We start from the raw sequence: 55,563 nt of genomic DNA on the forward strand, positions 1-55,563 counted from the left end.
AATGGCGGAGAAGGAGGGATTCGAACCCTCGATGGGAGATAAAGCCCATACTCCCTTAGCAGGGGAGCGCCTTCGGCCACTCGGCCACCTCTCCGTTTTCTTGGCGCACATATTACTGTTTGAAGAAAATAAGTCAAACCCTTTTTCCTAAACCTTTTCCGTTTGTCCTGTTTTTAATCACCTGACCTAAATAACGCGCAAATCCTGTGCTATCAAGGGTTTTCCGGCGCCAGAAAATAAAAAAGCCAGTTTAAAAACTGACTCTTCTATTCCTGACGGAGGTTCACTTTGTGTTGTCTCAGAAGTTACCACCTTCAGAAGGGGTTCCGGTTTTCTCAGACTGAATACGCTGATAAATCTCCTCACGGTGCACAGAAACTTCTTTGGGTGCATTCACACCTATACGTACCTGATTCCCCTTCACACCCAGCACTGTCACTGTGACCTCGTCACCAATCATCAGAGTTTCGCCAACACGACGAGTCAAAATCAGCATTCGATTGCTCCTCTAGTTTCCATATTTTCTACACACGGCGCTCATCCGTCGTAACCATTATTATAAGGTGAGCTTAGTACAAATTAATAGTATTCAATACTAAATCCGTTGTTTAATTACACCTTATTTAGTTCAAAAGCGTGATGTAGAACTCGAACTGCCCTGTATAAATCCGCTTCATCAATAACCAAAGACAGCTTTATCTCTGATGTTGCCATCAACTTAACATGAATTCCTTCATTCCCCAAGATATCAAACACCTTGGCGGTTGCCTCGGCTCTGCGATGCACGCCGGCACCTATCACAGAGACCTTGGCCAGGGATTTTTCAAACATCAATGGCCCCAACGACAGGCCAAGAGCCGCCTCATCAAGGACCTTTAGCGCCCAAGAAAGCCTGTCGGCATCCATAGTAAAACTGACGCCGTCATCCATCCCCGCCTTGGTCACCAGATCCACTTCAACACCGTTTTCAGCCAGCAGTGAAAATACTGCCGCAAAAGGGTCTGGTGAATCGTCAGAGCGGCTCAGACTCAGCATCGCCTGCCCTTTACTGCAAGCGATACCGGCCACTTGATTACGCTTGTCTTCACAGGCATCGAAACGGATCAATGTGCCACTGCCGGGCTCAAAGCTGGAAAGCACCCGCAAGGGAACCCGAAAGCGCTCGGCATAAGAGACTGAATCCGGGTGCAGCACCTTGGCGCCCAAGCGAGCCATCTCCAGCATCTCTTCGAAGCTGATGGCATCGAGCTTCTGGGCGCTCGGCTCGATATTGGGATCTGTGGTATAAACACCGGCCACATCGGTAAAAATTTGACATTCCTGCGCCTTAAGCGCCGCAGCCAAAGCCACCGCCGTGGTATCCGAGCCACCACGGCCAAGAGTGGTCACCTCCCCGAATTGATCCCGCCCCTGGAAGCCAGCCACTATCGGGATAATTCCCTGGGCCAGCAACTCCTGCAGGTACTGAACATCCACTCGTTCGATACTGGCACGGCCAAACTGACTATTGGTATGGATTTGCACCTGAGCGGCGTTGAGCGACTTGGCTTTGACGCCACGTTTTGCCAGTGCCATCGCCATCAGGGCAATACTCACCTGCTCGCCGGTGGAGACCAGCATATCCATCTCCCGCGCCGAGGCTTCAGGGTCAATCTGCCCCGCCAGCGCAAACAGGCGGTTGGTTTCACCGGCCATGGCGGAGAGCACCAACACCTGATGCTCGCCGCTCAGTTGCGCCTTGGCAACCTGCTCGGCAATCACCTCGATGCGCTCAATCGAGCCCACCGAGGTGCCACCGAACTTTTTGACATACAGTCGCTCGTTACTGCCTGAACGTACTTCTTGTGTCACATAGACCTCGTTGGTGGCGAAATTATGCCAGACGTTCAGTCAGCCAGGGCGTTACCGATGCCAATGCCTGAGGCAAGTTGGCAACTTCACTACCACCGGCTTGGGCCATATCGGGACGGCCACCGCCCTTGCCACCAACCTGCGCGGCCACCATGGCCACCAATTCACCGGCCTTCACCTTGGCGGTCAAGTCCTTAGTCACCCCGGCGATAAGGTTTACTTTGTCGCAATGAGCCAGACCCAGCACCACTACGCCAGATTGTAGCTTCTGCTTGAGCTCATCTTGCAGACCACGCAGAGAACCAGGGTCAATACCTTCGACCTGTTTCACCAACACCTTGACTCCGGCGATTTCCTGAGCATCGGAAACCATATCGGCACTGGCAGCAGCGGCCAGTTTATCTTTGAGCTGAGCAATCTCTTTTTCCAATTGGCGGCTACGCTCCAACTGCGCCTTAAGTTTGGCGACCACTGAGTGACTGTCGGCCTTCAGTAAGTTAGCGGCATCACTCAACTCTTGCTGTTGCTCGGCCACAAAGGCCATGGCTGCAGCACCTGTGACCGCTTCAATACGGCGAATGCCGGCGGCAATACCGCCTTCTGATGTGATCTTGAACAGGCCTATGTCACCGGTGCGGCCCACATGGGTACCACCACAAAGCTCAATAGAAAAGTCTCCCATGGTCACAACCCGAACCTGGGCGTCGTATTTCTCACCGAACAGGGCCATGGCGCCCTTGGCTTTGGCCTGCTCTATGTCCATCTCGGCCGTTTTCAGTTCGTGGTTACGACGGATCTGGGTATTGACCATCTCCTCAACCGCCTTGAGCTCTTCAGGCTTAACCGCTTCAAAGTGAGAGAAGTCGAAACGCAAACGTTCAGGCTCCACCAAAGAACCTTTCTGGGTCACATGCTCACCCAATACTTGACGTAGTGCGGCATGCAGCAGGTGAGTCACTGAGTGGTTCAGTTGGGTGCGATGGCGTAGTTTCTTATCAACTTGCGCAAGCAACTCCTGACCCAGAGTCAGTTTGCCTTGGCTCAGTTGGCCGATATGACCTGTGGCCTGAGCATACTTTTGGGTGTCACTCACCTCAAACAGCAAACCTTCGGCTGTCAATTGGCCCTTATCGCCTACCTGGCCGCCTGACTCGCCATAAAATGGAGTCTTGTCCAGCACAATAACCGCTTGCTGACCGGCATCCAGCGTATCGACCGCCAGACCATCGACATAGATGCCAATAACCTTGCCCTTACCGCTGAGTTCACTGTAACCACAGAACTCACTGTCGGCATCAATTTTCAGCCCGGCGTTGTAATCGGCACCAAACTGACCGGCGGCCTGAGCCCGGCTACGCTGCTCGGCCATCGCCGCATCAAAACCATCTTCATCGACCTTGATATTACGTTCGCGGCAAACATCGGCGGTCAAATCCATAGGGAAACCATAGGTATCGTAGAGCTTAAATACGGTTTCACCATCCAGAGTGTCGCCCTTGAGCTCAGACAGAGCCGCATCCAAAATACCCAGACCACGCTCAAGTGTACGGGCAAACTGTTCTTCTTCGGCTTTCAGCGCCTTTTCCACTATGTTTTGGGTCGCCTTCAGGCCCTTGGCCGCATCACCCATCACATCAATTAAGGCGGGCACCAACTTGTAGAAAAAGGTATCTGTGGCGCCCAGCTTGTTACCATGACGCACGGCGCGGCGGATGATACGCCGCAGCACATAGCCCCGACCTTCATTGGATGGCATTACGCCATCAGCAATCAGGAAGGCGCAAGAGCGGATGTGATCGGCAATAACCCGAAGGGATTTATTTTCCAGATCTGTCACGCCGATGATCTCGGCCGTCTTGGCAATCAGAGTGCGGAACACGTCAATTTCATAGTTGGAATGCACGCCTTGCAGAATGGCGGCAATACGCTCTATCCCCATACCTGTATCAACAGATGGCTTAGGCAGAGGTTCCATCACGCCATCGGCCTGACGGTTGTACTGCATGAAGACTATGTTCCAGATCTCAATAAATCTGTCGCCATCCTCTTCCGGCGTACCTGGGCGACCGCCTGGGATATGATCACCATGGTCATAGAAAATTTCAGTACAAGGACCACAAGGGCCTGTATCCCCCATCTGCCAGAAGTTGTCTGAAGCATAAGGTGCACCTTTGTTGTCGCCGATACGGATAATGTCCTCGGCGGGAACACCTATCTGCTTGTTCCAGATATCAAAGGCTTCATCGTCGGATTGATAAACGGTAACGCACAGGCGCTCCTTGGGCAGCTTGAGCTCTTCAGTCAAGAAGGTCCACGCGAAGCGAATGGCATCTTCTTTGAAGTAATCACCAAAGCTGAAGTTACCCAGCATCTCAAAGAAGGTGTGGTGACGGGCCGTATAACCCACGTTATCCAGGTCGTTATGTTTACCACCGGCGCGAACACAACGCTGCGAAGTGGTAGCGCGACTGTAGCTACGCTTGTCCATACCGAGGAATACGTCTTTAAACTGGTTCATCCCGGCGTTGGTAAATAGCAAAGTGGGGTCATTGCCTGGCACCAGAGAACTGCTGTCGACTACCTGATGGCCATTCTTGCGGAAAAACTCCAGGAAAGCACTTCTAAGTGCTGCTGTGGTTTGGTACATAAATCGTCCTGAGTTACTTAAGCCTGAATAATGTATAAAAAGTGGTCTAAAGGCGTGCTTGGCCCGGCCACTCGAGCGCTCTTTTGCCAAGCATTATAAGCATGCAGCGCCAGAATACCAATTAGATTGCGCAGGGTATGATGCCTGATACAGCCGAGGTACAGAGAGCATTAGCGGCATAAGCCGAAACCGGATTACCTGGGCAGGCAAATGCTATTTGCCATAGATGTTGAATTACTCAGCGGATATAAAAACCTGCGCCGGTAAACCAAGATATAGCGGCTTTAGCGGGATATATAACCATAGGCGACAAGCACAAGAACTAACAACTTAATAAGAGTGAAGCTTGGGCTTGTAAAATGAAGTCAGTCACAAAGATTAGGCAGTATTAAACTTGGTTATGAAAGGAGCTTTAGTGATAGAGAAAAATCAGTCATAAGGGTCATATTCAAGGGCGTATGCCACTTGATCATAACTAAAGCCCTGCCCCATCAAGTGACGAATTCGGCGAGCTTTTTCTTTCATATCATCTGCGGGACTATCGCCGAATTTCTTCAGCGCGCGCGTGCGGGCCAAGGCAAACCAGTCACAATCACTGGCATCCAAGACTTGTTCGATACATTGTTTATTTAAGCCCTTTTGCATCAGTGCCTGACGTACTTTTCCCGGTCCGTGGGCCTTGGCAATATGGCTGCGCAGCAAGGCTGCAGCGAAACGCTGATCATCGATAAAACCTTTGGCTTCCAGACTATCCAAAGTCTGTTCAACTTCGCTCGACTCAAAGCCCTTGCCCAGTAAGCGGCTCTTGAGTTGCTCGCGGCCATAGTCGCGGCGCGCCAACAGCGCGACCGCAACATCCATTACCGACTGGCTCAGAAGACTTCTCCGGTTTCCAAGTCGATATTGCCTTCACCTGTCTCGGCGCTGGCAGGAGCCGCTTCTGCTTTACTGAGCAGTTTGGCACGCAGTGCCGCTTCGATTTCGGCTGCCACTTCAGGGTGTTCCTTGAGGTACTTACCTGCATTAGCGCGGCCTTGACCTATCTTGTCACCCTTGTAGCTGTACCAGGCACCGGATTTTTCCACCAGTTTGTGGGCTACGCCTAAATCAACCAGCTCACCGGTACGGTTGATACCCTGACCATAGAGAATTTGGAAATCGGCTTGTTTGAAGGGGGCGGCAATCTTATTCTTAACCACTTTAACCCGGGTTTCGTTACCAACAACCTCATCACCCTCTTTGATAGCGCCTGTACGGCGGATATCGAGACGAACTGAGGCGTAGAACTTAAGGGCGTTACCACCAGTGGTGGTTTCAGGGTTACCGAACATGACCCCAATCTTCATCCGGATCTGGTTGATGAAGATAAGCAAAGTGTTGGACTGCTTGAGGTTACCGGCAAGCTTACGCATTGCCTGGCTCATCATACGAGCCGCCAGACCCATGTGGGAATCACCGATTTCACCTTCGATTTCAGCCTTGGGCGTCAGCGCCGCCACTGAGTCAACAATGATGACATCGACGGCGCCACTGCGAGTCAGCGCATCACAGATCTCCAGCGCCTGTTCACCCGTATCTGGCTGAGAACACAGGAGATTATCGATATCCACACCCAGTTTCTTGGCATAGATAGGATCCAGCGCGTGTTCGGCATCGATAAAGGCACAGACTTTGCCTTCACGCTGCGCCGCGGCAATCACTTCCAGTGTCAGAGTTGTTTTACCAGAAGATTCAGGACCATAGATCTCAACGATACGACCCATTGGCAGACCACCGGCCCCCAAAGCCACATCCAGAGAAAGCGAACCGGTAGAGATGGTTTCGACATCCATGGTTCTGTCTTCACCCAGTTTCATGATAGAACCTTTACCGAACTGCTTCTCTATCTGTCCCAGAACTGCGTTCAACGCCTTCTCTTTGTTTGGATCTATTTTCATTCCTGTTCCCTCTTAATTGCGACGCAATGCTTCGCCTGAAATCTATGTTGCCGCCCCTTTATCCAGAGCTTTGGGCTAAATACCAATCTGCCACCTAGTATACTGTACAATCATACAGTATCAAGTGCTGGCGATAATTTATTTAAAGGCCGCTTGCTGATCAATCACTTGTAACCGAAGGCGTAAAATTTCCCCGCCCACGACTGGCTCAGTGATGAATAACTGATACTATTGGCGCCATTGAAAAAGGGCAACCGCTCTTGGAAACACAGTCAAGGAAATATCTGAAAGCTCCCATGAATGCAGTGATTACGCCTATGGATAACCCGGATTTGGAAAAACACACCCCTATGATGCGCCAGTATCTATCGATGAAGGCGCAGCATGCCGAAATGCTGCTGTTTTATCGCATGGGGGACTTTTACGAGCTGTTTTACGATGATGCCAAAAAGGCCTCCGAGCTCTTGGGTATTTCACTGACGGCCAGGGGCAAGAGTGGCGGCGATCCTATTCCTATGGCGGGTATTCCCTATCATGCGGTGGAAGGTTATCTCGCCAAGCTGGTGCAGCTCGGTGAGTCGGTTGCCATCTGTGAGCAGATTGGTGACCCGGCCACGTCCAAAGGGCCGGTCGAGCGCAAAGTGGTGCGCATAGTGACTCCCGGAACCCTCACCGATGAAGCGCTGCTGCAAGAACGTCAGGATAACTTGCTGGCCGCCGTCTACGAAGGCAAGAACGGTTTTGGCTACGCCACCTTGGATGTTGCCTCCGGCCGTTTTGTGATTGCCGAGCTGGCCACCCTTGAATCATTGGAGGCAGAGCTGCAACGCACCAAACCGGCCGAGCTGCTCTACAGCGAAGACTTTTCCCAACAAAGCCTGATTGCCGGCATCAAGGGCAAACGCCGTCGTCCCGAGTGGGAGTTTGACTTGGATACCAGCATGCGATTGTTGCTGGATCAATTCGGCACCAAAGATCTGCGTGGTTTTGGCATAACAGACGCCAGGCTGTCACTGCAGGCCGCCGGCTGCCTGATGCAGTATGTCAAAGATACCCAGCGCACCGCCCTGCCCCATATCAATGCCATTACCCGCTTTAATCAGAGCGACAGCATAGTGTTGGATGCCGCCACCCGGCGGAATCTGGAACTGACAGTGAATCTTGCCGGTGGCCGGGACAATACTCTGGCTTCTGTGCTGGACGCAACCGCTACCCCCATGGGCAGCAGGATGTTACAGCGCTGGATCCATCAGCCACTCAGGGATCATCAACAGATAGGCCTGCGGCAAACCGCGGTGGCAGAGTTGATTGCCAGCGGCCTGTTCGAACCGTTACATGACGACCTCAAGGCGCTTGGTGATGTGGAGCGGATCATGGCGCGCCTGGCCCTGAGAAGCGCCCGCCCTAGAGACTTTGCCCGTCTGCGACAAGCGCTGGCGCTGTTGCCGCAACTACAGCAACTATTGGCAAACACCCAAAGCCCCGAGCTTGGCCGTTTGAAACGCCAGCTCAGTGAATTCCCTGAAGAGCTCGCGCTGCTGGAGCGGGCGATTGTCGACAACCCGCCGGTACTCATTCGTGATGGCGGCGTGATCCGCGATGGTTATCATGCCGAACTGGATGAATGGCGCCGCCTCAGTGAAGGCGCCAGTGACTATCTGCAACAGTTGGAAGTCAGGGAAAAAGAACAAACGGGAATAGCCACCCTGAAAGTCGGTTTCAACCGGGTACACGGCTACTATATTGAAGTTTCCCGTGGACAATCGGCACTGGTGCCCCTGAGCTATCAAAGACGCCAGACATTGAAAAACACCGAGCGCTATATCATCCCCGAGCTGAAAGAGTATGAAGAGAAAGTGCTTTCCAGTCAGGGCAAGGCGCTGGCACTGGAAAAACAGCTTTGGGACGAACTGTTCGATCTCTTGCTACCCAAGCTCAGCGAACTGCAGGCCTTTGCCATGGCGGCGGCCGAGTTAGATGTACTGAGCAACTTTGCCGAGCGGGCCGACAGCCTCAACTACCACCAACCTGAGTTGAGCGATAAGCCGGGCATACATATTGAAGCCGGGCGTCACCCCGTGGTTGAGCGGGTCAGCCAGGCTCCCTTTATCGCCAACCCGGTAACCCTTAGCCCTGAGCGTAAAATGTTGGTGGTCACAGGCCCCAATATGGGCGGTAAGTCCACTTACATGCGTCAGGTGGCACTGATCACCCTGATGGCGCATATCGGCAGCTTTGTGCCGGCAGACAAGGCGATTCTGGGGCCTGTTGACAGGATCTTCACCCGTATCGGCGCCTCGGACGATCTGGCCTCGGGCCGCTCCACCTTTATGGTGGAAATGACAGAAACGGCCAATATTCTCCACAATGCGACCGCAGAGAGTCTGGTATTGATGGATGAGATTGGCCGTGGCACCTCCACCTATGACGGCTTGTCACTTGCCTGGTCGGCGGCAGAGTATTTGGCCCAGCGACTCGGCGCCATGACACTGTTTGCCACCCATTATTTCGAGCTGACTCAGTTGGCAGAATTGATGCCCCAGGTTGCCAATGTGCATCTAGATGCCATGGAGCATGGCGACAGCATAGTCTTTATGCACGCAGTGCAAGAAGGAGCCGCCAGCAAGAGCTATGGTTTGCAGGTTGCTTCACTGGCTGGTGTTCCGGCCTCGGTGATCAAGGCCGCCAAATTGAAACTGCAACAACTTGAAAGTCGCGATCACGGTCAGGCCCCCCATGTTCAGGCACAGGCCATACTGCAACTGGAAACACCGCCATCTGAGCTTGAACTTCTGCTTGGCAGACTGAATCCGGATGAACTCAGCCCAAGAGAGGCGCTGGACTTAATCTATAAACTCAAGGCGTTGGCAAACTAAACCTTTGAATTTCAGTTTTCAGCTCAACTTGAAACAACGATTTCACCGAGCAAATGTGCCTGTTGCGCGGTTGATATGAAGGCTGCTTCGTGAAATAGAAAATCCGATGACATTGGTCATCGGATTTTCAGCTTTTTCATAAGATCCTGGTTTAAATGCTCAGCACTTAGCCCAGGTTCTCCTTCAATGCATCAGGGCCTGACTTAGAACTTGTGCTCCAGACCAACACCTATGTACTTGTCATCATCATCCACATTTTCCATGGAGCGATTGGTGTAGAAGGCAAACAGCTTGGTCGGCTTACCCAGCTTGTAGTCAGCACCGATAGACCAGGAATCACCCTTATCTTCCATATCCTGCCACTGACCTTTCAGAGTCACCGCATCAATCTTGTACGCCGCGCTCAGCAGGTAACCGTTCTTGCTGTCACCATCGACGGACTTCTCTTCCTGCTGGAACATACCACCCAGAACGAAGTTGGCCAACTTGGCCTGCACTGTAGCACGCAGGACATCATAGCCTTTAACTTCTGAGTCATAGGCAACAGAGGCGAATACTGCGCTCTTTTTCAGATCCTTGTCACCGTACATGGCAGCAATAGAGAACCCATCTTCACCACCCTGTGACTTGGCAGCTTCCGCAGCATAAGTGGCACCAACTTTGAAACCACCAAATGAAGGTGACAGGTAAGTTACAGTTTGTTCAATACGGTTTTCCCCTTTGAACAGACTCTTGAGGTCACCAGACAGGTCGTTGAACTGGTCAACTTTACCTTGAGCGACTTTCAACATGGTGTCATTGCGACCCACAGAGACAGCACCGAAGTTACCCTTCAAACCAACAAACTGGTTACGAGCCAAAAAGTTATCTTTGGCATCATTACCTGTATCTACCTCATATTCCACTGTGTAGAATGCAGCCAGATCGTTACCCAGATCGAATTCGCCTTTCACGCCAAAACGAGAGGCATTGCTTTGAACCGCGGTTTCAGAATCGTCAGCAGCAGCTTCGTCATTTGACTGAACAGTAACATTCAACTTGCCGTAAACGGTCAGCGGCTCGGCAGCGTGGGCAGAGGCCAGAGAGACTGAAGCTATGGCTGAAGCGAGTAGTGTTTTGCAAAATGCATTCATCATTAATTCCTTTCGACGTTCTCTTCGTCTTGGTTATTGGTTTGGAACGAGCGAAAGTGTGCAACGAGTCTGTTGCAGTTTTATTTCATCTTTTAACCTGCCGGATTCATTATGCCTTTAGAGTCTCCTTAAAAAAGGCCAAAGCCCTTAACCACGGGGGCTAGCGACAAGCAATACGCCATATGACATTTTGGTTAAATCTTTCCCGGGTTGAAAAATCTGTGCTAACGGGGCGGGTTTACCTTGAGGATTTCATGCCTTACACTGCGGCTTTATTTTTCAAAGAGCGCCTGTCATGTGGTTTAAAAATCTCACCGTATATCGTTTCAACAAACCATTTTCTACCGATATAGAGGCACTGGAGACTGCCCTTGAGGGTTTCACCTTTTCTCCCTGCTCCAGTCAGGACATCAGCAAGTTCGGTTTTTCCAAGGCTTTGGGCAAACTGGGGCACACCCTGGTTCACAGCGCCAACAACCGTCACCTAATCTGTGCCACCAAAGAGGAGAAGCTGCTGCCTTCTCAGGTCATCAAGGAAGCGCTGGAAGAAAAGGTGTCGCTGCTGGAAGAGGAAGAAAACCGCAAGCTGACCAAGAAAGAGAAAGATGCGCTCAAGGATGAAATCACCACCACTCTGTTGCCAAGAGCCTTCTCCCGTCGCAGCCAAATCAAGGCTCTGTTGCTGCTGGATGAGCAACTGATCCTGGTAGACAGCTCCAGCGCCGCCAAGGCCGAAGAACTGCTGGCCTTGCTGCGTAAAGCGCTCGGCAGCCTGCCTGTGGTGCCAATGAGCACCAAGACACCGATTGAAGTGCAAATGACCGAATGGCTCAAGCAAGGTAACGCCCCAGCCCCCTTCACCATTCAGGATGAAGCCGAGCTCAAGTCTGCCGCCGATGATGGTGCAACCGTGCGCTTCAAGCAGCAGGATCTGAGCGAAGAAGAAGTACTGGCTCACCTGGAAACCGGCAAGCAGGTGCATAAACTGGCACTGCACTTCGGTCAGTCTATCGCCTTTGTGCTGCAATCCGATGCCGGACTGCGTCGCCTCAAGTTCTCGGAAGAGTTCCGCGCCGCCACCGATGATGTTGCCGGTGAGGATCCGCTGGCCAAACTGGACGCCGACTTTGAGCTGATGAGCAGCGAACTGGTCGCACTGATGCTGGCACTGGTCGACGCCCTGGGCGGCGTTGAAGACAGCCTGTAATCGCTATATCCAAGTAAAAAGGCGCCTGATGGCGTAATGCCGTTCACTTAGTGTGAACGGCATTAGAATCTGCCTCGGCTTCTGTCTGCAAGCTCCCGGGCAGAAGTCCCCTGTGCTGAGATAAAATAACCGCCATAAAAAACGCCGGCGCAAGTGAAGATGCGCCGGCGTTTTCTGGATAATCAGACTCAGGACTTATAGTTACCCTGAGCGTCAAACGGCCAGTCTATGCCAAGCCAGGCCTTGAAGAAGGCTTTCTGGGCGCGGCTGACACTTTCCTTAGGCTTAATTTGCAGCTTGCCGGATTGCTCTGAGGCCAGAGTCACGCGCCGCTCTATGAGCTTATCGTCGTGGAACAGGGTCACTCTCAACTCATCACCCGCCTTAAAGTCAGCCAAACGTTTGCCATAACCTTCGGCGCTGACTTTCAAACCATTGATAGCCAGCAACTGATCGCCGGCGACTATGCCCGCCTGCCAAGCCGGGCCACCACGCTCAACACTTTGCAACACCAAAGAGCCGGAAGTGAGCGTCATACCGGCAAAGGCTTGCTCCTTACTGTCTTTGCCGTAGGCGGTCTTAAGCCCTGCCTGGCTCAGCAGTTTGTCAAAGTCCAGCACCAAGGGGGCATTGACATGGCTTTGCCACCAAGACTCATAGTCCTTGCCGGATAAGTTTTTCAAAATACGTTTCACATCCGTGACATTGTATCCCTTGGGGACCTTGTGTTCACGATAAAGACTCCGGTGCACATCCCGGTAAGACACCTCTTGGGCTGTGTCCTGCAGCAGTGAAAAATCCAGCGCCAGCGAAGTCAGATAACCTTCAGAGTAGATATTCACACTGTGGTTAATGGCGTAATCACCGCCGGTACTGACCCATTGACCGGCGCTGGCTTCGGCCACCGACTGAATTTCCCGCCCCGGCTTATGCTGATTGGCATTGACCCGTTTGGCCAGGTCCTCCATAAACTCTTTCGGCGTCATGATCCCGGCACGCAGCAACAACTGGTTTTGAAAATAGCTGGTAGAGCCTTCCGCCATCCATAAAAGCTCAGTCATATTCTCCTGCTGATAGTCATAAGGCACCAGTCCCTCCGGGCGATAGGCCTTGACGTTCCAGGTATGAATAAACTCATGGGAAGCCGTGCTGATAAAACGCAGATAATCCTGACGCTCACGGAAGTTGAATCTGGGCAGTTGGATAATGGTTGAGTTCAAATGCTCGGTGGCGCCTCGGGCCCCCGAGGTGGCGTGCACCATATAAACATAACGCTCAAAGGGATAGTCATCCCAAATGGCCACCGCCGTAGCGGACAACTTACCGAGGTCTTCCTCTATCTGCTCCAGATCGTAGTTGCCCTCGCCCCAAACCACCAACTCATACTGCTTGCCGTCGGCCTTGAAGGCGCGATGCTGGCTGAGCCCGGTTTCAATCGGCGAGTCGACCAACACATCATAGTTGGCGGCCACAAACGAATGGGGCTTATCACCCGCGGCCATCCCCGAGTAACTGCGCCAATCACTCGGCACATCCAGTGTTACCTTGACTGGCTCCTGACGAAACTCAGGGCTGTACATGAAGACGCCGCTGGCATCCAGAAACGCATGACTGGCATCAATATGCCTGACCCTTTGCCCCAACTCGTTGGCGTAGAGCTGATAGCTGACGGTGACCGCTGTCGGCTTGGATAAAGCCACAGTCCATTCACCGCTGGCGCTGCGCTTCCAAGGCAGGCTATTGCCCTGCTCGTCCGTGGCATGAAAACGTCGAACCCCATCCGCCAGCGGTAATACCTGATACTTGCCGGTACGCCAAAGCGGCAGATTAACCTTGAGCTGTTGCCCGGAATGTTGCGGGAAAGTAACATTAACCTGAGCCAAATGATGTTCGGGACTTTTCAGATTTATCTGATAATCAATGTCAGCCAAAGCTGAAGATGTCCAGCCCAGTGTTGTCAGTAGGGAAGAGTAAGATATGATTGACAAAACAGCGGATTTCACTCGTAATTCCTTCTTATGTCATTGTTGTTATAAAATCGGCCGAGTATAACAATTCGGGGAGTTCACCTCACCCGCTGCTAATAAAAGCTAACAATTAAGTCCCCAAAGAAAGGGACAAAGGCAAATATATGTACTTTTTCAGGGTTATCTTCATCGCATCCATGCTGCTTATAGGCACGACGCAGGCCGATGAACTGGATGATATAGAGATAAATTTCAGAGAGCAGCCCAGGCAACTCCATAGCACTGTGGTCAGTTCAACGCCAAAATCACTGCGATATCTTTCTCTTAAAGAGTTTCAGGCCAGCGCATCTGAATTGGGCTACACATCGGGACAATTGATAAACCAGCTTATCCTGTTGGCACGGCTGGATCTGGATGCTCAAGTGCTGGTTCCCGGCCGGCTGGAACAGGCACTGGAAATCATTGAACTATTAAAGATAATTGCCCGCAGCGACTATGAAAAAGCTGCTCTCTATAACTTGGAAGGTCGTTATCTTGGTCGGGTTGATCAACAATATCAACAAACTGTTGCCCTCAACCAACAAGCACTCGAACAATTGGGCGAAGCAGAAGATAAACGCAGTCAACTGCTCAGGTATGTCATCTATGAAGATCTGGGTACAGTCAACCTGATAGCCAAACAACCTATTCCCTCTCTGAACGCCTACAACCTGCTCAGAGATACCGCCTACCAACTACGAAATGATTACCTGATAGCCAATGCCGAGGCGGCGTTGGGCAAATACTATAATGTGAACGATCAGCAGACCAAATCGCTGCAGCACTACACCGAGGCCTTCCGCTTGGCCAGCCGTTATAACCACCCCAATCAAAAGGCACTGCTGCAGTTGAATCTGGCCAAGCTCTATCGGGATATGGAGCAGTGGGACGAAGCGCTGGAGTTTGCCCACGGAGCAGCCGATGCTTACAAATCCATGGGTTCAGGCTCGTTTCTCTCCCATACCATGACAGTTATTGCCATGGTATATGCCAACACAGGCGAGTGGAATAAAGCAATAGACTACTACCTCAATGCCCAGCAGCTTGATGCCGAGCTGAAAAACTTTATCGCCCAAGGGTTAAACTTCCACAACCTTGGGGAAGCTTACTTCAATTTGAACGACCATCAGGTCGCCCTCGATTACCTGTTTCAGGCCAACGCAATATTCAAAGACAGGAAGAGCAATCATTACCTGGTTTATAATGAGATGTTGATAGCTGAGGTGAGCCAGGCCATGGAGGATTGGCCTTTAACCATGCAACACGCCACAGAAGCACTGCGACTGGCCAAGTTATTGGAATTGCCACAAGAGCAGATCGAAGCCCTTGGTTATCAAACTCATGCTTACAAGGCCCAGGGACAATATCAACAGGCGCTGCTCTCTCAGGAGCAGAGCACCCAACTACAACAAGAGCTGCTGGAACAAGAACGCAATACCAACTCGAATGTCAGCTCCTCTGCTGTCACAGAACAAAAGTTGAAGTTGGAAGTGAGTCAACTCAGGCAGGAAAAGCTGCAACAACAAGATTCACTGCATACCCGTAATATTTTACTGGCGATAACCCTGGGGCTCAGCTTGCTGTTACTGGCACTGGCGACGCAGCAATATAAATTGCGTAAACGTATGGCAAAAATCAATCTGGCCCAGAAAACGAAAATGCAGCAGGAACCCATAACTAGCCTGCCGGGCTATCGCGCCCTACTTGGCAGTGTTTCAAGCAAAACCAAGGGGCTGGCGCTACTGTCTTTGGAGGATGAGCTCAACAGCGACCTCACCTTGGGCAACAGCCTGGCGGCGCCAAGACTCGCGCAACTGGCTGAAGATATTGCCGCTATCACAGGTGCCAAGGTATTTCTGCTCAGACCCGGCCTATTTGCCCTGACTCTTACCGAAGAAACCAGACCGGCACAGCTTTACCGTCAACTTAGCGACTGGCAATTCCAGGGGCTGGCCCCCAAATTGGCCCTGGGGTATATTCCGCTGCCATTATTGGCTAACCCGGATGTTAAATTGTCACCTGAAACCCTGGTTGAAACTGCACAGCTAGCCCTTGCCGGTGCCATCAGTTTGCAGAATAACCAAGGTAGCTATGTCGGTTTCAGTACTCTGGACTTCACGCCAGCCGCCATCTTCTCAGCTCCGCTCTATCTGCAACTGCAAAAGAGCATTATCCGTGGCCTGATAAGAGTAGAAACCAATGGTGAGAAAGATAAGATCCACTGGCCGGAGGTACTCCAACCGTCCAGAAGCGAACATGTGTCAATAATTTGATCTAAACGACAAAACTTTGTCTCAACAACTAGATGGCAGATTTGCACTCCGGCCGGATTGCGATACCATTTAGAAGTGTCTGGAACCGGCGTCATAAGAAATCAAGCCTCTCATGACCCGACGATTGATTCGATCGCGCATCGAAGGAAAATAACAGGAATGAAGGACTCAAACGCAACGGTGTCGCAACTGGGTGTACTGAAACAGAAATTGCACTCTACCAAAGCCGCGTTGGATGAAATGAATGAAGACAGAAATGCCAAACTGCAGGCGTTACTGCAATTTATTGGTCATCTCAGTCTGGCCTGTAAGGGACAAAGTCTGGAGCTTGACAACAAACTGGCCAAGCTTAGGCATAACCTGGGAACCTATGAACGTATTGATGATGTCCTGCCGGATCTGGTCGATGTCGAACGTCTACTCAAGGGACAGTACCATCATGTGATGGGCCAACTCGAAGAGGGCCGCTCCAGCCTGAGCAAATTCAGCCGCCAATTGCAACGAGTCGACTCCATGCCCGAACGCCTCAAGAAAGAGGTCAGCTATTTCAAGCAGGAGCTGGGCAAACCTTTTCATACCGTCTGGGACTATATTCCCAAGGTCGAGCAACTGGTGGGCTTTTATGAACAGCTGCTCGAAAGCCAATTTAAATCTGAATCTCCCATTGCTATCTTGCCTAAACACAGGCAGCTTGGCCATGAACTGGCGCAGATGATATCCAATATAGAGTTTCGCAAAGATCAGCGTGATCAGGTATTGGTGATCAAAGAGCTGTTGGCCTCGACCGAGATAGATGTCGAGGCTCTGCTGGAAGCCTATCAAACCATACTCTCGCTGCTGCTGGACAACATTGCCCGCGAAAAAACCGCCTCGCAGGAGTTTCTGTTTGCCCTCAACGATGCCCTGAGTGCCGTACGGGAAGTGGTCAGCGATTCATACAATCAGTCCCAGCGCAGCCATCAGCTCAAGAGCCAATTGAATCGCGAGCTCAACGCCCAGGTAGACAATGTTGGTGCGTCACTGGTGGATATTGACGACATCACCGAACTAAAACAGCAGATCAGCGAACAACTGGCCACCATTCGTGCCAGCCTTGCCCGTAAAGAAGCGCTGGAGCAGAGAGAGCAAGCCTTGCTGCGTAAGTCGATAGAGACTATGCGCAAAGAACTGAATGATCTCTCAAGCGAAGCCACCACCTATAAAGAAAGGCTGTTTGAACAGCAAAAGCTCAATATGCTCGATACCCTCACCCAGCTGCCCAACCGCGCGGCCATGGAGGAGCGGATGGAGCAGGAATACCGCCACTTCCAGCGCAATAAACAACCCCTGTGGCTGGCGGTAGCCGACATAGATCACTTCAAATCCATCAACGACAGCTTTGGTCATACCACAGGTGACAAGACACTGCAGGTTATCGCCATGGCATTGAAGAACTCCCTGCGTGACACAGAATTTGTCGCCCGCTACGGCGGGGAAGAGTTTGTTCTCATCATTCCGGATGTTTCCCCCAAGGATATAGAACAACTATTGAACAGGGTGCGCGAAAAAATTAAAAATATTCCTTTTAAATTTAAAAATCAGCGTATTACAGTTACAGTATCCATAGGGGCCGCGCAGATATTGGATGGCGAACACATCCAGGAAACCTTCGAACGTGCCGATGCGGCCCTCTACAAAGCCAAACATGAAAGCCGTGACAGAGTCATTATAGATTGACAGCAATGACTCCGGTTTCAGCTCAAGGAGTCGTCATGATAGTCAGGATCAGTCCCCGCGGCAGTATGGACCAACTGTCGCAACTGGAGGCAGACCGCCTCAAACAAAGTGCCAAGAGTGACCTTTACCAACTCTACCGCAACTGCTCTTTAGCCGTTTTGGCCTCGGGGCAGCAGACTGATAATGCCAAAGAACTGTTTGAACAATTCCAGGACTTTGAAATCAATGTGCTGCGCCGGGAGCGTGGTATCAAATTGGAGCTGGTCAACCCGCCGGCCAGTGCCTTTGTCGATGAGCAGATCATAGTCGGCATTCAGGAGCACCTGTTTGCCGTGCTCAGGGACATCATCTATGTCAGCAACAAATACGATGGTCTAAAACACATCAACCTCACCAATGCCAGCCACATCACCAACGTGGTGTTCGACATTCTGAGAAACGCCAGAGCCATTACCCCGATGCAGGATCCCAATGTAGTGGTCTGCTGGGGCGGCCACTCGATAAACGATACCGAATACAAATACACCAAAGAGGTGGGCTACCAGTTGGGGCTGAGAATGCTGGATATCTGTACCGGCTGCGGCCCGGGTGCCATGAAGGGACCAATGAAGGGCGCCGCAATCGGCCACGCCAAGCAGCGTATTCATAACGCCCGTTACATAGGCCTGACCGAGCCGAGCATTATCGCCGCCGAGCCGCCCAACCAGATAGTCAATGAACTGGTGATTCTGCCGGATATTGAAAAACGCCTGGAGGCCTTTGTGCGCCTGGGGCACGGCATAGTTATCTTCCCAGGCGGCGCCGGCACCGCCGAAGAGCTGCTCTACCTACTTGGTATTTTGCTCAACCGCGAAAATGCCGATATTCCTTTCCCGCTGGTGCTATCCGGCCCCAGAGAAAGCGAAGCCTACTTCCGCGAAATCGATGCCTTTATCGGCGCGACGCTGGGCGAGCAGGCGCAGCAGAAATACCAAATTATCATAGACGACGCGCCCCAGGTGGCGCGTATCATGCGTGCCGGGATGGAAGAGGTTAAACGTCACCGCAAGCAAACCGGTGATGCCTACCAATACCAATGGAGCCTCAAAATAGAGCCGGAATTCCAGTTGCCCTTTGTACCCACCCATGAAGTGATGGAAAACCTCAACCTGCACTTCCAGAGCAACAAGGCTGAGCTGGCGGCCAACTTACGCAAGGCGTTTTCCGGCATAGTCGCGGGCAACGTCAAGGCGGAAACCATGAAAAACATCGAGCGTCATGGTCCATTCAAGCTCAAGGGCGATCCCGAGCTGATGGCCTTGATGGATAAACTATTGGGCGCCTTTGTCAGCCAACAAAGAATGAAGTTACCTGGCACCGCCTATGTGCCCTGCTATCAAATAATGAAATGAACCGACTGCTGATTATTGATGGTATGAATCTGGTGCGCCGCCTGCATGCGGCGCAGCCGGATGAAGCCGACATGCAAGGGCTGACCGAGCGCAGCCGCAATGCCTGCCAGAAGCTTATTCGCCAGCACAGCCCTACCCATGTGGCCATTGTCTGGGACGGCGATGAAGAGTCCTGGCGAAAACGCCTGTATCCGGATTACAAAAAAGGCCGCAAACCTATGCCCCAGGCCTTGGCCGATGGCCTACCGGCGCTGAAACAAGCTCTGACCGAAGCTGGGATAGGCTCCATCAATGCGCTATCGGAAGCCGATGATGTTATCGCCACCTTGGCCAGCAAATTGTGCTTGCGCGGTGGTGAAGCGATTATCGTCTCTACCGACAAGGGCTTTTGCCAATTGAGGTTACCGCGTTTACTGCTATGGGATCACTTCAATGGCGCCGCCATGGATATTGCCGCACTGGAGCAGAAACTCGGCATAGAGCAGAGCCAGTTGCTGGACTTTATGGCCCTCAGCGGCGATAGCGGTAACAAGATCCCCGGCATCCAGGGAATAGGTCCCAAGACGGCCGGTGAACTGCTCAGAAGCTTTCGCACCCTGGCCAATGTCTACAATGCACTCGATACTCTGGGCGCAAAGCAAGCCAAAAAGCTAACCGAAGGCAAGGAGATGGCGCGCCTCAGCTATCGATTGGCAAAACTGCGCACAGATCTCGAACTCAATATTCGCTTAAGCCAGTATAGAGTCAAAGAAAGCTAAGGCTCCAAGAGCTCAACTTAAGCAAAAAATGGAAAACCAGCATGAAAGGTAAGGCCCCTGTGATTATCGGCAGCATCTTTGTCGCCTATCTGCTCTTTGTTGCCGTGGTCATCCTCTTCTATGAGCCCAAGCCAGAAGAGATGAGCTGGGAAGACAGGCAAGCCTATAACCTGTCCAAGGTCACTGAATTACAACTGGGGCAGACACTGGAACAAACTATTGAAACCCTGGGCAGCGCTGATTTCAGCGAAGCCGTGCAAACCCATGGTCAGTCGTTGCAAGTGCTCTTCTACCGCACCCAGCATGTCAAATCAGACGGCAAGACCACCAAAGACGAGTGCACCCCACTCTTGTTTAAAGATGGCCGACTCCAGGCCTGGGGGGAAGACACTTACCAGCAATATCTGCAGCAACATATACAGCCCCTGCAGACCAACCCCAAACAGACACAGAAATAGCGAACCGAGCTCAAATATCGGCTTGAGTGCAAACGCTCTTAAGCGCCCAAACCTATGGCGCAGCCTTACTGGCTGTTCGTTATTTAAAAACTCTCTTCCAACTGAGATGCTGCATTCCCGGCAAAACAGTTTAATGGAGTAAACAAATATGAATGACTAGCTGATTTTCCACCGCCGCCAATTTTATCTGGAACTGAACTGGTTGATAAAAGCCAACACGCTCCAACGCCCGGTAGAATTGGGGCTGGATCTGGTGGTGGATTTTGCCCAGCGCACTCGCCTATTCTTCGCTGAACCTTTCGTCAACATACTCTCCTCGATGGGGCCTTTCGGGGTTGAGCGTATTGAAAATCCTACAAGCCGGATGAAGATCTGTATGCCGAGATAGCCATAGGTACAAGAGACGAACTGGATAGCCTTGATGAAGTGCTCTATGCCTATTTTCAATCTAAAGAATCAATCTAAAGAAGACACCCACAAACAAAACATATTACAAACGCACTGTTTACATTGATGCTGTCGCGAGTATCTTATACCACTCAATACAGAGTGAGCTGTCTTGCTCTTGAGTAAACCCAGGTTGAGCAATAAAACGGAATAACAACATGAAAAGTAAGGCACCTGTAGTTATCGGCAGCATCTTTCTCGCCTACCTGGCCTTTGTTGCCGTGGTCATTCTCTTCTACGAACCCAAGCCGGAAGACATGAGCTGGGAAGACAGGCAAGCCTATAACCAGTCTATGATTTCAGAGCTGCAACTGGGGCAAACACTGGCAGACGTCACCCAAACCCTGGGCAGAGCCGACTTCAGCGAAGCCAAGCAAACAGAGGGGCGCTCGCTGCAGGTGCTCTTCTATCGCACCCATCACAGTAAATCAGACGGCAAGACCACCAAAGATGAATGCACCCCACTGCTATTCGAAGATGGTCAACTGCTGGCCTGGGGCGAAGACACTTACCAGCAATATCTGCAGCAACATTCGCCGCAGCAAGTGCTATCCAAGGTCCCAGCTCAACCCGAATAACAACAGAAAACTCGCAGTTTAAGGAACGGACAACCAATGAAAATCTATGGGGATGTCTCAGAACGCTCAAACAAGACTGAGATCTTTTCCAGAGCCGACTGAAGAATCCCCCCTCCACATCACCTGCCCCTACCCTATAAACAGAAAAAAGAGGCGACCAATTGGGCCGCCTCTGTGAGTTATTTGGGCAGAAAGGGAGCTCAGTCTTCCGCCTTGGGCTCGCGATAAGCTTCGCCCTTTTCAAGCCACTCGGGGGCCTTGGCACCCTTGAGGTAATGATCAAACCAGTCTTTCATCCGCACACTGTAATCCAGCTTGTTGGGATACTTCTTCAAATGGTGCGGCTCGTCCTGATACTGCAGCAAGACCACATCTTTTCCGGCGCGGCGCATTGCCAGGTACAGTTCAACCCCTTGCTCCCAAGGCACGGCATCGTCTTTGTCACCGAACATGATCATCATCGGCGTTTGAATACGGTCGACATAGAACACAGGGGAGTTTTCTATGTATTTCTGCGGCGCGCGCATCAGACTTTCACCGATACGGCTCTGGCCGGTTTCATACTGGAACTGACGGGCAAGGCCGGTGCCGTGACGTATGCCGCTGTAGGCACTGGTCATATTGCTGACCGGCGCACCGCTGACTGCGGCCTTGAAGATATTGGTCTGGGTCACGGCAAAGGCAGTCTGGTAACCGCCCCAGGAGTGGCCCTGAATACCCACTGCATCCGGATCGGCAATCCCCATGTCGATAAGCTTCTGCACTCCGGCGGTCAACGCCTTGACCGAACTGATACCGGGATAGCCGACTTCAAAGCGGATATCCGGCAGGAAGATGGCGTAATCATCGGCGGCATACCAGGCAAAGTTGGGCCTGTGATTGATTTCCATGTCCGGGAAGGCGTGCAGGCGATCGCTCATAAAGCGGTAGAAATACACCAACACAGGATAACGCTTGCCACTTTGATAGTTGGCAGGCTTGATTAACACGCCGTCCATTTCACGGCCATCACCGTCGCGCCAGTGTACCAGCTCTGACTTGCCCCAGGGCAGTTTGCGGCGCTGGGCATCAAAGTCGGTTTGTTTGACCGCCTTGGCCGGCTCAAGCAACGCCGCGCTGTAAAGATCCGGATAGCTGTCGTAACGCTCCTGACTGAACAGCAAGGTATCACCCTTGTCGGCTCTGGCCAGCACAGACAGCTTGTTGTCTTTGGCAAGCAGCGGCGTCAGTTGAGCCCGGCCGATAACCGCACGGTAAAAACCGTCGGCCTTGGTCTTATGGCTATAACCCTGCAGCAACACAGCCTGATTGCGCGCCACTGTGGCCGGATAAGCCTTGTCTGGCTGAGCCAGAGCTTCGATACGCAGACTTAACTGCTGCTTGCGGCCCTCGCCGCCTGTCAGCATAAAGCCGTCGTGGGAGCGGGTATCAAATTGCCAGATATCGTATTTATCATACACCAGCAGGCCTGAGTCATCCTCGAGCCAGGGGCCGAAGCCATAGCCGGGCGCCGCAGAGGGATAATCATGATCTTCGTCGGCGAAGCTGACCTTGAGCTTGCTGCTGAGGTTATGTTTGCGACCGTTGGCCACATCATAGAGATAGATGCCGCCCTGCTGATAAAAGGCCAGATATTTACCTGCCGGTGACAGGGTTGGCGCGCTGCCGCTGGGCTGTTGGGTCAATACCCGGGTCTTGTGACCTGTATTGATATCCACCAGGTAAAAATCCCGGTAGAAACCGGCCCAGGTGATCATCTTGCGATAGGGAATATCCGAACTCCCCAGCAGCACCCGCTTGTGTTCGCTCAGCTCAATGTCCGGCACCTTGCGGTCGGCCAGTTGCACCAGGTTGCGCGAACCAAGGTGCAGCACAGCCAGATAAGCGCGGCTCTGCTCTTTTTCATACTGTTTGACTTCGTTGGGCTTGATCAGCGGATCATCCCCGTGCCACAGACGCAAATCCCGCTGGGCACTGACCAGCTCGGTGTCGTACAGGTCGCTGCTCTGCTCCACCTTGGGAATTTGCAGCTGCTTGCTTATCTCGGGCACCCGGCCGAAGAACAGCCGCTCACCGTCGGCCGAAAAGCTCAGCTTGGCATGGCGATTAATGAGCCAGCCCTTGCTGTCGCCCTTGCTAGGCAATATCTGGCTCAGTTTACCCGACTTTCTGTCGTAGAGAGACAAGGCATAGGGGCGCTCATTCGCATCCAGCGCCGCATCTCCTCGGGTATAGGCAAGATAGCGGCCGTCACGGCTCAGCGCCAGGGCACCAAACTGCTTGTCGGCTTGGCTGCTGACCGATTTGAGTTCGAAGCTGCGGGTATCAAGCACAGTGATGCTGTGGCTATTACTTGCACTGTCGTTTTGCGCCAGTGCCAGCACGTTGCCGTTATAAGCCAGTTGCCAGGCGGTCACATGCTCGAAACGCTGTGACTTGCCGCTTGCCAGCGACAACAGCTCGAAACTGCTGCCGGCATCCAGTTTCGGCGTTTTGGCTGCTGGAGCCTCAGAGGCGGATACTTGATTGGCTGCTTGGGCTGAGGCCTCTTTGGCATCAATGCCGTTTGCCTCTGCGCTCTCTTTGCTTTCTTCATCGGCTTCATACCAGATAGCCAGCAAAGTACCATCTTCGCTGAAGGCATAAGACTTGACCCGCTCAAAGCGGCGCTGCTCACCTGTGGTGTTATCCAGCAGCAACAGGCCTTTTTTCAGCTTCTTGCGCGCCTTGGGAGCAAGCTTTTCCGATTCGAGCAGCGAAGGCGCCAGAGTAAAGGCGGTGTAACGGCCATCGGCTGACAGCTGCGGCTTGGAGCCGCCGGCAACATCATAAGCCTTGGTATTGGCCAGTGACTTAACCACACCACGGCTGTCGCCGCGATCCGGCGCGACACTGTAGGCCAGCACCTTGCCTTGTGGGTCGAGAACCTGATCGGTAATCGACTCAAACTGCATTATATCCTTGAGGGTCAGTGAGGGGCTGCTCTGGGCACTGACAGTGGTCGCGAAACCGGCTGACAGCAACAGCAGCGAGGCTAAGGGCGTTAACTTCAAGATCGTCCTCTTTTTCATTGTTGTTAGACTAAAGTAGACTTTATTATTTTATTGGCGTTCCATCATGGTCAGGCACCCGCTTTTTAGCAAGCTAACCCACACAAAAAAGCGTGATATTGCTCACTATTCCCTGTGAAAACGCGTTGAAAGTGTATAGAATAGCGGCGTTCTAAAGTACAAGATCCTCAGTCGAAAACCGTGTCGATGACATGGTCTGATAAATAGCAGTAACGACCAACCGTGGAAGGACCTCTCCATGTCAAAAAGAACTATTACCGTGATCCCTGGTGATGGGATCGGCCCCAGCATTATCGACTCAGCCCTTAAAATTCTCGATAAGGCGGGGTGCGACTTTGAATATGAATTTGCCGATGCCGGTCTGACTGCTCTGGAAAAACACGGTGAGCTCCTGCCTCAGCGCACGCTGGATCTCATCGAGAAGAACCGTATCACTCTCAAAGGCCCACTGACAACCCCTGTTGGCGAAGGCTTCACCTCTATCAACGTGACCCTGCGTAAGAAGTTCAGCCTGTACGCCAACGTGCGGCCTGTGCTTTCCTTCAAGGGCACCCAAGCCAGATATGAGAACATAGACATCATTACAGTGCGTGAAAACACTGAAGGTATGTACTCAGGCCTGGGACAAAAGCTGTCTGAAGACGGTGCCATTGCCGAAGCCACCAGTATCATTACCCGTCAGGGTGCCGAGCAGATTGCTACCTTCGCCTATGAACTGGCTCGCAAGGAAGGTCGCAAGAAGGTGACCATAGTCCACAAGGCCAACATCATGAAGTCAACTTCAGGCCTGTTCCTGAAAGTGGCCCGTGAAGTCAGCCAGCGTTATCCGGACATTACTACCGAAGAGATGATTGTTGACGCCACTTGTATGAAGCTGGTGATGAACCCGGAAAACTTCGACGTGATAGTCACCACCAACCTATTCGGTGACATTCTGTCTGATCTCTGTGCCGGTCTGGTGGGTGGTCTGGGTATGGCCCCGGGCGCCAACATCGGCAGCAACGCCGCTATCTTTGAAGCGGTTCATGGCAGTGCCCCGGATATTGCCGGCAAAAACCTGGCGAACCCAACTTCAGTGATCCTGGCATCTATCCAGATGCTGGAATACTTGGGTATGTCAGATAAAGCCGCCGCCATTCGCGCTGCAGTTTCTGCGGTTATCGAAGAAGGCGACCGCACTACCCGCGATCTCGGTGGTACCCATGGCACCACTGACTTCACCCAAGCGGTACTGGATAGACTCTGATCTAATATCAACTCAGTAAGTTGCTAAAAAGGATGACCTTGGGTCATCCTTTTTTATGCCTGTATTGGCAGGCAATGGGAAACATCCGTCGCCAGAGGCCCAACTAATGTTTTTGGCTATTTTGAGCTGAAAGCTATGTGCCGCTGTGCCAGCGGGTTAAAGTCGTGGAGCTTCGCCCCACTTTCAAGCACAGGCGGAACTGTGACCGTCGAAAACAGGGACGTATTCACGCCGTGTCACAGGATCGCCTGTGCGAAAGGCGCACCGCAGGTGATGGACTACATCGTGGCCGGAAGCTCGCCAATACTAACTTAGGAACTTTTAGCTGGAAGCTATATTAGCCGCTGTGCCAGCGGCCCAAAGTCGTGGAGCTTCGCCCCACACCCGAGGAAAGGGGGCTGTATCGACTCACCCCCTTTCCAAACCCCCAGCGACCCGCGACGCAGCGGAAAACCCCTTGTGCTTATGATGCCAATTCGCTATCGCGCCAGACGCTCATCCCTGATTCGACTGGCGCTGCTTCGGCATCCATGCCTCGCTACGCGATTGTCATCAACGCCCTGCGGCCGCTTCGAGCGGGAGTTGGTGCAATTCTGTGAGAATGGAGTAGCTTGAAATATCTGAAGTGCTTGCAGACATACACCTAATTTTCAGGCTCTGGCTCTAGTTCTGGTGGGACTGTGACCGTCAAAAACAGGGAAGAATGCAAACACTCAGTCAATTCTGCTTCAAAAACAAACCAAATCAGGGTGTTGTTGCCTTTGTCAAAACTTGACCTTTGGCTAATTGTTTTCAAATTCAGTACTGGGTATTGTATAACCAATTCAAACGCTTAGCTTTAGCACTTTCTTAAGCTTAAGGCCAGAAGCAGCAGCACTTTTCCGTTTTCAACGGAATGCAGGGACGAACAAAGTTTGGACCCGTGCGGTAGCCATGGCTTTACTCGACGTTTTTTGTTGAGCCTGGGTTGTACGGCTTGAAGCGTTCATAGTAGCACCTCAGAGCTGATTTTTTATACAGAATTATTGACGTTCTGGATAAAAAGCCGGGCATTTGCAGCTAAGTTTGCGCGTTATTTCCGTAACATTTCAGGAAATATCATTAAATTCATAAAGTTAAAAAATACAGCTGGTAGATAATAGGTTTGGAAACCGCGCATGCGCGTTTAGCTGCAAGGGATATTAGGACTAAATTGTATTATATCCAGCGAATACAAACAGATAGCGATGCGCGTTTACACTCATCCGAGGACTAAAACGCGCATGCGCACTATACAGCTGTTAGCTGTACTAAAGGAAAAACTATGAGAAAAATCTTACCAATTATAATGTTAGCTGTCTTGTCTGGTTGTGCCTCTATACCAAAAGATGCGCCGCCTTATAGACCTGCACCTATAGCTAATGATAACAGTGGTACCTTGTACATTTATCGTGTGGGCGCGTATCCAATTTTAAGAACACCAAGTATATTAGTTGACAGCAATAAGATCATCGATCCACCAGAAAAAGCATATACATGGATTTATCTATCACCAGGCAACCATAACGTGACCGTTGACTGGGCATGGGATGCTGGGTGGCCTGATTTAAGTTTTGAAATTCCTATTGAAGCAGGAAAAGAACACTTTTTAAAAATTACTGGTAGTTTCGAAAATTTAGGTCTTAAGTATCGTGCGGGTTCTGAGGCACTATATATGGAAAAATCAATAGCTGAGAAAGAGTTAAAAGAATGTTGTAGATATATCACCCCAGCTAACAAGCAAAGTCAGCTGGACCGCTAATGCGGCCACTGCTTTGAGCGTTAATAGCCCAAAGAGGGAATATCTGTGCCAAAGAAAGTTCTAGAAACGAATATTGGTAATACACACATCAAGTTTGAAAACACTTGGTTTAGTGGAGCAAAGCTATTTGTAGATGGTGAAATAGTAGTAAAGGATAATTCATTTTTTGCTCTGGACAAGAACTCGCCATTAGTAGCAAAAAAGATTGTAGTAGAAGGTGTAGAGCACCTTGTAGAAGTCTTTGCTTATGCCATCTTTACCGTGAAACTGAAGTTGCATGTAAATGGACAGTATGTTGCTGGAGACAAGTTCTAGCAATTAACAAAAACATGTAGTGCCGCCCCGCAAATCCATCGCTTCGCTCAAGCGTGCCTCAGTCAAGGAGCGCGAATGTGACCGCTTAACGCCCTCGAGGGTTGCTCGCACCGCTGCTGCCGACATAGGCACCAATTCCCTCCTAAGGGGGAATTGGTGCCCTGAGTAACTTGAAATATTTGAGAGATCTGCAGATATAAGCCTAATTCCAGGCACAGGCGGAACTGTGACCTTCCGAGCCAAGGATGGCGAGGCAGAGATTACAGGGATGTACTCGCAGCGAGTCACAGGATCGCCTGTGCATAAGCCTGCGGCAGGCAATGAGAAACAGCCATAACCGACAGCCCAACCTATGTTATTTGGCTATTCTCGAGCTAAAAGCTATGTTAGCCGCTGTGCCAGCGCCCTAAAGTCGTGAAGCAAGTACATCCATTCACAACGGCCTGTTCGCCATCCCTGACTCTTGGCGACAGCGCAGGGGAATTGGTGTCATTCTGTAATGGTGGATTTGGTTTAAACTTCTGACGTACCAACATACATACGCCTGTGCGAAGCACGCCGCAGGAGATAGACTCCTCTGAGGCTGAAGCGAAATATGATCCATGTGCTACAGCAGAGTTGCTTAAAACTCACAGCAAGCAACTCTGCGATAATAACCTTGGTTTCAACCAAGCTGCGCCCAAGCCTTATTGACTTCTTCGGCGATGATTTCAATGCCGCGGCGCATCAACTCGGGTTGTTGTACATAGTTCATCCGAATACACTCGCCGGCGTGTGGCCACTCTTCGGCCAGTCCGAAGAAGAAATACTCCCCGGGCACCACCAACACGCCTCGGGCTTTCAGGCGTTGATAGAGTTCCATGGCACTGATGGGCAGGCCCTCAAACCAGAGCCAGAGGAAAATCGCGCCCTCGGGTTTATGAATTCTGAACCTGGGGTCCGGCAGAGCCTGTTGCAACATGGCTACGGTTTGCTGCGCCCGCTGCAGATAGAAAGGCCGCACCACTTCATTACCGAGCCGCAGCATATCACCACGGGCTATCATCTCTGTCGCCATCGCCGGGCCCATGCTGCCCGGTGCCAGTGAGATAATACCGTTGATATTGGTCAGCGCCTGGGTGATGGCTTCGTTGGCTATCACTATGCCGCAGCGCAGCCCCGGCAGCCCCAGCTTGGAGAGACTCATGCACAGCACAGTGTTGTCGTTCCAGAAAGGAGTCACATCCTCAAACAGAATATTGGGGAAAGGTGAGCCATAGGCGCAGTCGAGGATCAGCGGGATCCCATGCGCTCTTGCGAGCTTATCCAGCTTATCAACCTCTTCATCGGTCAGCACATTGCCTGTGGGATTAGTCGGCCGCGAAACACAAATGGCACCGATATCGGCTTCGACTTTAAGCCTTTCAAAGTCGATATGATATTTGAACAAACCGCCATCCAGCTTGGTGATTTCCGGCTTGAAGGTACGAAACAGTTCATCTTCCAGACCGGCATCACTGTAGCCGATATACTCAGGGGCCAGCGGCAGTAAGATCTTGCGTTTTTGCCCCTCGGCAGTGGTACCGGCAAACAGGTTGAACAGCGCGAAAAACGAGCTCTGGCTGCCGTTGGTGAGACTGATATTGTTTTTGGTCAGCGACCAACCGTAGGTATCGTTAAGCAGCTTGGCCAAAGCGCTGAGAAAGGCATCTTTTCCCTGCGGGCCATCATAGTTGGTCATGGCCGCGAGCAACTCGCCCTTGGCCAACATATCGGCACTGAGCTCGGTAAAATAGTCCAGCATGGAGGGAATGGCCGCCGGGTTACCGCCCCCCAGCATAATCGCCCCCGGAGTGCGTAGCCCTTCGTTGAGATCATCCATCAACTGGGTGATACCTGTATAACGGTTAAACTTGTCGCCAAACTTGGAAAACTGCATTACTTCTATCCGCAGACTCATATCAAGAAACAGAACTTATTTAGTAACAGGAACCGCGGCAGATTACACCTTAAAAGTTTTTTAGTTGCGTGATACAACTCAATATTTACCAAGCTTAAATGGCTGCAAACGCCCCGAATAAGAGTTGCATGGTCATTTGAGAGCAAATTTTTGTGCGCCAGCGAACATTTCGCCGACACCGACTTGTTGATCCATTATCTGGGGCACACACTTAAAAACAGGAGAAGCAACCATAGGAGCAGCGGGTGTCAGCCTCAAAACTGAGAGAACTAAAGCAGCAACAGCAGAGTCTGTTAGAGCAGGAATTGATGCGGGAACAAGCCGATTCCCTGGGCGTTGCCGGCAAGAAGTTGGAACAGGCACTGCAGGATTATCAGCGCCACCATCACTTGTCACCGAGAAAAAAAGCCGAGTACGTTAGCCTAGTGGCCGATGCCGTCTATAACCTGATGTTGACCCGGGAGCTACTCGGCTTTGTCGACGGCAATCTTGAGTGGGTTTGCGGCCAGTATGACATCCCGGATGCCGTGCTACAGCAGTTGGCCTTGAGCTGAAACGCATCAAGGCCCGCTTGGGGCCTCGAGTGCCAACTCACCAAGGAGAGTTGGGTCGCAGCCACAGATGCACAGTCACTTCATCCCTGTCGTGATAGAGGTGTTTACAGGCCAGCTTAAACTCTGTGATGCCGTTTTCTTTGAGAATGGCCTGCATATTTTCCAATATGGTGCTCACCTCTTTGTAACGGCTCTTCATCGGTAATTTCAGGTTAAAGATAGCCTCTTTGAACCAGCCATTGATGGCCCAGGCTTCCATCAGTTCGGCCACCCTGGCCGGTTTTTCCACCATGTCACACACCAGCCAATAGATGTTCTTGCGCTTGGGCTCGAAACGGAAACCGTCGGCCTGGAAGTGAGTCACCTGGCCGGTTTCCATCAAACCCGCATCCATGGGGCCGTTGTCGACAGCCGATACAAACATGCCGCGGCGCACCAACTGATAGGTCCAGCCACCGGGGCAGGCGCCGAGATCCACGGCGTTGAGGCCGCTGCGCAAACGTTCTTCCCGCTGCGGCTCGGGAATAAAGTGATTGAAAGCCTCATCCAGTTTCAAAGTCGAACGGCTGGGCGCATCGGCGGGAAACTTGAGCCTGGGGATCCCCATAAAAAACGGTGACGAGTTATGGCTGTAGGAATAACCGGCAAACGCCTTGCCCGGTGCCACAAAGCACACATGGATTATCGGCCGCTTGGGGTTTTCCTTGGCCAGCAATGTACCGCTCTGTTTCAGCGACTGACGCAGCGGCACGGTAAACTTGCGGCAGAAGGTCAGCAGCTCTTTGGCTTCGTTGGTATCCGGGGTTTCGACCCTGAGCTCACCGCCCTTGCTGATATCTTCAAGCGCGGCAGTAATTGGCCCTACCCTGTCTTCCGGAGGCAGGTCGCTGAGCAGATCGCCGCAGACAAACATCTGCCGGGCAAAGATCAATGAGTCCAGCGCCAGTTCCTGTGCCAAGGTGTCGGCTTCCCCTTCGGCAAAACATTGAAAGATCACATAGGCATCGTTGTTATTGGCCTTGACGAAACCACCGACATTGAGCAGTGCCGCCCGACTTTGGATCTCGGCCGCGCACTCTTTTTCATAGCCGGCACGACAAAACAGAAACAGGTTGTTCATTGGTATTTCCAAACAGTGAATCTTACCGGAAAGCCTCCGGCAACTGGCGAAGGCGGCAAGTATATCAGAAGCCTTTTCCCATCGCAGGTTAGTTATTCCATTCCTTATGGGACTTTGAACTAGCGTAAATCTTGGTCAGGTATTCAAATACTGCCGAAATTGACGGCGGCACACGACTCTTTGCCGAGATCAACTCAAGCTGAACCAAGTACGCGCAATGCTATTACAACAAAACACCCGCCATCAGGGCGGGTGCTGTTAACGCGAGCTATTCAGTAGCTGATCAGGCATTAGTATTCTTGGGTTGTTGCCACTTGAGCCACACCAATCCCAACAGGAACAGCACACAACTACTGGCAAGCCCAAGCCATACCGACTCGGTAAAACCGAGCACTATATAACCACCGAGGGAAATAACTGCTACCAAGACCGCATAGGGCAGCTGAGTCAACACATGGTCGATATGATGGCAGCCTGCACCTGTGGATGACAAAATCGTGGTGTCCGATATCGGCGAGCAGTGATCGCCAAACACAGCGCCGGACAGCACGGCCGCCAACATAGGCAACATCATACTGCTGTGGCTGCCCATGGCCATATCGGCGGCAATCGGCAACATGATCCCGAAAGTGCCCCAACTAGTACCGGTAGAAAAGGCGGTAAGCCCAGCCAAAATAAATAGCACGGCCGGCAGCAAGGCAAAGGGAATATTGCCACTGGCGAGACTGGCCATAAACTTGCCGGTTTCCAGTGAGCCAATGATCCCGGCTATGGTCCAGGCAAACATCAGAATATAGATGGCCGGCAACATGGAACGGGCACCCGAGGTAAGCGCCTTGAGGATCATCTTGGCTTCTATCTTCTGGATAAAGGCCAGCAGCAGAGTTACCACCAGACCAATGGAAGCACCGAAAAACAGTGATGAACCCACATCGGTTTTCTCAAAAGCACCTATGATAGTGAAAGGCAGGCTTTCTGCCGCCAGGGCATCGGCGCCGCTGGAAACCATAAAGTAGAAGGTCGCCACCACCAAGACACCTATGGGCAAGAACAGGCCGTGCACCTGACCGGTTTCCGCCTCGGGCAGATCTGCATTGGCACCGGGTGGCAGTCCCTTGGTCTCATCATAGAGATTGCCTTTACGGGCGTTGAGCTCGTGTTTGCGCATAGCGCCGATATCCAGCTCCATATAGGCCACACACAGCAATAGCGCCAAGGCAAACAAGGCATAGAAGTTCATCGGGATCATCTGTACGAAAGCGCTCAGATGCCCGGTCTCAGTAAAACCGTGGGCGGTGAGAATACCGCCGATAAGGGCAATAATATAGGCGCCCCAGCTGGACACCGGCGAGATAACGCACACAGGCGCCGCGGTCGAATCCAAAAGATACGCCAGTTTGGAGCGGGAGATATAGTATCTGTCGGTCAGCGGCCTAGCGATACTTCCCACCACCAGGCTGTTAAAGTAGTCATCGATAAACACCGCACAGCCGAGAAACATAGTCAGCAACTTGGCATCACGACGATTGCGGATATGCTGTCTGGCCCAGTTGGCAAAGGCTCTGGCCGAGCCACTGACGGTGATCAGTGCAGTGATCATTCCCAGCAGCACCAGGAACCCCAGAATATACAGGTTCCAGGCATTAAAAGCGCCATCGTCCCAAACCAGGGAAAGCACCCTTTGTCCCAGATAAACCCCGGTATCCAATACCGACCATTGATTGAGCAACAAGGCTCCGATCAGTATTCCTAGTCCCAGCGATAACAACACCCGCCGGGTGAAGATCGCCAATAAAATTGCCACAACCGGCGGCAACAAAGAGAGTGCCGAGTCGGCATAACTTAGTACTGTCATTGAGTCTTGTTCTTCGTTAAATACGAATGGAGGGCAACTGAACTGGTGGGAAAAGGCAATAGCATACCGAGTAGCACCTGTCCTTTCAGTAGCGCTCCATAGTAACGTCAATCTGTCATCCCGACAGAATATACTATGGCAGTGCTGCCCCTATTTGGTAACAGCCCCAGCGGTGGACCTTGATGAGTCGCAACCACTTCGGCACCAAATCCTTTCGCGATACATAAACGGAATCACCCTGCTTACCGCTACTGATATTTAGTGCGCCTCTACTTCTCAGGACGCCTGATGTCAGGCGTGAGGCACATAAAAACATAGGCGGCTTTGAGGATGCTACCCCAAAGCCGCCTATCGTGACCTAGATCACAGATTAAATCAACTCGTTCAACTTGGGCACAACATCAAACAGGTCTGCTTCCAAACCATAATCGGCAACCTGGAAGATAGGCGCTTCAGGATCTTTGTTGATGGCCACTATGACTTTTGAGTCCTTCATCCCGGCCAGATGCTGAATCGCCCCAGAGATACCCACGGCGATATAAAGCTCTGGCGCCACGATTTTACCCGTCTGGCCAACCTGCAGGTCGTTGGGAACAAACCCGGCATCCACAGCAGCACGTGATGCACCTACGGCGGCGCCCAATTTATCGGCCAAGGCTTCCAGCATGGCAAAATTTTCGCCACTGCCCATACCGCGGCCACCGGAAACAATGACTCTGGCGCTGCCAAGCTCCGGACGAGCCGACTCGGTCAAGCTCTGGGATACAAAGCTGCTCTTGGCGTCAAAGACACTATCGAGCTGATTGATTTCAGCTGAGCCTGTCTCGGCAACGGCGTCAAAGGCACTGGCGCGCACAGTGGCCACTTTCTTGTCATCCAGACTCTTAACGGTCGCCATGGCGTTACCGGCATAGACGGGACGGACAAAGGTGTCGGCATCAATCACCTTGGTGATCTCAGAAAGCTGAGCCACATCCAGCAAAGCCGCCACTCGTGGCAGTATGTCTTTACCCTGGCTTGAAGCTGCAGCCAGAATGTGGCTGTAGTCGCCACTCAGAGACAAGATGAGTTCACCAATATTGTCGGCAAGATGAGCACCATAGGCTGGATTATCGGCCAGCAATACTTTATTGACACCTTCAAGCTTGGTGGCGGCATCGGCGGCGGCCTTACAATCCTGACCGGCAACCAAAAGGTGAATATCTCCCCCTATGGCTTTAGCCGCGGCGACGACTTTGGCTGTGTCCTGTTTCAGGCTGGCATTATCGTGTTCTGCTATTACTAATACGGCCATTTAGATCACCTTCGCTTCGTTTTTCAACTTGTCCACCAGCTCCTCAACGGAAGCCACCATCACACCTGCCTGACGGCTGGCCGGTGCAGCTACCTCCAACACCTGTACGTGCTGCTTGAGAGTCACCTCCAAATCTTCAACACTCATGGTTTCCAACGGCTTGCGCTTGGCTTTCATGATATTGGGCAAAGATGCGTAGCGAGGTTCGTTCAAACGCAGATCTGCGGTGACTACAGCCGGTAGAGGCATAGACAGAGTCTGTAAGCCGCCATCCACTTCACGGGTAACCAGCAAAGTTTCACCTTCCAGCTTCACTTCAGATGCAAAGGTTGCCTGAGGCATACCGGCGAGTGCCGCCAGCATCTGTCCGGTCTGATTATTATCGCCGTCGATGGACTGCTTGCCGAGCAGAATAAGCTGCGCCTGCTCTTTGTCCTGCACTGCCTTGAGCAGTTTGGCAATAGAAAGGGGCACCAGCTCTTCATCGATTTCAATGTGAATGGCACGGTCGGCGCCCAGAGCCAGTGCGGTACGCAATTGCTCCTGTGCCGCCTTGGGACCTATGCTGACAACAACGACTTCAGAAGCACTGCCGGCTTCTTTTAGACGTACGGCTTCTTCTACCGCAATTTCACAAAATGGATTCAACGCCATTTTCAGGTTGGCTGTTTCAACGCCTGTATTGTCAGCCTTGACCCTGACCTTAACATTGGCATCGACCACACGTTTTACTGGCACCAATACTTTCATAGGGTTTCCTTCCTACACCTTGTATCTAATGTGGATTACGTACCGATGATACCAGATACATCAGTACAGGATGGCTCAACTTTACGTGCTGTTGACGTTAACGTCAACAGCAGTTTAAACGCTCGTTTGCCAATTCTGTCACACTTTATGGTCAGTTTTTTGAACACTTGGCAACTTTTATGGTCGTAGAATTGAAATAAATAAAGAAATTAATGTCAATTGACGTAAAAATATTTGATCCTGACACTTATAGTTTCTATTATTTATAGCGATGTTCACCTTAACCCAATTTATAAATTAGCGTGGGACCTAAATACTTATGAGCGATTTTCTTGATATATTGACTCACGGCCGTCGTTTTAAAGCCGCAGTAAAAGAGTTAAGCGTTGCAGATCTGCGCGATCTGGCAGTCAAATTGGATAAGATCATTATTGATCGTGAAGAAGAAGCCAAGAAAGAAGAAAAGGCGCAGGCTGAACGTCTGTCTAAAATTGAAGAGATCCGTAAGCAGATGGAAGCCGTTGGCCTATCTGTTGAAGATCTGGGTAATGTTGCTGCCGCCAAGGCTGCTCCCAAGAAGCGTGCTCCCCGCCCACCAAAATACAAAATCGTTGTAGATGGTGAAACTATTACTTGGACCGGCCAAGGCCGTATGCCAACTGTATTCAAGAACGAAGTAGACAAAGGTCGTTCAATGGATGATTTCCTGATTTAATCAGGTTCCCCTTGCTCAAGCCTCGACAGTGTCGGGGCTTTTTTATGCCTGGAGAAAACCATATTTCTGTTAAAAAGCCTTACAATTACGCCTTGGCATTTACATTTAGGCTGAGTTAAGTTTACCACTGCCAACTTAAAGCGAGGCTCTCGTCCGCTTTTTTATCACTCTTAGGGGAAAACGTACTGAATGATCGCAACCTTTCCCTCTCTGATGACAATGACTCTCCCCAAGGAATTATGACAAGGTAGCCACAACAGATGAGACTTTCTTTTCCCGCCATAAACCTACTGTTGTTCAGTCTTGTGGCCTGTAGCGCCTTTGCCGATGAGACACAGCTGACAGACAATACTCCGAGATTGACCGCCTTAACCCATGCCAAGCTTATACTTTCACCTGGAAAACAGCTGGATAACGCTACATTACTTATTGAAAATAACCGGGTAAAACAAGTAATTCCCAATAATGAAATTCCACAAAATGCTTATAAGATAGATCTCAATGGTTACACCATCTATCCGGGATTTATCGATCCCTTTGCCGAATATGGTTTGGAATATTCAGAATCACCGGCAACTATTGAAGCTCCCGTCTATCAAATTAAGTCAAAAGGGGCGATAGCCGCAAATGGTGCCATTCATGCAGAGAAGGAATGGTTTACTTATGTTTTGTCGGATAACAAAACTGCATCAAACTGGATAAGTAATGGCTTCACCAGTGTCCAGAGTGCACACCTTAACGGAATATTCAGAGGAATAGGCGTCTCACTTTCTTTGGCGAACAAAAAGAGTAACCAAGTGATATATCGCCCCAGAAGCCGACATTTTATGGCATTTGATAAAGGTAATTCACCGCAGGACTATCCCAATTCTCTGATGGGAAGCATAGCGTTAATAAGACAGACTCTCAGTGATGCCAACTGGTATAACCAGAATAAAAAGAAAGCAGCTAACCGCGAGGATCTATTATCACCGGAATTTAATATCGCCCTTGAACGCTTGCACGATATAAAAACTCGTGGTGCGATATTTGACACCCGAAACCTCAATAACCAGTTGCGTGCAGCCAAACTCTTGAGCCAAGAAGATATCCAGCCAATCTTACTGGGAAATGGCCAGGAGTACGCAAGAGTGAAAGAACTGCAAGAATATCGCCCCATATTGATATTGCCATTGAACTTCCCAGCTGCTCCTCAGGTCAGTGACGAAGACAATGCCAGGGAAGTACCACTCAGAACCTTGAGACACTGGGAGCGGGCACCGAGCAATCCTGCTGTAATGGCCGCCAATAACATTCCTTTCTCCTTCACCCAATATGGCATGGACGGCAAAACCTTTTGGCCCAGATTGAGAATGGCGCTGCAGGCCGGTCTCGATGAAGAAACCGCATTGGCGGCACTGACAACAGAAGCTGCTGCAGTTGCCGGCATTGAGGATTTAGTCGGTAAACTGGCGCCCGGCTATATGGCCGATCTGGTAATAGCCAAAGGCAATCTGTTTCAGGACGGCGAAATAGTCAGCGTTTGGCTACAAGGTGAAGAACAAATCCAAACGGCTCCTGGATACCAATGGCAAGGCAGTTATCGTCTGCATCTAGCTGAACTGGAACTGGATCTTGAGCTGCAACTGAGCCAGCAAACGCCCCAAACACTCAGGGGTAGCCTCAGCAGTGGTGATCAACAGATAGAGCTTGCTCACCTGAAAGCCGACAACAAACGCCTGAGCTTCAGCGTCAATTTACAGGGTGCCGGCATAAATGGCATTAGTCGAATAACCCTTTGGCAAGATGATGAAGGGCTGCAGGGCAGACTCTTGCATGCCGATGGCGCCGTGACTCAACTGGCCGGCTCAAGATTGCCGAACGCGCCTTTAACGGCCGATACAGAGACGGGAGACAATGCCAATTCCCCGCCAGCCTCTTCCAAGACTAAACCCGAGTATCTCAGTCGTTTGACGAGTCCACTGCAAGCCTATGGCCGCAGTGAGCTGCCAAGTACGGAAAAACTGCATATCCGCAATATCACCCTTTGGACCTCAAGCGAGGCAGGCATCATTGGTAACAGCGACCTGATTCTGGCCAACGGCAAGATTGAAAAGATTGGCACAGATCTCAGCACTCCGGCAGGTTATCAGGTCATAGAGGGAGCAGACATGCACCTGACTGCCGGGATCATAGATGAGCATTCCCACATTGCCGTGAACGGCGGCCTCAATGAGATGTCCGATGCCATCACCTCAGAAGTACAAATAGCCGATGTGCTTAACCCGGATGATATTGCCATCTATCGCTCCTTGGCCGGCGGCGTCACCACCGCCAATCTGCTGCATGGCAGCGCCAACCCTATAGGTGGCCAGTCGCAGGTCATTCAACTGCGCTGGGGGGAGTCGGCCGAGGGACTCAAGTTCACCCAGGCCCATCAGGGAATTAAGTTTGCTTTGGGGGAAAACGTCAAACAGAGCAACTGGGGTGAGCGTTATACCCGCAGATTCCCGCAAAGCCGCATGGGGGTGAAGGCTCTGATGAGTGATGCTTTCAATGCCGCCAGAGACTATCAAGACGCCCAAGCCCAATATGCCGAGCTGCGCTCACGGGAGAAACGTAAGCAGCTCTCCCCTCGCCCCGATTATCGTTTACAGGCGATTGCCCAAGTGCTGAATGGCGAGCGCGATGTGCATATTCACTCCTATGTCCAGTCTGAAATCCTGATGTTCTTGCGCCTCGCCGAGGCTTACGATTTCAAGGTCACCGCCTTCACCCATGTACTGGAAGGCTACAAGCTGGCCCCCGAGTTGGCGGCTCATGGTGCTGGCGCTTCCACCTTTGCCGACTGGTGGGCCTATAAATTTGAGGTCTATGATGCCATTCCGCAAAACGCCTGTTTGATGATGAATGCCGGCGTGCTCACCTCGATTAACTCAGATGACTTTGAAATGCAGCGGCGCCTGAATCAGGAAGCCGCCAAGTCGGTGAAATACTGCGACATGTCCCAGGAAGATGCCTGGAATATGGTAACCATCAACCCCGCCAAACAGCTCGGAATAGACGCCATAACAGGTTCAGTTGAAGAGGGGAAACAGGCAGATTTGGTGCTCTGGGATGCCAACCCCCTATCGGTTTATGCCAAGAGCCAGGCAGTGTGGATTGGCGGCAAACGCTACTTTGACCGCGCTGAGGATAAGCAAATGACCCAGGCTATCGCCGACGAGCGTCAGGCACTGATCCAGAAAATTCTTGGCAGCGACCCGGCGCGGCTTCAAGGCGAAACGACTTCAGAAATCCTAGAGCCCTTGTGGCAATGCGACACCCAATTCAACGCTTGGGGTCAGAATAAGGAGAGCCGCCTGTGACCAAGTTTCCTCTATTGCCACGCATCGCATCTATGCTGGCACATCTGCTGCTAGGTGGTTCGCTATTGATGTTCGTACCGGTAAAGGCCCATAACCTGATCCCGGCCGAGCGCCAGCAACAAGCCATATTGCTGAAAAACGCCACGGTTCACACCGTCAGCCAAGGCATACTCAAAAATACCGATGTGCTGCTCGAGCAAGGCGTTATCAGCGCCGTAGGCCCAGGATTAACGGCTGAAAATGCCCGGGAATTTGATCTCAGCGGCAAACACCTTTATCCCGGCCTCATAGCACTGGATACCACCCTGGGTTTGGTAGAGATAGCCATGGCCAGGCCAACAGTCGATAGCCGCGATGTGGGCAGTGCCAATCCACAGCTTGAAGCCGCCAGCGCCTTCAACCCGGATTCAGAATTGCTGCCCAGTGTGCGGGCCAACGGTATCACCCACGCGCAAATAGTCCCAAGAGGCACAGGCATTGCCGGGCAATCGGCACTGGTCTCCCTGGATGCCTGGACCATAGAAGATGCCCAGGTCCCATCTAGACCACAGTTCCACCTCTATTGGCCAACGGAGCCGCAAAAACAAGGTACCAGCGAGGCAGATAAGCAGGCACAAATGGCCTATCAGGACGCCCTGTCACAGATACACAAGCACTTTGAAGCGGGTAAACGCTACGCCTTGAGTCAGCAAAGCAGCGAAGGTGCCCTTGAAGACAGCCGCTGGCAAGCGCTCTTGCCGCTGTATCGCCAGGAGGCGCGACTGTTTGTTCATGCCGACAGGCAGCAGCAGATAGAGGCGGCCATAGCCCTGGCCCGTCAGTATGGATTCAAGTTAACCCTGGTCGGTGGCTATGATGCCTGGCGCCTGGGTGCAGCGCTCAATGAAATAGAGGCAAGCGTCATCTATACCCATACACTTGACTTGCCACTACGAGAAGATGAACCCATAGGTCAGGCTTTCAGAGTACCAGCATTGCTCAAACGCGCCGGTATTCCCTTCGCCCTCGGCTTCAGCTCCGATTGGGACAGCCGTAACCTGCCGCTGGCCGCGGGCCAAACCGTGGCTTGGGGGCTCAGCAAGCAGCAAGCACTCAAGGCCATTACACAAGATGCCGCCAAGATACTGGGCGTAGATAACTTGGGGGCCATAGCGCCCGGGTTTCAGGCCAACCTTGTGGTCAGCAGCGGCGATATTCTCGACCCCATGAGCAGCCGGATAGAGCTGGTGTTTATTGACGGCAGGCAGGTGGATCTCAACAATCGTCATCGGCAGCTTTATCAAAAGTATTTGAAGCGATAGAATTTCCCATACAGCTCCCGGGATGGCCGGGAGCATGGACGAATAACTATAAGGCCGGGCCATGAAACCGATTTTTCTTTCCACTCTGGTATTGCTGCTTGGCGGCTGCGCCGGGGAATACAGCTTCAATTCAAACTTAGACAGCCAGGCTATTCAAGAGTACTTCAAACCCTCGGAAGTACAATTGTTCGATGGCAGCCGACCAACAGGCCAATATGAAGTGCTGGGATTGGTTGAGGGCAATGCCTGCCAGTCCGAGCCAGATGGTGTACCGGCCACTATGGCCGATGCCCGCACTGAGGCGCGCCGGGCGGCAGCAGATATGAAAGCCAATGGTCTTATCATTAAAAACTGTGTCGAAACCCAGGAAGCCGCAGCCGGTTGCTACACCAGCGCCATGTGTGTCGGCCAGGCTATTCGCCTGGCAACCCCGAAGGAGTAAGCCTGACGTTATGGGGTTTTCGACTCAAATAGAAGCGGTTGCCTATTGCCGGACACCATATAAACAAAAGTTTGGTATTCCTCGTCAGCCGGGCTTGGTGGATTTTGTTCGCGGTTTTGTCGAACTGACAGCGCCCTACAATCATATTGATGCGGTGCGTGGGCTGGAGCAGTATTCCCACCTCTGGTTACTGTTCTGTTTTCATGAAAATCTGGCCCAGGGCTGGAAAACCACAGTGCGCCCTCCCCGGCTCGGCGGCAATGAAAAACTCGGGGTGTTTGCCACCCGCTCCACCTTCAGGCCCAATGGCATTGGCCAATCTGTGGTGAAGCTGCATCAGATCCACCAAGGCAAAGGTAAGGTGATACTGGAAATATCCGGCATGGATCTGCTCGATGGCACTCCGATAATCGACATCAAGCCCTATATCCCCTTTTCGGATGCGATACCTGAGGCGATAGGCGGCATAGCGCAGCAAGCTCCCGAGCAGCTTGAGGTCAACTTCAGCCATCTCGCAGTAGAACAACTGAGCCGACTCGATAAACGCTATCCCGGACTGGATAAGCTTATCCAGGCGGTGCTGGCCCAGGACCCGAGACCCGCCTACAAGAAAGGCAAGCCGGACCCCAAACGCTATCAAGTGGCTCTGTATGATCTGGATATCTTCTGGCATGCCCATGAGCAAGGCATTGAAGTCGAAACCATACAGCCCTTTTGTGCCAAAGCGTCCGGCGCCGAAACATGAGTGATTTTAAGCCCTCAGCAGATGATTATCAGGCGCAGCACAAAAGGCGCCTCTCCTGGATGCCCTGGCTCTGGTATCGCCTCAAACCCAAGCACCTCGAGTGGGCCCGCCCCTGGCAACAGGCGATTCAGGCCAGGCTCCAAGCCCTTGAAACCATCAGCATAGGGCAAAACTGCTTTATCGCCCCCGAGGCAGAGCTGTTTGCCGAACCCGGCAGGCCGATAACCCTGGGCGATGAGTCCATGATAGCCGCCAACTGCTTTCTGCATGGGCCGATACAGATAGGCCGTGAGGTCAGTATCAACCACGGCTGTTCGCTGGATGGCGGCAGTCGCGGCATAGTGATAGGTGACAAGACCCGTATCGCCAACAATGTCACTGTCTATGCCTTCAATCATGGTATGGCGCCGGATATGCCCATCTATCGTCAGAGCAGCCAATCCAAGGGAATAGTCATTGGCGAAGATGTCTGGATTGGCGCCCAGGCCGGTATCGTCGATGGCGTGACCATAGGCGACTGCGCCGTCATTGCCATGGGCGCCATTGTCACCAAGTCGGTACCAGCGTTTGCCATAATGGCGGGAAACCCTGCTAAAGTAGTGGGAGACAGACGCAATAAGCCACTGACAGGCAGAGAGAAAAATCAATAATTAGGAAGATGAGCGCCATGGATTGCCAAACCCGCCCAAACACACAAACACCAAGAAGCATACCAAAGGGTTTACCGGGTATCCGCAGCCGGTTACTGTTGAGTTTTTTCTTGCTGGCCGGGCTGATAGTGTTTTTTGGCGGTGCCAGCCTCTGGATAATGGATAGCACAAACACAACTCATATCACCGAACTGCAGAAGCAAAAACAGCTGCTGCAGGCCATTAGAGCCAATCAAATGCAGCATCTGGCACTATTGAAACTCAAAAACAACTGGCCCAGTTATCCCCTCAATGAACGGGAGGCGATTCTTGATGAAACCAGGCAGAGACAGCAACAGATAATATCCACCCTGAGCCAGTTTACCCTGGCAACCAAAGAATATGACGAGGCCTTAGTTCTGGGGCAGCAGTTGTCAGTGATGAGCGGTCACCCCCTGAAAGCGCCACATATGAACGGCATGATAAGCGCCATAGATCATCTTTCTCTGCGTCTGTCCGGCATAGGGCTGACCCATCTGGATGCCCAGATGCAAAAGAACAGCAAATCGCTGATGCAAACCCTGTTATGGCTGGTGCTCGGCTCACTGGCACTGATAGTTTTGAGCCAATCTGTAGCCTGGACAGTCATTGGTCGCCACTTGCTCAAGCCTTTATTACAGACCAGCAACAAGCTCAGCGAACTGGTAGAGCAAAACTTTGGTGGCCGCTCGCCAGCCCCGGTGAACCGGGAAACACTCAAGATAAACCATGCGCTGTTGTCCCTTGAGGCGCAGATGAGAGCCTTGACCAGCGAGCAGCAACAAGACGAACTCACGGGGCTTTATAACCGCCGTACATTCAACCAGTTGATGAAACAGTCCTGGCATAAGGGAATCGTAAGACAGCACAGGATAGGCTTACTTCTCATTCAGAGCGATCAGGCCATTGCCAGTGAAACCCTGTTGCATTTGGCCCAAAGGCTGCTGGACTTTGAAATTAGCGGTGAACATTTTCTGGCGCGATTACAACAATCTCAGTTGGCGCTGTTACTGCCAAACCAGGATCCGGAAGCCTGTATCCGCATCGCCCAGAGCCTCAATCAATTTGTGTTGGCGGCCAATCTGCGAGCCAAAACCCAAAGCCCGCGACTCACCGTTTCTATCGGCGTGGCCAACATCCAACCCAGCAGACAAAATAATTGGGACAGCTTGGTGTTTCAAGCAGAAGAAGCCCTGCTCAGCGCCCAAAACCGCGGCGGCAACTGTAGCGCCGGTGTCAATCAGTTAACAACGAGCTAAATTCGAACAAGGAAAGGGGAATTTATCCGCGCTGGCCGCGTGACATCATCGAAGCAAGTGATAAAATGGCGGCCATTCAATTCATTTCGGACCCAAGGTAATGCGAGTCAGTCAATACCTGTTATCAACACAGAAAGAAAACCCTGCCAATGCAGAGATAGTCAGTCATCAGCTTATGCTGCGCGCCGGTATGATACGCCGCAACGCCTCAGGCCTCTATAGCTGGCTGCCGTCCGGCCTGCGTGTACTGCGCAAGGTCGAAGCCATTGTGCGTGAAGAGATGAACAAGGCCGGGGCCATCGAAATTCTGATGCCCATGGTACAGCCGGGGGATCTCTGGGTGGAAACAGGTCGCTGGGACAAGTTTGGTCCAGAGCTGCTGCGCTTTGTCGACCGTCACAATCGTGACTTCGTCCTGGGCCCGACCCATGAAGAAGTGATTACCGATCTGGTGCGCAAAGAAGTCAGCTCCTACAAGCAACTGCCGCTGACCCTTTATCAAATCCAGACCAAATTCCGTGATGAAGTTCGCCCACGCTTCGGTGTTATGCGCTCACGTGAGTTCCTGATGAAAGATGCCTATTCTTTCCATCTGGATCAGCAAACCATGGATGATACCTATCAGGCCATGTACACGGCTTACAGCAACATCTTGTCGCGCATGGGCCTGGCCTTCCGGCCTGTACTGGCAGATACCGGCTCTATCGGTGGCAGCATGTCACATGAGTTCCACGTGCTGGCAAGCAGCGGAGAAGATCTGATTGCCTACTCCAATGGCAGCGACTATGCCGCCAATATCGAGAAGGCTGAAGCGCCGCTGCCAACCACAGAGCGCGCCGCGCCCACTCAGGAAATGACCCTGGTCGACACCCCAAATGCCAAGACCATAGACGAACTGGTTGAGCAGTTTGGCCTGGATATCACCAAGACGGTTAAGACTCTGATAGTCAAAGGCGCCACCGAAGAAGCCCCACTGGTGGCCCTGGTTGTCCGTGGCGACCATGAGCTGAACGAAGTCAAAGCCGACAAACTGGAACTGGTTGCTGCGCCGCTGGAATTTGCCTCTGAAGCAGAAATCCGTGACGCCTTGGGAGCCGGCCCAGGTTCTCTTGGCCCAGTCGGTCTGTCTATTCCTGTTATCATAGATCACAGTGTTGCCGTGATGAGCGACTTTGCCGCTGGCGCTAACCTAGATGACAAACACTATTTCGGTATCAACTGGGAGCGGGATCTGCCGCTGGTCAGCGCTGCCGATATCCGTAACGTAGTGGAAGGTGAAACCACCCCTGATGGCAAAGGCACTTACGCCTTCGCCCGCGGTATTGAAGTTGGCCATATCTTCCAGCTGGGCACCAACTACTCTGCCGCCATGAACGCCACTGTGCTGGACGAGAATGGCAAGTCTCAGACTCTGCTGATGGGCTGTTATGGTGTCGGCGTCAGCCGCATCGTTGCCGCCGCCATCGAGCAGAATCACGATGACCGCGGTATCATCTGGCCGGAAGCGATTGCCCCATTCACAGTGGGTATTCTGCCGATGAATATGCACAAGTCACACAGAGTGACAGACACTGCCGAACAGCTTTATAAAGAGCTGACCGATGCGGGTATCGAAGTGCTGTTTGATGACCGTAAAGAGCGCCCTGGCGTGATGTTTGCCGATATGGAACTCCTTGGTCTACCTCACACCATAGTGATTGGCGACCGCAACCTGGATGCCGGTGTTTATGAGTATAAGAACCGCCGCACCGGAGAAAAGCAGGAAGTGCCTATGGCAGAAATAGTGGACTTTATCAAAAAGGCCGCTGGCCAGAAGTAAGCTTCTGGGTTGCTTTTAAATCCAAGACCAAGAAAGCCGAGCTTAGCTCGGCTTTTTCATGGCTGGAAACCTGCTTGCAAATAAAAAACCGCAGACTTATCTGCGGTTTTTTAGTCTCGCCGCTACGGGCGTTTTAGTGCGCTATCAGGCTTGGGTATCGACGCTTTCACCGCCCTTGGACACCATTACCATGGCAGGACGCAACAGACGTTCATTAAGCTGATAGCCCTTTTGCATCACCAACATCACGGTATTGGCCGGGAACTCAGCGCTTGGTTGCATGCCAATGGCTTGATGCTGATCAGGGTTAAAGGCTTCACCCATAGGATCTATCTGTTTGACGCCGAACTTCTCCACCGCTGACAGGAAGCTCTTCAGTGTCAGCTCAACACCTTCAAACAAAGGCTTGGTGACTTCATCGGCCTTATCTGCGCCCACCAGAGCACGCTCCATGTTATCGATCACAGGCAGCAGTTCATTGCTGAACTTTTCCAGGGCAAACTTATGTGCCTTCTCTACATCCTGCGCCGCCCGGCGACGTATGTTATCAACTTCAGCTGCGGCACGGATGACAGAATCTTTCTGCTCCTCAACTGTCGCCTGTGCGTCAGATAAAGCCTGTTCCAGCTCCTCAATACGGAAGTTAGCCTGAGTCAGCTCGTCGATAATGCCGCCTTCCTCAGCTACGCCCTCGGTGGTTTCAACCTGGTCAACCACTTCTTCGACCTGTTCCTGCTCTGCTTTAAATGACTCTTTGTTCATTTCTACTCCAGCTAAAAATGCTTTGTTTCTGCATACTCTGGGCATATTATGGGGATCAAATTGACCGTTTCAACCCCCAGAGTTCCCAAAATCTATGTCCACTGAGTTTCATACTATAGGCCTGATAGGAAAACCCCACCATCAGGGGACCAACCTGACCCTTAAGCGTCTGCATTATTGGCTGAAAATGCAAGGCTATGATGTGCTGGTGGAAGAAAGAGTCGCGGCTGAACTCGGGAAAGATGTACGTGCAGTAGACTTACTGGATATCGGCGAGCACTGTGATCTGGCGATAGTGGTCGGGGGGGATGGCAATATGCTGGGCGCGGCCCGGGTTCTGGCACGCTTCGATCTTGGTGTTATCGGTGTCAACCGCGGTAATCTGGGATTTTTAACCGATCTGCCGCCGGATGCCTTTGAAGAGTCGCTCGCAAAGGTGCTGGATGGCGAATACGCCACAGAACACAGGTTCCTGCTCGAAGCCGAGGTTTATCGCCACGGCGAAGTTAAAGCCAGCAATACCGCCGTCAACGAGGCCGTGCTGCACCCAGGCAAGATAGCCCATATGATCGAGTTCGAGGTTTATATCGACAACCAATTCATGTACAGCCAAAGGGCCGATGGCATGATAGTGTCTACACCTACCGGCTCAACCGCCTATTCGCTGTCGGCCGGCGGCGCGATATTGACCCCTAATCTCGAAGCACTGATCCTGGTGCCCATGTTTCCCCATACCCTCTCCTGCCGCCCCATAGTGGTCGACGCCTCCAGCATCATCAAACTGGTGGTGTCACCGGAAAACGGCGAAAACTTGGAAGTAAGCTGTGACGGCCATGTCACCTTGTCTGTAATGCCGGGCGATGAAATTATCCTAAGACGCAGCAAGGAGCGGCTCAAACTCATCCACCCAAAGGGGCACAACTACTTTCATGTATTGCGTAACAAATTGGGCTGGGGCAGTAAACTCTTTTGAAGCTTGAGTGGTCTGAGCAAACTCTTGCAGCTACAAACACAGTTCAGCATTAGGTCAAGGTTAAAGCACCTGAGAACAAAGGTGCTTTTTTGTTATTTATTTTCAAAAAATGTAAAACAGCACTCACGTGATCAATATCACGTTTTATAGCGCCCGATATAACGGTGACCAAGATCACGGTAACCCCGCAAGAAAAAACAACTTATCTATCTGATTTTTATTGGTTTAAATAAAAACACCCCAAAACCAACTTCACCAAAAGCTCAATTAGCGTGACTTAAATCACATTCGAGATTTGCGATATAAGCCTGTCATTCCATCACAAATGAAATAACAGGATCACTTTATTACCATTTTGAGTAAAACAAAGCCATAATTCCTAAGGTTGTGGGCCATTTTTTAAATATCTATTCCCCAAAGTTATATAAACGCCAGAGTAGCAGTGATCTTCGTCACACTTTTTCATTTGCCAGCGGAGACGCGGCTCCCATAACCAAAAACTTAAGCCAGATACGAAAGGCAAGATGATCCAGATCATTTTGGTTCCGGGTAAATTAACCATGATAAGCACGCACAACAACAAATGGGAAAGGCGATAGCACTTTCTCAACACCACAATAAGCACAAGCAACATATGAAATGATGAGGCAACCATGACATTTCTTCAGTTACTCGCAAGTCTGACACCCGTGATCAGCGTTATGCTGTTCCTGGTGTTGCTCCGGATGCCTGCATCCAGAGCTATGCCAATCTCCATGGTGATAACCGCCCTGGCCGCCGTTTTTATCTGGCAGATGGACACTACTCTACTGGCCGCCTCCGTGGTTGAAGGCCTGCTGTCGGCGATTACACCTTTAACCATCATCTTCGGTGCAGTATTCCTGCTCAACACCCTGAAATATTCAGGTGCCATGGATACCATTCGTGCCGGCTTTACCAATATCAGCTCAGACGCCAGGGTACAGGTGATTATCATCTGTTGGCTGTTCGGCTCGTTTATTGAAGGCTCTGCCGGTTTTGGTACACCCGCCGCGATTGGCGCGCCTCTGTTGGTGCTCTTGGGTATCCCACCAGTTGCGGCCGCCGTGGTTGCTCTGGTCGCCGACTCAACGTCAGTGTCTTTCGGTGCCATTGGTCTGCCGGTGCTCTTTGGTATGGAACAGGGTCTGCTCGAAGGCGGTACCAGCATGGCTGCGGCGCAAATTGCCGAACATGGCGGTCACTTCAGTGATTATGCCCAGTTCATTGCCATGCATATGATAACCATAGATCTGATAACAGGTACGCTGATCCCCTTGGTAATGGTGTCTGTACTGACAGGCTTCTTTGGTCGCAATAAGTCCTTCAAGGAAGGCTTTGCCATCTGGAAATTTGCCCTATTTGCCGGTTTGGCCTTCACCATTCCAGCCTGGTTGATCAACTTCTTCGCCGGTCCAGAGTTCCCTTCCGTGATTGGTGCCCTGGTCGGTATGGCATTGGTAATCCCAGTTGCCCGCAAAGGCTGGTTACTGCCTAAAACCCCTTGGAATGACTTTGCCGAAAACGACAAAGAGGGCGAAACGGCTCAAGTGGAGAGCAAGGCGCGTTTCTCCCAGTTGGCCGCCTGGACCCCTTACCTGATCATGGCAGGTCTCTTGGTGCTTTCACGTGTGGTACAGCCACTGAAAGCCTGGTTGAACAGCTTCAACATCAGTTGGACCGGCCTATTAGGCACAGAGCTCAAGGCTGGCTTCGCCACCTTCTTTGCACCGGGCGCCTTCTTTGTTGCCGTGTGTATTCTGGGCTTCTTCCTGTTCAGAATGAACTCCAAGGCCATCAAAGAATCGGTCACGGTTTCCTGCAAATCCATGGTGCCAACCATTATCTCCCTGGGTGCCTCCGTGCCTATGGTAAAAATCTTCCTAAACTCAGGCACCAACAGTGCAGGTCTGCAATCCATGCCGGTAGCATTGGCGGATATGCTGGCTGGAAGCCTCGGCAGCGTTTGGGCCTGGATTTCCCCCATAGTCGGTATTTTCGGTGCCTTCCTGTCGGGTTCGGCCACCTTCTCCAATATGATGTTCTCCGGCCTGCAATACAGCGTGGCTGATAACATAGGGGCCAACCATGCACTTATCCTGGCACTGCAAGGTATTGGTGCCAACGCCGGTAACATGATGTGCGTGATGAACGTGGTCGCGGCGGCAACTGTGGTCGGTATGGCCGGTCGCGAATCTGAAATCATCCGCAAGACTATGCCTGTAGCACTTGGCTATGCTTTGCTGGCCGGTACCTTGGCAATGCTTTGGGGTGGATTCTAAAAACGATAATAACTCCTCGATAAGGCAGCCGCCCTTGGCGCTGCCTTTATTATCAAATTTAATGTGTAGAGAAATGTCTTATGTCTATCAACTATGAAGCCGTGATCCGTGACCTGCGTAAACAGTTGGGAGAAACTGCCGTCAGTGACGACCCTGTGCGCCGTTTTGCCTGGTCAACCGATGCCAGCTATTTCCGGATAGTGCCCGAGGTTGTGGTACATGCCGAGGATCTGGAGCAGGTAAAACGCACTCTGGCTGTAGCCAGAAGCTACGGTGCTCCGGTGACTTTCCGCGCCGCAGGTACCAGTCTGTCGGGTCAGGCCATAGGAGAAGGCATATTGCTTATCCTGGGATTCGACGGTTTCCGTACTCTGGATATCAGTGAAGACAGTAACAAGGTCACTCTGGGTGCTGCTGTTATTGGCGCCGATGCCAACGCTGCCCTCAAACCTTTGAATAAGAAAATCGGCCCGGATCCGGCAACTCTGGCTTCTGCCATGGTGGGTGGTATCGTCTCCAACAACGCTTCCGGTATGTGTTGCGGCACGGCCCAAAACAGCTACCAAACCATCTCCTCAGTAAAACTGCTGCTGGCCGATGGCACAGAGCTTGATACCGGCAGCGAAGAGTCCAGAGAAGCCTTCAGTCAATCACACCCCGAACTGCTCAAGGCGCTGGCAGACTTGGGTGCCATGGCTCGCGGTAATGAGACCCTGGCAGCGCGAATTCGCAAAAAATTCGCCATTAAAAACACCACAGGTTACAGCCTCAACGCCCTGGTGGATTTTGAAGATCCCTTCGACATCATTAACCACATCATAGTCGGCGCCGAAGGCACCCTGGCGTTTGTCAACGAAGTCACCTATCACACAGTGGACGAGGCAAAATTCAAGGCCTCGGCGATGGCGGTATTCTTCAATATGGAAGATGCGGCCCGGGCAATCCCTCCTATTCAGGGCGAAAGCGTAGCCGCTGCCGAACTGCTGGACTGGGCCTCCATTAAGGCGGTTACCGGCAAGAAAGGTATGCCGGATTGGCTGGCCGAACTGCCGGAAGGCGCCGCGATTTTGCTGATAGAATCCCGCGCCAATGATGATGAAACTTTGGAACGCTATACCCAGGACGTTATCGCCAAACTGGCACATATCGAGACCGAGCGCCCCATCAGCTTCAGCCGTGATCCTGCCGTTTACGGTAAATACTGGGCCATGCGCTCCGGCCTATTCCCCATTATCGGTGGCGAGCGCCCCAAGGGCACTTCGGTAATCATCGAAGACGTGGCTTTCCGGGTTGAAAACCTGGCCAGTGCAGCCCACGATCTGACCGAGCTGTTCCATAAGCACGGCTATCCTGAAGGGGTGATCTACGGCCACGCCCTGGCCGGTAACTTCCACTTTATCATTACCCCTAAATTCGGCTCCCAGGCCGATATCGAACAGTTCCATCAATTTATGGAAGCGGTCGCCGATATGGTGATCAACAAGTACGACGGTTCGATGAAGGCCGAGCACGGCACAGGCCGCGCCGTGGCACCTTTTGTGGAAATGGAATGGGGCAGTGACGCCTACACCCTGATGAAAAACATCAAGCAGATCTTCGACCCCGAAGGACTGCTGAACCCAGGGGTGATCCTCAACGACGACAAGCAGGTACACATCAAGAATATCAAGCCTTGTCCCGAAGTGGACGACCTGGTAGACAAGTGTATCGAATGCGGTTTCTGTGAAAAGACCTGCCCCACCTCGGCGCTGAACCTGTCACCCAGACAGCGGATAGCTACCTTGCGTGAAATCGAGCGTCTGGAACAGAGCGGCGACAAGGAAGCGGCCGAGAAGATGCGTGCCGCCGCCAAGTATGATGTAGTGGATACCTGCGCCGCCTGCCAGCTGTGTACCATTGCCTGCCCGGTAGACAACAGCATGGGCCAGCTGGTCCGCAAGCTGCGTACTCCCTACATCACCACCACAGAGCAGAAGGTTCTGGATTTCCAGGCCAAGCACTGGGGCGCCGTCAACCAGGTGCTGAGCACAGGCTTTGATGCCCTGGGCACAATACACAAACTCACGGGCACGGGGATCACCTCTGGGCTGATGAACATGGGCCGGGCAATTTCCAAAGAAGTGCCTTACTGGAACCCTGACTTCCCCAAAGGCGGTAAGCTGCCCAAGCCATCAGCTCCCAAAGCCAACCAGGAAACCGTGGTCTATTTCGCCGCTTGCGGCGGCCGCACCTTCGGCCCAACACCGCTGGATCCCGATGACCGCACCCTACCTGAAGTAGTAGTGACCTTGCTGGAGCGTGCCGGCTATAACGTGATTACGCCGGCCAAGACCCGCAATCTGTGCTGCGGCCAGATGTGGGAATCCAAAGGGGATTTCAAGAACGCCGACATGAAACGTGACGAACTTATTGACGCGGTCAGTGCCATGACAGAGGGCGGCAAGCTGCCCGTGGTTGTCGATGCTCTCTCCTGCACCTACCGTGCTCTTTCCGGCAATCCCAAGGTTGAACTGTTGGATCTGGTCGAGTTCCTGCACGACAAGGTATTGCCGAAACTCACCCTCACCAAGAAGGTCAATGTGGCACTGCACCTGGGTTGCTCGGCACGTAAAATGAAGCTGGAACCCAAGATGCAAGCCATTGCCGATGCCTGCTCCAACAAGGTGCTGCGCCCGGCCGGTGTCGACTGTTGTGGTTATGCCGGAGAGAAAGGTCTCTACAAACCTGAGATCAACGCCTCGGCGCTGCGTAACATCAAGAAACTCATCCCCACCGACTTCAAGGAAGGCTACTACGCCAACCGTATGTGTGAAGTGGGCCTGAGTCACCACAGTGGTATTTCCTACCGCCACCTAGCTTATCTGCTGGAGGAGTGCAGTCGCTGACTATACTTAGAGGGAGCATTAGCTCCCTCTTTTTTCATCTGTGTTATATAACGGATTTGCGTTCGGATTAACGAACAAACTAAAGACTAAAAACACCATTAAAATCAAATAATTAAAACCTTCTCATTTTTGCAAAAAAGATTTTAATCATTTACTGAATTAGCACTATTTATTGTGTGGTTATAGGCTTATATTCAAGCATATTTACCCTATGTCAGGTGATGTTCAAATACAGAGTCAGAAAGCATCTGGCCACACCGGACATAGATGATGTCGGTTAACGCAAGCAACATCCAATTAGGAAACACCAAATGAAGATAGCCTTGTTTATTCCCTGTCTGGTCAACCAGATGCTGCCGGATGTGGCCATCGCCACCTTGGAACTGCTGGAGAAACTGGGGCACCAGGTGATCCTGCCTGAAGGCCAAACCTGCTGTGGTCAGCCCATGACCAACTCGGGTTGTTTCAACGAAGCCCGTAACACTACTCTTAAGCTGCTCAATGCCTTCAAGGGAGTCGAATGCGATGCTATCGTATGTCCAGCGGCCTCCTGCCTGGTAGCCGCCAAAGAAAACTTCCATGAGTTTGACAACAGCCCGGAAGCCGCGGCCGTTATCGCCAAACTGTACGAATTGACCGAATTCCTGCACGATATCGCCCCGGTAGAGAGCTTCCCCAAGCCCTTCCCGCACAAGGTGAGCCTACAACTGAGTTGTCACGGTATCCGTATGCTGGATCTCGCCAGCCCCAGTGAATACATGGGCCCACGTTACAACAAAATGGAAGCCCTGCTGGAACGCATTCCCGGCATAGAGATCACCTATCCGGATCGCCGCGATGAATGCTGCGGCTTCGGCGGTACCTTTGCGGTAGATGAAGGTGCTGTGTCTGCCAAAATGGGCAAAGACAAGGCTCAGGCCCATGCAGCCACGGGAGCAGACTATGCCGTAGGTTTTGATCCATCCTGTCTGATGCATCTGGATGGCATGATCCGCCGCCAAAACTTGCCGATAGAAACCCGCCATCTGGCGCAGATCCTCAACGCTGCCATTTAGGGAGATAGCCATGTCACAGACACAAGGGGCCAAAGCCCACGCCAGCCAAGCAGAGATCTTCTGCCGCGATGAGTCCAGAGTTGATTGGCATTCCAAAGCCCTGTGGGTGTTGCGGGAAAAACGCGACCGCGCCGCCGGCAGCCTGCCCGAGTGGGAACAACTGAGGGATCTGGGTTCGGCCATCAAACTGCATACCCTGACCAATCTGGCCAAGTATCTGGAAGAGTTCGAAGCCAATTGTATCCAGAACGGTATTCAAGTGCATTGGGCCAAAGACGGCGCCGAGCACAACCGTATAGTACATGAGATTCTGGCCAGCCATCAGGTGAAGAAGCTGGTGAAGTCCAAGTCCATGCTCACCGAAGAGTGCCACCTCAATCCCTTCCTCGAAAGCAAGGGCATAGAGGTCATAGACACTGACTTGGGTGAACGCATCATTCAGCTGAAAAAACAGCCTCCTTCACATATCGTGGTACCCGCCATTCACCTCAAGAAAGAGGAAGTAGGCGAACTGTTCCATGAAAAACTGGGCACAGAAGCCGGTGCCAGTGACCCGACTTACCTAACCCGCGCCGCCCGAGCCCATCTGCGTGAGCAATTCCTCAGTGCCGATGCCGCCATGACAGGGGTTAACATGGCCATCGCCGACAAAGGCGCGGTAGTGGTCTGCACCAACGAAGGCAACGCCGATATGGGCTGTAACCTGCCCAAGCTGCAACTGCACTCAATGGGGATAGACAAGCTGGTACCATCAGTGGAAAGTGCCTCGGTTTATCTGCGCACCCTGGCCCGTAACGCCACGGGCCAACCGGTAACCACATATTCCAGCTTCTACCGTGGCCCACAGACCGGTGGCGAGATGCATGTCATCATAGTGGACAACGGCCGTACCGAGATGCTCAAGGACAAGATCCTTGCCGAGTCGCTCAAGTGTATCCGCTGTGGTGGTTGTTTGAACACCTGCCCTGTATATCGTCGCAGTGGTGGTTACAGCTACAACTACACCATCCCGGGCCCGATTGGCATCGCCGTAGGCGCCCAGCACGATGACACCAACTCCATCGCCTGGGCTTGTACCCTGTGCGGCTCTTGCTCCTATGTGTGCCCCACCAAGGTGCCATTGGACAAGATCATCTTCCGTCAGCGTCGCCTCAAGGCCGAGTCGGGTCAACTGCCATATGGCAAAGGCGGTTATATGCCTTTGGTCGGTAAGTTTATGGCCAGCACCACTATGCTGAACTGCTCCATGAGTATGGCAAGACTGGGCTTGAGAATACTGCCCGGCAGCCTGCTCAAGCCATTCTCCGGCGCCTGGGGTAAATACCGTGAACTGCCCAAGGCACCCGCCTCTAGTTTCGAGGCCTGGTTCAAGAAAAACAGGAGCTAATCAGATGTCCAGCAAATCTTTTATTTTGGATGCCCTTAAGTCCTGCGCACTTGAAGGACACAATATGCCGGCCATAGATGTGGCCCCCCGACTGGACGACTTGATTGGCCAGTTTGAAACCAACCTGGGAACCGTTGCCGGCAAACTGCATAAGCGCGGAGGCTTTAGTGAGCTGCAACAGCAAGTCGATGCCCTGATAGCCGAAGGCAAGCAGATTATCTCTCAAGTGGAAGGGGTTAGCGGTAACCGTGAAGTCCCTGAAGACAGCCATGATCTGCGTGATATCGATTATGCCGTGATCAAAGGTCAAGTGGGTGTTGCTGAAAACGGTGCCATCTGGGTCAGTCAGAAATCTCTGTCCCACAGGATCACGCCCTTTATCTGTGAGAACCTGTTCCTGGTACTTGAAGCCGATACCATTGTCGCCAACATGCATGAAGCAGCCGACAAGATAATGTTGGACTCGGGTGAGTTTGGGGTGTTTATCGCCGGCCCATCCAAGACGGCTGACATTGAGCAGGCACTGGTAGTTGGTGCCCACGGCGCCTGTAGTCTGAATGTGTTCCTTATCTAACTCAGGATGAGGAGGACAAAAACGCCGGCAACTGCCGCAACGTAGTTCACTTAAGCGGAGCTGCCTTGTGATTAACAGGATATCGGGTCTTTGATATTTTTACCGCCCTAGGCCGATTTGGCTTAGGGC

Annotated in this window: 41 protein-coding genes, 1 tRNA gene and 1 riboswitch; of the genes, 27 read left to right on the forward strand and 15 right to left on the reverse strand. The window is 52.0% G+C overall.

Going from position 1 to position 55,563, the window contains the following annotated elements:
• Nucleotides 1-2 precede the first annotated feature (2 nt).
• The 6 genes from ACMHXE_RS13895 to recA form a co-directional block, all read right to left on the reverse strand.
• Nucleotides 3-94, reverse strand: a tRNA-Ser gene (locus ACMHXE_RS13895).
• A 204-nt stretch (nt 95-298) separates the two neighbouring features.
• Nucleotides 299-496 carry a carbon storage regulator CsrA gene (gene csrA / locus ACMHXE_RS13900; RefSeq protein ID WP_025011666.1) on the reverse strand — a complete coding sequence of 66 codons (198 nt, stop codon included), beginning with the start codon at nt 494-496 and terminating at the stop codon, nt 299-301.
• Nucleotides 497-612: 116 nt separating this feature from the next.
• The gene (locus tag ACMHXE_RS13905) at nt 613-1,851 is read right to left on the reverse strand and encodes an aspartate kinase (RefSeq protein WP_101056578.1); all 1,239 of its coding nucleotides are present in this window, start codon (nt 1,849-1,851) and stop codon (nt 613-615) included.
• 22 nt (nt 1,852-1,873) lie between these two features.
• The gene (gene alaS / locus ACMHXE_RS13910) at nt 1,874-4,498 is read right to left on the reverse strand and encodes an alanine--tRNA ligase (protein ID WP_413732556.1); all 2,625 of its coding nucleotides are present in this window, start codon (nt 4,496-4,498) and stop codon (nt 1,874-1,876) included.
• A gap of 429 nt (nt 4,499-4,927) precedes the next feature.
• Nucleotides 4,928-5,359 (reverse strand): regulatory protein RecX, encoded by a 432-nt coding sequence (locus tag ACMHXE_RS13915; protein ID WP_101056576.1) that lies wholly within the window; start codon nt 5,357-5,359, stop codon nt 4,928-4,930.
• An 11-nt stretch (nt 5,360-5,370) separates the two neighbouring features.
• Nucleotides 5,371-6,435: a recombinase RecA gene (gene recA, locus ACMHXE_RS13920; RefSeq protein WP_039034396.1), complete on the reverse strand. Its 1,065-nt coding sequence runs from the start codon at nt 6,433-6,435 to the stop codon at nt 5,371-5,373.
• A gap of 317 nt (nt 6,436-6,752) precedes the next feature.
• Between recA and mutS the strand changes: the two genes are divergently transcribed.
• Entirely contained in the window at nt 6,753-9,311 is a 2,559-nt protein-coding gene (gene mutS, locus ACMHXE_RS13925; RefSeq protein WP_413732578.1) for a DNA mismatch repair protein MutS, read from the forward strand.
• A 203-nt stretch (nt 9,312-9,514) separates the two neighbouring features.
• Here the strand turns inward: mutS and ACMHXE_RS13930 are convergent, their stop codons facing one another.
• The gene (locus ACMHXE_RS13930; protein WP_039034397.1) at nt 9,515-10,447 is read right to left on the reverse strand and encodes a porin; all 933 of its coding nucleotides are present in this window, start codon (nt 10,445-10,447) and stop codon (nt 9,515-9,517) included.
• Nucleotides 10,448-10,739: 292 nt separating this feature from the next.
• On the opposite strand from ACMHXE_RS13930, the gene rdgC reads away from it, so the two are divergent.
• Nucleotides 10,740-11,651, forward strand: coding sequence for a recombination-associated protein RdgC (gene rdgC / locus ACMHXE_RS13935; RefSeq protein ID WP_101095170.1), 912 nt, complete (start codon nt 10,740-10,742; stop codon nt 11,649-11,651).
• A 188-nt stretch (nt 11,652-11,839) separates the two neighbouring features.
• Here the strand turns inward: rdgC and ACMHXE_RS13940 are convergent, their stop codons facing one another.
• A complete protein-coding gene (locus tag ACMHXE_RS13940; protein WP_101057576.1) occupies nt 11,840-13,654 on the reverse strand; it encodes a M61 family metallopeptidase in 1,815 nt (604 codons plus the stop codon).
• Between the two features lie 128 nt (nt 13,655-13,782).
• Between ACMHXE_RS13940 and ACMHXE_RS13945 the strand changes: the two genes are divergently transcribed.
• The 7 genes from ACMHXE_RS13945 (at nt 13,783) to ACMHXE_RS13975 (ending at nt 21,278) form a co-directional block, all read left to right on the forward strand.
• A complete protein-coding gene (locus tag ACMHXE_RS13945) occupies nt 13,783-15,930 on the forward strand; it encodes a tetratricopeptide repeat protein (RefSeq protein WP_224867998.1) in 2,148 nt (715 codons plus the stop codon).
• Nucleotides 15,931-16,089: 159 nt separating this feature from the next.
• Nucleotides 16,090-17,646 (forward strand): diguanylate cyclase domain-containing protein, encoded by a 1,557-nt coding sequence (locus tag ACMHXE_RS13950; RefSeq protein WP_413732559.1) that lies wholly within the window; start codon nt 16,090-16,092, stop codon nt 17,644-17,646.
• 35 nt (nt 17,647-17,681) lie between these two features.
• A complete protein-coding gene (gene ppnN, locus ACMHXE_RS13955; protein WP_071239253.1) occupies nt 17,682-19,037 on the forward strand; it encodes a nucleotide 5'-monophosphate nucleosidase PpnN in 1,356 nt (451 codons plus the stop codon).
• Nucleotides 19,034-19,795: a flap endonuclease Xni gene (xni, locus tag ACMHXE_RS13960; RefSeq protein ID WP_101057572.1), complete on the forward strand. Its 762-nt coding sequence runs from the start codon at nt 19,034-19,036 to the stop codon at nt 19,793-19,795. Before ppnN ends, xni begins: the two co-directional genes overlap by 4 nt.
• Nucleotides 19,796-19,836: 41 nt before the next feature.
• Nucleotides 19,837-20,253 (forward strand): DUF3192 domain-containing protein, encoded by a 417-nt coding sequence (locus ACMHXE_RS13965; RefSeq protein WP_413732562.1) that lies wholly within the window; start codon nt 19,837-19,839, stop codon nt 20,251-20,253.
• A gap of 202 nt (nt 20,254-20,455) precedes the next feature.
• Complete coding sequence (locus ACMHXE_RS13970; protein ID WP_413732563.1) at nt 20,456-20,641, forward strand: hypothetical protein; 186 nt, start codon at nt 20,456-20,458, stop codon at nt 20,639-20,641.
• Between the two features lie 217 nt (nt 20,642-20,858).
• Entirely contained in the window at nt 20,859-21,278 is a 420-nt protein-coding gene (locus ACMHXE_RS13975) for a DUF3192 domain-containing protein (RefSeq protein ID WP_165564755.1), read from the forward strand.
• Nucleotides 21,279-21,478: 200 nt separating this feature from the next.
• Here the strand turns inward: ACMHXE_RS13975 and ACMHXE_RS13980 are convergent, their stop codons facing one another.
• On the reverse strand, nt 21,479-24,331 hold the full coding sequence (locus tag ACMHXE_RS13980; protein ID WP_413732565.1) for a prolyl oligopeptidase family serine peptidase: 2,853 nt from the start codon (nt 24,329-24,331) through the stop codon (nt 21,479-21,481).
• A gap of 256 nt (nt 24,332-24,587) precedes the next feature.
• Between ACMHXE_RS13980 and ACMHXE_RS13985 the strand changes: the two genes are divergently transcribed.
• The 3 genes from ACMHXE_RS13985 to ACMHXE_RS13995 all read left to right on the forward strand — a co-directional run bounded on the left by ACMHXE_RS13985 (nt 24,588) and on the right by ACMHXE_RS13995 (nt 27,690).
• Entirely contained in the window at nt 24,588-25,595 is a 1,008-nt protein-coding gene (locus ACMHXE_RS13985) for an isocitrate dehydrogenase (RefSeq protein WP_025011991.1), read from the forward strand.
• 1,303 nt (nt 25,596-26,898) lie between these two features.
• The gene (locus ACMHXE_RS13990) at nt 26,899-27,375 is read left to right on the forward strand and encodes a DUF2846 domain-containing protein (RefSeq protein ID WP_101055593.1); all 477 of its coding nucleotides are present in this window, start codon (nt 26,899-26,901) and stop codon (nt 27,373-27,375) included.
• Nucleotides 27,376-27,420: 45 nt separating this feature from the next.
• Nucleotides 27,421-27,690 (forward strand): hypothetical protein, encoded by a 270-nt coding sequence (locus ACMHXE_RS13995; protein WP_071239260.1) that lies wholly within the window; start codon nt 27,421-27,423, stop codon nt 27,688-27,690.
• Between the two features lie 664 nt (nt 27,691-28,354).
• On the opposite strand, the gene ACMHXE_RS14000 is transcribed toward ACMHXE_RS13995, so the two are convergent.
• Nucleotides 28,355-29,608, reverse strand: a complete 1,254-nt coding sequence (locus tag ACMHXE_RS14000; protein WP_413732568.1) for a valine--pyruvate transaminase — start codon at nt 29,606-29,608, stop codon at nt 28,355-28,357.
• A gap of 266 nt (nt 29,609-29,874) precedes the next feature.
• Here ACMHXE_RS14000 and ACMHXE_RS14005 point away from each other — a divergent pair, with 266 nt between their 5' ends.
• A complete protein-coding gene (locus tag ACMHXE_RS14005; protein WP_413732570.1) occupies nt 29,875-30,183 on the forward strand; it encodes a hypothetical protein in 309 nt (102 codons plus the stop codon).
• 37 nt (nt 30,184-30,220) lie between these two features.
• Here ACMHXE_RS14005 and rlmM read toward each other — a convergent pair whose 3' ends face one another.
• The 4 genes from rlmM to ACMHXE_RS14025 form a co-directional block, all read right to left on the reverse strand.
• Nucleotides 30,221-31,303, reverse strand: a complete 1,083-nt coding sequence (rlmM, locus tag ACMHXE_RS14010) for a 23S rRNA (cytidine(2498)-2'-O)-methyltransferase RlmM (protein ID WP_226565194.1) — start codon at nt 31,301-31,303, stop codon at nt 30,221-30,223.
• Between the two features lie 283 nt (nt 31,304-31,586).
• Entirely contained in the window at nt 31,587-33,158 is a 1,572-nt protein-coding gene (locus ACMHXE_RS14015; protein ID WP_101053620.1) for a Na+/H+ antiporter NhaC family protein, read from the reverse strand.
• Nucleotides 33,159-33,239: 81 nt separating this feature from the next.
• A riboswitch (Lysine riboswitch) is annotated at nt 33,240-33,438 on the reverse strand.
• 90 nt (nt 33,439-33,528) lie between these two features.
• Complete coding sequence (locus tag ACMHXE_RS14020) at nt 33,529-34,452, reverse strand: electron transfer flavoprotein subunit alpha/FixB family protein (RefSeq protein WP_101053618.1); 924 nt, start codon at nt 34,450-34,452, stop codon at nt 33,529-33,531.
• Nucleotides 34,453-35,202: an electron transfer flavoprotein subunit beta/FixA family protein gene (locus tag ACMHXE_RS14025; RefSeq protein WP_101053616.1), complete on the reverse strand. Its 750-nt coding sequence runs from the start codon at nt 35,200-35,202 to the stop codon at nt 34,453-34,455. It abuts the gene before it with no gap.
• A 319-nt stretch (nt 35,203-35,521) separates the two neighbouring features.
• Between ACMHXE_RS14025 and ACMHXE_RS14030 the strand changes: the two genes are divergently transcribed.
• The 8 genes from ACMHXE_RS14030 to ACMHXE_RS14065 all read left to right on the forward strand — a co-directional run bounded on the left by ACMHXE_RS14030 (nt 35,522) and on the right by ACMHXE_RS14065 (nt 45,498).
• The gene (locus tag ACMHXE_RS14030) at nt 35,522-35,917 is read left to right on the forward strand and encodes an H-NS family nucleoid-associated regulatory protein (RefSeq protein ID WP_101053614.1); all 396 of its coding nucleotides are present in this window, start codon (nt 35,522-35,524) and stop codon (nt 35,915-35,917) included.
• Between the two features lie 260 nt (nt 35,918-36,177).
• A complete protein-coding gene (locus tag ACMHXE_RS14035; RefSeq protein ID WP_286998073.1) occupies nt 36,178-39,264 on the forward strand; it encodes an amidohydrolase family protein in 3,087 nt (1,028 codons plus the stop codon).
• A 32-nt stretch (nt 39,265-39,296) separates the two neighbouring features.
• The gene (locus tag ACMHXE_RS14040; protein ID WP_251767280.1) at nt 39,297-40,565 is read left to right on the forward strand and encodes an amidohydrolase family protein; all 1,269 of its coding nucleotides are present in this window, start codon (nt 39,297-39,299) and stop codon (nt 40,563-40,565) included.
• Between the two features lie 61 nt (nt 40,566-40,626).
• On the forward strand, nt 40,627-41,007 hold the full coding sequence (gene rcsF / locus ACMHXE_RS14045; RefSeq protein WP_101053610.1) for an Rcs stress response system protein RcsF: 381 nt from the start codon (nt 40,627-40,629) through the stop codon (nt 41,005-41,007).
• A 10-nt stretch (nt 41,008-41,017) separates the two neighbouring features.
• The gene (gene tsaA / locus ACMHXE_RS14050) at nt 41,018-41,752 is read left to right on the forward strand and encodes a tRNA (N6-threonylcarbamoyladenosine(37)-N6)-methyltransferase TrmO (protein WP_226565193.1); all 735 of its coding nucleotides are present in this window, start codon (nt 41,018-41,020) and stop codon (nt 41,750-41,752) included.
• On the forward strand, nt 41,749-42,402 hold the full coding sequence (locus tag ACMHXE_RS14055) for an acyltransferase (RefSeq protein ID WP_215773200.1): 654 nt from the start codon (nt 41,749-41,751) through the stop codon (nt 42,400-42,402). The genes tsaA and ACMHXE_RS14055 overlap by 4 nt, the downstream gene beginning before the upstream one ends.
• 98 nt (nt 42,403-42,500) lie before the next feature.
• Entirely contained in the window at nt 42,501-43,679 is a 1,179-nt protein-coding gene (locus ACMHXE_RS14060) for a GGDEF domain-containing protein (RefSeq protein ID WP_157822661.1), read from the forward strand.
• A 100-nt stretch (nt 43,680-43,779) separates the two neighbouring features.
• Nucleotides 43,780-45,498 carry a proline--tRNA ligase gene (locus ACMHXE_RS14065; RefSeq protein WP_101053603.1) on the forward strand — a complete coding sequence of 573 codons (1,719 nt, stop codon included), beginning with the start codon at nt 43,780-43,782 and terminating at the stop codon, nt 45,496-45,498.
• Nucleotides 45,499-45,642: 144 nt separating this feature from the next.
• Here ACMHXE_RS14065 and grpE read toward each other — a convergent pair whose 3' ends face one another.
• Nucleotides 45,643-46,260, reverse strand: coding sequence for a nucleotide exchange factor GrpE (gene grpE, locus ACMHXE_RS14070; protein WP_101053601.1), 618 nt, complete (start codon nt 46,258-46,260; stop codon nt 45,643-45,645).
• 94 nt (nt 46,261-46,354) lie between these two features.
• Here grpE and nadK point away from each other — a divergent pair, with 94 nt between their 5' ends.
• The 6 genes from nadK (at nt 46,355) to ACMHXE_RS14100 (ending at nt 55,434) form a co-directional block, all read left to right on the forward strand.
• Complete coding sequence (gene nadK / locus ACMHXE_RS14075) at nt 46,355-47,233, forward strand: NAD(+) kinase (protein ID WP_039035936.1); 879 nt, start codon at nt 46,355-46,357, stop codon at nt 47,231-47,233.
• Nucleotides 47,234-47,886: 653 nt separating this feature from the next.
• Nucleotides 47,887-49,533, forward strand: a complete 1,647-nt coding sequence (locus ACMHXE_RS14080) for an L-lactate permease (protein ID WP_101053599.1) — start codon at nt 47,887-47,889, stop codon at nt 49,531-49,533.
• 80 nt (nt 49,534-49,613) lie between these two features.
• A complete protein-coding gene (locus tag ACMHXE_RS14085) occupies nt 49,614-52,418 on the forward strand; it encodes an FAD-binding and (Fe-S)-binding domain-containing protein (protein WP_101053597.1) in 2,805 nt (934 codons plus the stop codon).
• Between the two features lie 311 nt (nt 52,419-52,729).
• Entirely contained in the window at nt 52,730-53,473 is a 744-nt protein-coding gene (locus tag ACMHXE_RS14090; RefSeq protein ID WP_101053595.1) for a (Fe-S)-binding protein, read from the forward strand.
• Nucleotides 53,474-53,483: 10 nt separating this feature from the next.
• Nucleotides 53,484-54,860, forward strand: a complete 1,377-nt coding sequence (locus ACMHXE_RS14095) for a lactate utilization protein B (protein ID WP_251767186.1) — start codon at nt 53,484-53,486, stop codon at nt 54,858-54,860.
• Nucleotides 54,861-54,864: 4 nt separating this feature from the next.
• Nucleotides 54,865-55,434, forward strand: a complete 570-nt coding sequence (locus tag ACMHXE_RS14100) for a LutC/YkgG family protein (protein WP_413732577.1) — start codon at nt 54,865-54,867, stop codon at nt 55,432-55,434.
• Nucleotides 55,435-55,563: the final 129 nt, after the last annotated feature.

The organism is Shewanella sp. BJSY2023SW007 (genome assembly GCF_047314525.1).
GTDB lineage: Bacteria > Pseudomonadota > Gammaproteobacteria > Enterobacterales > Shewanellaceae > Shewanella > Shewanella chilikensis.

Bases quoted from the DNA above. Each gene is read 5' to 3' on its own strand.
- csrA (WP_025011666.1), bottom strand. From the start codon at position 496: ATGCTGATTTTGACTCGTCGTGTTGGCGAAACTCTGATGATTGGTGAC.
- alaS (WP_413732556.1), bottom strand. From the start codon at position 4,498: ATGTACCAAACCACAGCAGCACTTAGAAGTGCTTTCCTGGAGTTTTTC.
- ACMHXE_RS13915 (WP_101056576.1), bottom strand. From the start codon at position 5,359: ATGGATGTTGCGGTCGCGCTGTTGGCGCGCCGCGACTATGGCCGCGAG.
- recA (WP_039034396.1), bottom strand. From the start codon at position 6,435: ATGAAAATAGATCCAAACAAAGAGAAGGCGTTGAACGCAGTTCTGGGA.
- mutS (WP_413732578.1), top strand. From the start codon at position 6,753: ATGGATAACCCGGATTTGGAAAAACACACCCCTATGATGCGCCAGTAT.
- ACMHXE_RS13930 (WP_039034397.1), bottom strand. From the start codon at position 10,447: ATGATGAATGCATTTTGCAAAACACTACTCGCTTCAGCCATAGCTTCA.
- rdgC (WP_101095170.1), top strand. From the start codon at position 10,740: ATGTGGTTTAAAAATCTCACCGTATATCGTTTCAACAAACCATTTTCT.
- ACMHXE_RS13945 (WP_224867998.1), top strand. From the start codon at position 13,783: ATGTACTTTTTCAGGGTTATCTTCATCGCATCCATGCTGCTTATAGGC.
- ACMHXE_RS13950 (WP_413732559.1), top strand. From the start codon at position 16,090: ATGAAGGACTCAAACGCAACGGTGTCGCAACTGGGTGTACTGAAACAG.
- ppnN (WP_071239253.1), top strand. From the start codon at position 17,682: ATGATAGTCAGGATCAGTCCCCGCGGCAGTATGGACCAACTGTCGCAA.
- xni (WP_101057572.1), top strand. From the start codon at position 19,034: ATGAACCGACTGCTGATTATTGATGGTATGAATCTGGTGCGCCGCCTG.
- ACMHXE_RS13965 (WP_413732562.1), top strand. From the start codon at position 19,837: ATGAAAGGTAAGGCCCCTGTGATTATCGGCAGCATCTTTGTCGCCTAT.
- ACMHXE_RS13975 (WP_165564755.1), top strand. From the start codon at position 20,859: ATGAAAAGTAAGGCACCTGTAGTTATCGGCAGCATCTTTCTCGCCTAC.
- ACMHXE_RS13985 (WP_025011991.1), top strand. From the start codon at position 24,588: ATGTCAAAAAGAACTATTACCGTGATCCCTGGTGATGGGATCGGCCCC.
- ACMHXE_RS13990 (WP_101055593.1), top strand. From the start codon at position 26,899: ATGAGAAAAATCTTACCAATTATAATGTTAGCTGTCTTGTCTGGTTGT.
- ACMHXE_RS14000 (WP_413732568.1), bottom strand. From the start codon at position 29,608: ATGCAGTTTTCCAAGTTTGGCGACAAGTTTAACCGTTATACAGGTATC.
- rlmM (WP_226565194.1), bottom strand. From the start codon at position 31,303: ATGAACAACCTGTTTCTGTTTTGTCGTGCCGGCTATGAAAAAGAGTGC.
- ACMHXE_RS14015 (WP_101053620.1), bottom strand. From the start codon at position 33,158: ATGACAGTACTAAGTTATGCCGACTCGGCACTCTCTTTGTTGCCGCCG.
- ACMHXE_RS14020 (WP_101053618.1), bottom strand. From the start codon at position 34,452: ATGGCCGTATTAGTAATAGCAGAACACGATAATGCCAGCCTGAAACAG.
- ACMHXE_RS14025 (WP_101053616.1), bottom strand. From the start codon at position 35,202: ATGAAAGTATTGGTGCCAGTAAAACGTGTGGTCGATGCCAATGTTAAG.
- ACMHXE_RS14030 (WP_101053614.1), top strand. From the start codon at position 35,522: ATGAGCGATTTTCTTGATATATTGACTCACGGCCGTCGTTTTAAAGCC.
- ACMHXE_RS14035 (WP_286998073.1), top strand. From the start codon at position 36,178: ATGAGACTTTCTTTTCCCGCCATAAACCTACTGTTGTTCAGTCTTGTG.
- ACMHXE_RS14040 (WP_251767280.1), top strand. From the start codon at position 39,297: ATGCTGGCACATCTGCTGCTAGGTGGTTCGCTATTGATGTTCGTACCG.
- rcsF (WP_101053610.1), top strand. From the start codon at position 40,627: ATGAAACCGATTTTTCTTTCCACTCTGGTATTGCTGCTTGGCGGCTGC.
- tsaA (WP_226565193.1), top strand. From the start codon at position 41,018: ATGGGGTTTTCGACTCAAATAGAAGCGGTTGCCTATTGCCGGACACCA.
- ACMHXE_RS14055 (WP_215773200.1), top strand. From the start codon at position 41,749: ATGAGTGATTTTAAGCCCTCAGCAGATGATTATCAGGCGCAGCACAAA.
- ACMHXE_RS14065 (WP_101053603.1), top strand. From the start codon at position 43,780: ATGCGAGTCAGTCAATACCTGTTATCAACACAGAAAGAAAACCCTGCC.
- grpE (WP_101053601.1), bottom strand. From the start codon at position 46,260: ATGAACAAAGAGTCATTTAAAGCAGAGCAGGAACAGGTCGAAGAAGTG.
- nadK (WP_039035936.1), top strand. From the start codon at position 46,355: ATGTCCACTGAGTTTCATACTATAGGCCTGATAGGAAAACCCCACCAT.
- ACMHXE_RS14080 (WP_101053599.1), top strand. From the start codon at position 47,887: ATGACATTTCTTCAGTTACTCGCAAGTCTGACACCCGTGATCAGCGTT.
- ACMHXE_RS14085 (WP_101053597.1), top strand. From the start codon at position 49,614: ATGTCTATCAACTATGAAGCCGTGATCCGTGACCTGCGTAAACAGTTG.
- ACMHXE_RS14090 (WP_101053595.1), top strand. From the start codon at position 52,730: ATGAAGATAGCCTTGTTTATTCCCTGTCTGGTCAACCAGATGCTGCCG.
- ACMHXE_RS14095 (WP_251767186.1), top strand. From the start codon at position 53,484: ATGTCACAGACACAAGGGGCCAAAGCCCACGCCAGCCAAGCAGAGATC.
- ACMHXE_RS14100 (WP_413732577.1), top strand. From the start codon at position 54,865: ATGTCCAGCAAATCTTTTATTTTGGATGCCCTTAAGTCCTGCGCACTT.